The 57,671-nt window shown below is 72.5% G+C and carries 33 protein-coding genes and 3 pseudogenes (2 of these 36 running past the window's edge); 23 read left to right on the forward strand and 13 right to left on the reverse strand.

Annotated elements, in window-relative coordinates; all coding sequences use genetic code 11:
* The 3 genes from ACGFSC_RS25990 to ACGFSC_RS26000 all read right to left on the reverse strand — a co-directional run.
* Positions 1-1,135, reverse strand: partial view of a glycosyltransferase family 39 protein gene (locus ACGFSC_RS25990; protein WP_359910912.1) — the 5' portion only. The gene continues 392 nt to the left of window position 1, outside the view; the window shows 1,135 of its 1,527 coding nt (coding positions 1-1,135); the start codon lies at positions 1,133-1,135; the stop codon falls past the left edge of the window.
* A 149-nt stretch (positions 1,136-1,284) separates the two neighbouring features.
* Positions 1,285-3,192, reverse strand: coding sequence for a 1-deoxy-D-xylulose-5-phosphate synthase (gene dxs / locus ACGFSC_RS25995; RefSeq protein WP_359910914.1), 1,908 nt, complete (start codon positions 3,190-3,192; stop codon positions 1,285-1,287).
* A 342-nt stretch (positions 3,193-3,534) separates the two neighbouring features.
* Entirely contained in the window at positions 3,535-4,713 is a 1,179-nt protein-coding gene (locus ACGFSC_RS26000) for an ROK family transcriptional regulator (protein WP_359910917.1), read from the reverse strand.
* A gap of 495 nt (positions 4,714-5,208) precedes the next feature.
* Between ACGFSC_RS26000 and ACGFSC_RS26005 the strand changes: the two genes are divergently transcribed.
* Both ACGFSC_RS26005 and pepN read left to right on the forward strand, forming a co-directional pair.
* Positions 5,209-6,879: a PQQ-binding-like beta-propeller repeat protein gene (locus ACGFSC_RS26005; protein ID WP_359910920.1), complete on the forward strand. Its 1,671-nt coding sequence runs from the start codon at positions 5,209-5,211 to the stop codon at positions 6,877-6,879.
* 235 nt (positions 6,880-7,114) lie between these two features.
* Positions 7,115-9,694 carry an aminopeptidase N gene (gene pepN, locus ACGFSC_RS26010; protein ID WP_359910923.1) on the forward strand — a complete coding sequence of 860 codons (2,580 nt, stop codon included), beginning with the start codon at positions 7,115-7,117 and terminating at the stop codon, positions 9,692-9,694.
* A gap of 120 nt (positions 9,695-9,814) precedes the next feature.
* Here pepN and ACGFSC_RS26015 read toward each other — a convergent pair whose 3' ends face one another.
* The 3 genes from ACGFSC_RS26015 to ACGFSC_RS26025 all read right to left on the reverse strand — a co-directional run bounded on the left by ACGFSC_RS26015 (position 9,815) and on the right by ACGFSC_RS26025 (position 12,792).
* The gene (locus ACGFSC_RS26015) at positions 9,815-10,045 is read right to left on the reverse strand and encodes a hypothetical protein (RefSeq protein ID WP_359910926.1); all 231 of its coding nucleotides are present in this window, start codon (positions 10,043-10,045) and stop codon (positions 9,815-9,817) included.
* Between the two features lie 20 nt (positions 10,046-10,065).
* On the reverse strand, positions 10,066-12,216 hold the full coding sequence (gene malQ / locus ACGFSC_RS26020; RefSeq protein WP_392863991.1) for a 4-alpha-glucanotransferase: 2,151 nt from the start codon (positions 12,214-12,216) through the stop codon (positions 10,066-10,068).
* Between the two features lie 126 nt (positions 12,217-12,342).
* Entirely contained in the window at positions 12,343-12,792 is a 450-nt protein-coding gene (locus ACGFSC_RS26025; RefSeq protein ID WP_359910929.1) for a hypothetical protein, read from the reverse strand.
* A 187-nt stretch (positions 12,793-12,979) separates the two neighbouring features.
* On the opposite strand from ACGFSC_RS26025, the pseudogene ACGFSC_RS26030 reads away from it, so the two are divergent.
* The 3 genes and pseudogenes from ACGFSC_RS26030 to ACGFSC_RS26040 all read left to right on the forward strand — a co-directional run.
* Positions 12,980-14,422 (forward strand): annotated as a pseudogene (locus tag ACGFSC_RS26030) (replication initiator); the annotation flags it as partial.
* A 69-nt stretch (positions 14,423-14,491) separates the two neighbouring features.
* Entirely contained in the window at positions 14,492-14,641 is a 150-nt protein-coding gene (locus ACGFSC_RS26035; protein WP_359910943.1) for a DNA-binding protein, read from the forward strand.
* Positions 14,641-15,898: pseudogene (locus ACGFSC_RS26040) on the forward strand (tyrosine-type recombinase/integrase). Before ACGFSC_RS26035 ends, ACGFSC_RS26040 begins: the two are co-directional and overlap by 1 nt.
* Before the next feature lie 132 nt (positions 15,899-16,030).
* Here ACGFSC_RS26040 and ACGFSC_RS26045 read toward each other — a convergent pair.
* Positions 16,031-16,399, reverse strand: coding sequence for a hypothetical protein (locus tag ACGFSC_RS26045; protein WP_359910932.1), 369 nt, complete (start codon positions 16,397-16,399; stop codon positions 16,031-16,033).
* Positions 16,400-16,404: 5 nt separating this feature from the next.
* The gene (locus ACGFSC_RS26050) at positions 16,405-23,385 is read right to left on the reverse strand and encodes a restriction endonuclease fold toxin (RefSeq protein ID WP_359910935.1); all 6,981 of its coding nucleotides are present in this window, start codon (positions 23,383-23,385) and stop codon (positions 16,405-16,407) included.
* 910 nt (positions 23,386-24,295) lie between these two features.
* Here ACGFSC_RS26050 and ACGFSC_RS26055 point away from each other — a divergent pair.
* Together ACGFSC_RS26055 and ACGFSC_RS26060 are read left to right on the forward strand one after the other, a co-directional pair.
* Positions 24,296-28,399 (forward strand): ricin-type beta-trefoil lectin domain protein, encoded by a 4,104-nt coding sequence (locus ACGFSC_RS26055; protein WP_359910938.1) that lies wholly within the window; start codon positions 24,296-24,298, stop codon positions 28,397-28,399.
* A 188-nt stretch (positions 28,400-28,587) separates the two neighbouring features.
* Positions 28,588-32,562, forward strand: a complete 3,975-nt coding sequence (locus ACGFSC_RS26060) for a beta-N-acetylglucosaminidase domain-containing protein (RefSeq protein WP_359915429.1) — start codon at positions 28,588-28,590, stop codon at positions 32,560-32,562.
* 304 nt (positions 32,563-32,866) lie between these two features.
* On the opposite strand, the pseudogene ACGFSC_RS26065 reads toward ACGFSC_RS26060, so the two are convergent.
* Positions 32,867-33,370, reverse strand: a pseudogene (locus ACGFSC_RS26065) (HNH endonuclease); the annotation flags it as partial.
* 494 nt (positions 33,371-33,864) lie between these two features.
* Here ACGFSC_RS26065 and ACGFSC_RS26070 point away from each other — a divergent pair.
* From ACGFSC_RS26070 to ACGFSC_RS26110, 9 genes are all read left to right on the forward strand, one after another.
* A complete protein-coding gene (locus ACGFSC_RS26070) occupies positions 33,865-35,040 on the forward strand; it encodes a mechanosensitive ion channel family protein (protein WP_359915427.1) in 1,176 nt (391 codons plus the stop codon).
* Between the two features lie 246 nt (positions 35,041-35,286).
* A complete protein-coding gene (locus ACGFSC_RS26075) occupies positions 35,287-36,477 on the forward strand; it encodes an ROK family transcriptional regulator (protein ID WP_359914806.1) in 1,191 nt (396 codons plus the stop codon).
* A gap of 104 nt (positions 36,478-36,581) precedes the next feature.
* A complete protein-coding gene (locus tag ACGFSC_RS26080; RefSeq protein ID WP_359914803.1) occupies positions 36,582-37,937 on the forward strand; it encodes an ABC transporter substrate-binding protein in 1,356 nt (451 codons plus the stop codon).
* 25 nt (positions 37,938-37,962) lie between these two features.
* Complete coding sequence (locus ACGFSC_RS26085) at positions 37,963-38,976, forward strand: sugar ABC transporter permease (protein WP_359914800.1); 1,014 nt, start codon at positions 37,963-37,965, stop codon at positions 38,974-38,976.
* 21 nt (positions 38,977-38,997) lie between these two features.
* On the forward strand, positions 38,998-39,924 hold the full coding sequence (locus ACGFSC_RS26090) for a carbohydrate ABC transporter permease (RefSeq protein WP_359914797.1): 927 nt from the start codon (positions 38,998-39,000) through the stop codon (positions 39,922-39,924).
* 8 nt (positions 39,925-39,932) lie between these two features.
* Entirely contained in the window at positions 39,933-41,213 is a 1,281-nt protein-coding gene (locus ACGFSC_RS26095; protein ID WP_359914809.1) for a 6-phospho-beta-glucosidase, read from the forward strand.
* 172 nt (positions 41,214-41,385) lie between these two features.
* Positions 41,386-42,405, forward strand: coding sequence for a BadF/BadG/BcrA/BcrD ATPase family protein (locus ACGFSC_RS26100; RefSeq protein WP_359914794.1), 1,020 nt, complete (start codon positions 41,386-41,388; stop codon positions 42,403-42,405).
* Between the two features lie 148 nt (positions 42,406-42,553).
* A complete protein-coding gene (locus ACGFSC_RS26105; protein ID WP_359914791.1) occupies positions 42,554-43,243 on the forward strand; it encodes a hypothetical protein in 690 nt (229 codons plus the stop codon).
* A 369-nt stretch (positions 43,244-43,612) separates the two neighbouring features.
* Positions 43,613-44,713, forward strand: a complete 1,101-nt coding sequence (locus ACGFSC_RS26110) for a hypothetical protein (protein WP_359914788.1) — start codon at positions 43,613-43,615, stop codon at positions 44,711-44,713.
* A gap of 143 nt (positions 44,714-44,856) precedes the next feature.
* Here ACGFSC_RS26110 and ACGFSC_RS26115 read toward each other — a convergent pair whose 3' ends face one another.
* Both ACGFSC_RS26115 and ACGFSC_RS26120 read right to left on the reverse strand, forming a co-directional pair.
* Positions 44,857-45,522, reverse strand: coding sequence for a response regulator transcription factor (locus tag ACGFSC_RS26115; RefSeq protein ID WP_359914785.1), 666 nt, complete (start codon positions 45,520-45,522; stop codon positions 44,857-44,859).
* Positions 45,519-46,829 carry a histidine kinase gene (locus ACGFSC_RS26120; protein WP_359914782.1) on the reverse strand — a complete coding sequence of 437 codons (1,311 nt, stop codon included), beginning with the start codon at positions 46,827-46,829 and terminating at the stop codon, positions 45,519-45,521. Before ACGFSC_RS26120 ends, ACGFSC_RS26115 begins: the two co-directional genes overlap by 4 nt.
* Positions 46,830-46,963: 134 nt before the next feature.
* Here ACGFSC_RS26120 and ACGFSC_RS26125 point away from each other — a divergent pair, with 134 nt between their 5' ends.
* Both ACGFSC_RS26125 and ACGFSC_RS26130 read left to right on the forward strand, forming a co-directional pair.
* A complete protein-coding gene (locus ACGFSC_RS26125) occupies positions 46,964-47,875 on the forward strand; it encodes an ATP-binding cassette domain-containing protein (RefSeq protein WP_359914779.1) in 912 nt (303 codons plus the stop codon).
* Positions 47,872-48,717: an ABC transporter permease gene (locus ACGFSC_RS26130; RefSeq protein WP_359914776.1), complete on the forward strand. Its 846-nt coding sequence runs from the start codon at positions 47,872-47,874 to the stop codon at positions 48,715-48,717. Before ACGFSC_RS26125 ends, ACGFSC_RS26130 begins: the two co-directional genes overlap by 4 nt.
* Positions 48,718-48,726: 9 nt before the next feature.
* Here ACGFSC_RS26130 and ACGFSC_RS26135 read toward each other — a convergent pair whose 3' ends face one another.
* Together ACGFSC_RS26135 and ACGFSC_RS26140 are read right to left on the reverse strand one after the other, a co-directional pair.
* Positions 48,727-49,290: a DUF4291 domain-containing protein gene (locus ACGFSC_RS26135; RefSeq protein WP_359914773.1), complete on the reverse strand. Its 564-nt coding sequence runs from the start codon at positions 49,288-49,290 to the stop codon at positions 48,727-48,729.
* A gap of 309 nt (positions 49,291-49,599) precedes the next feature.
* On the reverse strand, positions 49,600-50,355 hold the full coding sequence (locus tag ACGFSC_RS26140) for a tyrosine-protein phosphatase (RefSeq protein WP_380356704.1): 756 nt from the start codon (positions 50,353-50,355) through the stop codon (positions 49,600-49,602).
* A 253-nt stretch (positions 50,356-50,608) separates the two neighbouring features.
* Between ACGFSC_RS26140 and ACGFSC_RS26145 the strand changes: the two genes are divergently transcribed.
* From ACGFSC_RS26145 to ACGFSC_RS26165, 5 genes are all read left to right on the forward strand, one after another.
* Entirely contained in the window at positions 50,609-51,376 is a 768-nt protein-coding gene (locus ACGFSC_RS26145) for a GntR family transcriptional regulator (protein ID WP_359914945.1), read from the forward strand.
* Between the two features lie 88 nt (positions 51,377-51,464).
* On the forward strand, positions 51,465-52,580 hold the full coding sequence (locus ACGFSC_RS26150) for a helix-turn-helix domain-containing protein (protein WP_359914942.1): 1,116 nt from the start codon (positions 51,465-51,467) through the stop codon (positions 52,578-52,580).
* Between the two features lie 335 nt (positions 52,581-52,915).
* Positions 52,916-53,665, forward strand: a complete 750-nt coding sequence (locus ACGFSC_RS26155; RefSeq protein ID WP_359914939.1) for a hypothetical protein — start codon at positions 52,916-52,918, stop codon at positions 53,663-53,665.
* 90 nt (positions 53,666-53,755) lie between these two features.
* Entirely contained in the window at positions 53,756-55,786 is a 2,031-nt protein-coding gene (locus ACGFSC_RS26160; protein WP_359914936.1) for a flotillin family protein, read from the forward strand.
* A 143-nt stretch (positions 55,787-55,929) separates the two neighbouring features.
* On the forward strand, positions 55,930-57,671 hold the start of the coding sequence (locus ACGFSC_RS26165; protein ID WP_359914933.1) for a DNA repair ATPase. 3,019 nt of this gene lie beyond the right edge of the window; the window shows 1,742 of its 4,761 coding nt (coding positions 1-1,742); it begins with the start codon at positions 55,930-55,932; the stop codon falls past the right edge of the window.

The raw sequence follows: 57,671 nt of genomic DNA on the forward strand, positions 1-57,671 counted from the left end.
CCGGCCAGGCCAGTGCCAGGCTCCAGAACACCGTGGCGGCGACCGTGGTGTACGCCAGGACGGGCTTCCAGCGGATCGCCGAGGTGGCGACCGCCCCGGTGCCCAGCAGCACCAGCGGCGGCATCAGCTGGAGGTAGTAGTGGCCGAAGAAGTGGAAGCCCACGCTGACCGCGACCACCGAGGAGAGCAGCCAGACCCACAGGTCGGTGGTCGAGCCGTGCTCCTCGCCGGCCACCGGCAGCGGGCGGTGGCGGTACTTGAGCCAGAGCCTGCGCCCGACCGGGAGCAGGAAGCCCAGGCCGGCCCCGACCAGGATGGCCGAGTTGCCGAGGGCCCGGCCGAGCATCTGGAGCCAGGCGCCGCCGAAGGAGGCGTAGTCGCCGCTGCCGGTGACCACCCAGAAGAGGAAGCCCTTGGGCTTGGTGAGGATCACCGCGACCAGCGCTATCGGCAGGGTGAAGCCGAACCCGATCTTGAACAGCGCGGGCGGCCAGCGCACCCCGCGCCGGCGGGTGTCCTGGAAGAGCATCCAGAGCACCGGCAGCAGCACCGCGCCGCCGGTCTGCTTGGTCAGTGAGCACAGGGCGACCGCGATGCCCGCGGCCAGCCAGCGGCGCCGTTCGGCGTACCGGAAGGCGGCCACCATGGCGGGCAGCATGAAGACCTCGAAGGTCGCCGCCTGGGTGTCCTCCGGGGAGAGCCCGATGGAGACCAGCAGGTAGAGCAGTCCGGCCCCGGCCCCGGCCCGGTTGCCCCAGCGGCCGCGGGCGATCGAGGCCAGCAGGATCGCCGTGACCAGGTGGGCCACCACCGCCAGGGTGCGCAGCGGCCAGAGCGAGGCGGAGCCGAAGACCGCGAAGCAGGCCTGGTAGAGCCAGGGCAGCAGCGGGGGCTTGCGGTCCACCACGGTGTCGTACAGCACGCCGCCGTCCGCCAGCATCCGGGCCTGGGTCGCCAGGAAGCCCTCGTCCGGGCTCCAGACGGGCCGGGCGAAGGAGGGGATGTGGGTGACCAGCGCGACCAGCGCGAGCACCGGCACCAGCCTGGTCCAGTACCCGGTCAGCAGACGGGTACGGACGCGCTCGGGCAGGCGCTCGGCCAGTCCGATGAGGCGGAGGCGGGTGGGGGTCGGCACGGATGACAACCTACCGGGCGGGATCGGCGCCGATGGCGCCGGTCCCGCCTTTCAGTGCGATTGTCAGCTTGTTCCGTGACGAACTGTTACGGAGTTACGACAAATGGTCGTCAACGGAACGGGGACCGCTCCGCCCGGACGGCCTCCGGTCAGGCCTCGACCGGCGCCGCGTCCAGCTTGGCGACCAGCGCCGTCACCTTTCGGGCGATGTCCGGGGCGTTCAGGCCGATCTCGGCCAGGATCTCGGCCCGGCTGGCGTGGTCCAGGAACTCCTGCGGGATGCCGAAGTCGCGCACCGGCAGGTCCACGTCCGCGTCCCGCAGCGCCTGCGCCACGGCCGCGCCGACGCCGCCCACCCGGCCGTTGTCCTCGATGGTGACGACCACCCGGTGCTCGGCCGCCAGGCCCGGCAGGGCCCGGTCCACCGGCTTGACCCAGCGCGGGTCCACCACGGTGGCGGTGATGCCCCGGGCGGCCAGCAGGTCGGCGACCTCCAGGCTGGTGGGGGCCATCGCACCGACCGAGACGATCAGCACGTCGGCGCGGTGGGCGCCGGAGGGCTCCTCGGCGGCGCGCAGCACGTCCATGCCGCCGATCCGGCCGACCGCGGGGACGGCCGGGCCGACCGTGCCCTTGGAGTAGCGGACCACGGTCGGGGCGTCCTTGACCTCGACGGCCTCGCGCAGCTGGGCGCGGACCTGCTCGGCGTCGCGCGGGGCGGCCAGCCGCAGGGACGGGATGAGCTGCAGCATCGACATGTCCCACATGCCGTTGTGCGAGGCCCCGTCGTCGCCGGTGACGCCGGCCCGGTCCAGGACGAAGGTGACGCCCAGCCTGTGCAGGGCGACGTCCATCAGGACCTGGTCGAAGGCGCGGTTGAGGAAGGTCGCGTAGACCGCGAACACCGGGTGCAGGCCGTTGGTGGCCAGGCCGGCCGCGCTGGTGACGGCGTGCTGCTCGGCGATGCCGACGTCGAAGATGCGGTCCGGGAAGGCCTCGGCGAACGGGGCCAGGCCCACCGGGTGGAGCATGGCGGCGGTGATGCCGACGATGTCCTCGCGCTCGTGGCCGAGCGCGACCATCTCCTCGGCGAAGACCGAGGTCCAGCTCCGCCCGCCGCCGCTCTGGATCGGCAGGCCGGTCTCCGGGTGGATCTTGCCGACCGCGTGGAAGCGGTCCTCGTCGTTGTTCTCGGCGGCGTGGTAGCCGCGGCCCTTCTCGGTGAGGCAGTGCACGATCACCGGGCCGCCGAAGCCGCGCGCCTTGGTCAGCGCGGACTCCAGGGCGGTCATGTCGTGGCCGTCGATCGGGCCGATGTACTTGAGGCCGAGGTCCTCGAACATGCCCTGCGGGGCGATGAAGTCCTTGAGGCCCTTCTTGGCGCCGTGCAGCGTCTCGAACAGCTGCTGGCCGACCACCGGGGTGCGCTGGAGCGCGTCCTTGCCCCAGGACAGGAACCGCTCGTAGCCCTGGGTGGTGCGCAGGGTGGCGAGGTGGTTGGCCAGGCCGCCGATGGTCGGCGAGTACGAGCGCTCGTTGTCGTTGACGACGATGACGAGCGGGCGGTCCTCGGCGTCGGCGATGTTGTTCAGCGCCTCCCAGGCCATGCCGCCGGTGAGCGCGCCGTCACCGATGACGGCGACGACCGGGTCGTTCTTGCCCAGGATCTGGTTGGCCTTGGCCAGGCCGTCGGCGTAGGAGAGGACGGTGGAGGCGTGCGAGTTCTCGATCACGTCGTGCTCGGACTCGGCGCGGGACGGGTAGCCGGACAGGCCGCCCTTCATCCGCAGCCGGGAGAAGTCCTGGCGGCCGGTGAGCAGCTTGTGGACGTAGCTCTGGTGGCCGGTGTCGAAGAGGATGCGGTCGCGCGGCGAGTCGAAGACCCGGTGCAGCGCGATGGTCAGCTCCACCACGCCGAGGTTGGGCCCGAGGTGGCCACCCGTCTTGGAGACCTCGGTCACCAGGAAGGTCCGGATCTCCTGGGCCAGTGCGGCCAGCTGTCCGGGCGTGAGCCGGTCGAGATCGCGCGGTCCCCGAATGCGGGTCAGCAGGGCCACCCGTTCCTCCTCGTTCAGTGTTCGCGGACCACAGAAAGTCCGACGGGCGTCGCTGCCCGGTCCGGTGCCACGCCGGCGGTCCCGGCCGGGGCCGACCGGTCGAGTCTAATGTCCGCCTCCCGGACGCCGAGCGGCGCGCCCGGTGCCACCGTTCCTTACCGCCATTCCGGGAGGTCGGGCGGGGGAGGCGGGTCACGCCGGATTGACGCACTGGCGTTCGACCATGCTTATCCGGGCGGAGCCGACCGTTCGGGACGGGACGTTCGGAACGCCCCGTCCGCGGTGCGCCGGCCGTGGTGCGCCGGCCGTGGTGCGCCAACCGCGGTGCGCCGGCCGGCGGCGTCAGGCGCGGCCGAGCGCGCCGGACTCCCCCATCTCGCTCATCACCAGGGCCAGCGCCCCGAGCACCTCGGCCCGGCCGCCGAGCGTGCCGGGGACGACCGAGAGCTGACGGGCGGCGCTCGGGATCGCGTAGCGGGCCACCGAGTCGCGGATCGGGGCGAGCACCAGCTCACCGGCCTCGGCGAGGTCCCCGCCGAGGATCACCCGGCGCGGGTTGAGCAGGTTGCACAGGGTGGCGACGCCGGTGCCGATCTGCCGGCCCGCGTCGGCGATCACCCGGCGGCAGCCGAGGTCGCCCTGCTGGGCCAGCTCGACCACCCGGGGCAGGCTGAGGTCCGGGCCGAGGGTGGGGACGAGCAGCGAGAGCAGGTAGCGGGAGCCGACGAAGGTCTCCAGGCAGCCGCGGTTGCCGCAGCGGCAGACCGGCCCGGCCTCGTCCAGGGTGATGTGCCCGATCTCACCCGCGGTGCCGCCCGGCCCGCGGTAGATCTGCCCGTTCACCACCAGCCCGGCGCCGACGCCGCTGGCGACCTTGATGTAGGCGAGGTCGCTCAGCCCGCGGCCGGCGCCCCAGACCAGCTCGCCGAGCGCGCCCAGGTTGGCGTCGTTGTCCACGTGCACCGGCATGCCGAGCCGCTCGGTCAGCTCCCGGCCCGGGGCGATGCCCGTCCAGCCGGGCAGGATCGCGGTGGAGCCGAGCGCGCCGGTCTCCACGTCGATCGGGCCGGGCACGCCGAGGCCGACGCCGATCACCTTGTCGGGGCGGAACCCGGCCTGCGCCAGCAGTCGCTCGACCATCGCCTCGGCGCGGTCGAAGCCCTGCTGGGCGGAGACGTCGACGTCGATCGGGGCGCTCTCCTCGGCCAGCACCCGGTGGGCCAGGTTGCCGACCGCGACGCGCAGGTGGGTGTGGCCGAAGTCGATGCCGACCACGATGCCGGCGTCCCCGCTGAGCGAGACGCTGCGCGCGCGGCGGCCGCCGGAGGAGGTGTCGGCGACCACGACGGTGCCGCTCTCCTTCAACTCCCGCACGATGTTGGACACGGTGGCCGCGGACAGTCCGGTGCCGCGGGCGATCTCGGCCTGGGTCAGCGAGCCGGCCATCCGCACCGCGCGGAGCACCCGTTCCAGGTTCGCCCGGTGCAGCGACGACTGCGAGCCCGGTGTGTCCGTCGACATGATCCACCCTCCCAGGGCGGGGACCCCTCCGCCGGGCGTCCCCTTCAACTCCTGAAGGGTACGGCCCGGGGGCCCGGGCAGGGGTCCCGGCCGGTGGTCCCGGCCGGTGGTCCCGGCCGGGGCGGGAGGGGCCCCGGACGCGGACGGCGGCCGACCGGCGCGGACCGGAGCGCCGGGGCGCGGGCGTGGGGGCGCGGTGATCGGGGGGTGAAGGTGTTGCGAGGCCTGGACCTGCGGAGACGGGGATCGGCTGTCCTGGCGGCGGCCGAAAACGACACACCACTAGCATGGTGCCCAATTCTCACCCGTCCCCTCGGAGCCGTGGACGGCACCGGCAAGGGGACGCTTCCAGACATGACGGGGAATCAGATGGCAGGGGATCACCCTACGCCGGGGGCAGGCGAAACGCCCGGCAACGGTCCGCAGGACAACCGGGGCGTCTCGTTCGGGCGCCCGCCGGGCGGCGGTGTGGATCCGGCCGCCGTCGCGGACCAGATGACGCAGCTCGACGGCGCGGCCGTCCCGGGCCCGGCCGCGCCCGCGGGCCCGCCGCCCGCCCAACCGCCGGCACCGCCCGCGCAGCCGCCCGCCGGCAGCCCGGAGTACGCGGCGTACGCGCCGACCGCGGCCGGGTTCCCCAGCCAGGCCCCGCCGCCGCCCGGCGCCGCCCCGCTCGGCCCGTACGACCCGGTCCCCGGTTCCCCGTACGGCGCCCCGAACGCCGGGCAGGCCTACAACACCGGCGGCTACAACTACCCGCAGCAGCAACAGCAGCCCGGGTACAGCTACCCCGTCGCGCCCGTCCCGCCCAAGCAGCGCAACCCCGTGATGCTGTGGGGCGGGATCATCGGCGGTGTGCTGGCGATCTCGATCGTGGTCGCCCTGGTCGTCCTGCTCAAGGACCCCAAGCCCGACCCCGACCCGGCGCCGGGCCCGGTCGCCGCGGACAGCGGCGGCACCACCGACAACGGCGGGACCAGCAGCGGCCCGACCCCCGGCCCCGGGCCCAAGGGCGGCAGCTTCAACGTCGCCTGGAGCGTCCCCAAGCCGGCCGGCGCGGACACCTCGACCCAGCTGCTCGGCGTCTGGGGCACCGACAAGCTCGCCGTGCGCGTCGACGGTTCGGGCATCAAGGCCTACAACCTGACCGACGGCAAGGAGGCCTGGACCGTTCCCGTCCCGGCCGGCAGCAAGGAGCTGTGCACCGCCTCCTACGGCGCCAACTCCAAGGGCGTCGCCGCCGTCTCCTTCAACACCGGTGACAGCGACTGCTCCACCGTCGGCGCCGTCGACCTGACCCAGGGCAAGCTGCTCTGGAGCGTCAAGGTCTCGGCCGACCGGATGTCCTCGCCGACCCTCAGCGTCACCGAGAACGTGGTCGCCGTCGGCGGCAACATGGTCGGCGCCCTGAACATCGCCAACGGCCAGCCGGCCTGGCAGTTCCAGCCGCGCGACAAGGACTGCTCGGTGCGCGGCAAGGCGGCCGGCGTCCAGATCGCGGTCAGCGACCGCTGCTACGGCACCACCGGCCCGAAGTCGCAGCTGGTCGTCGTCAACGCCGAGACCGGCAAGCCGACCAGCGCCCCGATCACCCTCACCGGCAGCATCGAGCAGGTCGACTCCGTCGTCCAGGACAAGCCGCTGGTGCTGCTGATGTCCAGCGGCCCGCAGGGCGACTACATCCTGCCGTTCGACAAGGACAACAAGCCGGGCAACCAGATGTCCGTCAAGGAGCCCGGTGCGGACAGCCTGCGCCTCTCCGGCCAGGACGAGGCCCTCACCCGCAACGTGGTCAGCGGCACCACGCTGTACGTCCAGGTCAGCGGCGGCAAGCCGGGCATCAACGCCTACGACCTGACCACCGGCAAGCGGCTCTGGGCGGCCACCTCCGGCTCGACGAGCAACGACATGCGCCTGGTGGCCGGGACCGACAAGGACGGCAAGGTCCGCGCGGTCGTCGACCAGGGCTACAACAAGCCGGCCCGGCTGGTGACGCTCTCGCCGACCGACGGCTCGCTGTCCGACCTCGGCACCATGACCATGCCGAGCAGCATGGGCATCGGCAGCAGCAGCTCCGAGTACCTGATCTCGGACGACGGCGCCGCGGTCTACGCGTTCCGCCGCTTCAGCGCCAGCGACGGTCCGCTGACCAAGTGGAAGAAGTGACGCCGGGCCGACGAACCGACCGGCGACCGACCGGCGACCCGGGTGGACCGGGTGGGTTGGGTGGACCGGGGTGACGGCCGGGTGACGACCGGGGCATGACCCCTCGTCGCGGGCCACGCGGGCGGGGCGGGAACGGGCTGATCGCCCGGGCCCGCCCCGCCCGCGATTTTTCGGCCGCCCCGTCCGTTGGACGTGCGAGGATTCGGAGCATCAGTCTGACAAAGGAGTGCAGCGAGTGCCCGGCACAAACCTGACCCGTGAGGAGGCCCGCACCCGGGCCGACCTCCTCCACGTGGACGCGTACGACATCGAGCTCGACCTCGGTTCGGCCCGTGAAGGCGGTACCTTCCGGTCCACCACCGTGGTCCGGTTCACCGCCACCACCCCCGGCGCGGAGACCTTCATCGACCTCGTCGCCCCGAGCGTCGAGGAGGTCGTCCTCAACGGCGTGCGGCTCGACCCGGCGAGCTTCGCCGACAGCCGCATCCCGCTGCCGGGCCTGGCGGCCGAGAACGAGCTGCGGGTCGTCGCGAACTGCGAGTACACCAACACCGGTGAGGGCCTGCACCGGTTCGTCGACCCGGTCGACGGCGAGACCTACCTGTACACCCAGTTCGAGGTGCCGGACGCCCGCCGGGTCTTCGCCAACTTCGAGCAGCCCGACCTGAAGGCCGCGTTCGCGTTCACCGTGACCGCGCCGAACGGCTGGGTCGTGGTCTCCAACTCGCCGACCCCGGAACCGGTCGGCGAGGGCGACACCCGGGTCTGGACCTTCGAGCCCACCGGCCGGATCTCCAGCTACATCACCGCGCTCGTCGCCGGCCCGTACGTCGGGGTCTTCGACACCTACGAGAACGGCGAGCAGAAGGTGCCGCTGGGCGTCTACTGCCGGCCCTCGCTGCGCGAGTTCCTGGACCCGGAGGCCGTCTTCGAGGTCACCAAGCAGGGCTTCGACTACTTCCAGGAGAAGTTCGACTTCCCGTACCCGTTCGCCAAGTACGACCAGCTCTTCGTCCCGGAGTTCAACGCCGGCGCGATGGAGAACGCGGGCGCCGTCACCCTGCGCGACCAGTACGTGTTCCGCTCCAAGGTCACCGACGCCGCCTACGAGGCCCGCGCCGCGACGATCCTGCACGAGCTCGCCCACATGTGGTTCGGCGACCTCGTCACCATGGAGTGGTGGAACGACCTCTGGCTGAACGAGTCCTTCGCGACCTACGCCGAGGCGGTCTGCCAGGCCGAGGCCCCCGGCTCCAAGTGGCCGCACTCCTGGACCACCTTCGCCAACCAGATGAAGACCTGGGCGTACCGGCAGGACCAGCTGCCGTCCACCCACCCGATCATGGCGGAGATCAACGACCTGGAGGACGTCCAGGTCAACTTCGACGGCATCACCTACGCCAAGGGCGCCTCGGTGCTCAAGCAGCTGGTGGCGTACGTCGGCCAGGACGCCTTCTTCCAGGGCGTGCAGGCGTACTTCAAGCGCCACGCCTGGGGCAACACCCGGCTCAGCGACCTGCTCGGCGCCCTGGAGGAGGCCAGCGGCCGCGACCTCAAGGCCTGGTCCAAGGCCTGGCTGGAGACCGCCGGCATCAACGTGCTGCGGCCCTCGATCACGGTGAACACCGACGGCGACATCGAGTCCTTCGCGGTGCTCCAGGAGGCCCCCGCGCTGCCCGCCGGCGCCAAGGGCGAGGCCGTGCTGCGGCCGCACCGCATCGCGATCGGCCTGTACGAGCTGAACGGCGACGCGCTGGTGCGCACCGACCGGATCGAGCTGGACGTCGACGGCCCGCGCACCGAGGTGCCGGAGCTGGTCGGCCGCCACCGCCCGGCCGTCGTGCTGCTGAACGACGACGACCTCTCGTACGCCAAGATCCGGCTCGACGAGGACTCGCTGGCCGTCGTCACCGAGCACCTCGGCGCCTTCGTCGACTCGCTGCCGCGCGCGCTGTGCTGGGCCTCCGCCTGGGACATGACCCGCGACGGCGAGCTGGCCGCCCGCGACTACCTGGCGCTGGCGCTGTCCGGCATCGGGCGCGAGAGCGACATCGGCGTGGTGCAGTCCGTGCACCGCCAGGTCAAGCTCGCCCTCGACGCCTACACCGACCCGCAGTGGCGCGAGCAGGGCCTCGACCGCTGGGCCGCCGCCGCGGAGGAGCACCTGCGCGCCGCCGAGCCCGGCAGCGACCACCAGCTGGCCTGGGCCCGCGCCCTCGCCTCGGTCGCCCGTACGGACGGTCAGCTGGGCCTGCTCGCCGGGCTGCTGGACGGCTCGGTCGAGATCAAGGGCCTCGCGGTCGACACCGAGCTGCGCTGGACCCTGCTGATGCGCCTCGCCGCCACCGGCCGGGCCGACGAGGCCGCCATCGCCGCCGAGCTGCAGCGGGACAACACCGCGGCCGGCCAGGAGCACGCGGCCACCTGCCGTGCCGCCCGGCCGACCGCCGAGGCCAAGGCGCAGGCCTGGGCGTCGGTGGTGGAGTCCGACAAGCTGACGAACTATGTGCAGGAGGCCGTCATCGCCGGCTTCCAGCAGTCCGACCAGCGCGAGCTGCTCGCGCCGTACGCGGCGAAGTACTTCGCGGCGGTCAAGGGCGTCTGGGAGACCCGCAGCCACGAGATCTCGCAGCAGATCATCGTCGGGCTGTACCCGGGCCTGCAGGTGACGGCCGCGACCCTGGAGGCCACGGACGCGTGGCTGGCCTCGGCCGAGCCGGCGCCGGCGCTGCGGCGCCAGGTCGTCGAGGCGCGGGCGGGCGTCGAGCGCGCCCTCAAGGCCCAGGACGCCGACCGTGCAGCGGGGGCCCGCTGACGGTGCGCGAACAGCCGAAGGGGCGCCGGACGGGATCGTCCGGCGCCCCTTCGGGGTCGTGCGGGTCCTGGTGGACGTCGTGCGCGTCCCGGTGGACGCGGCGCTCGCCTCTACGAGGAGCTAGTTCTTCTTGGCCTTGCTGCCGTACGGCAGAGCGGCCAGGGCGGCGATGATCGCGAAGGAGACGAGCGGGACCACCACGTACAGGCCGATGGTCTCACCGACACTCAGGCCGGAACCCGGGTCGTCACCGTCGTCCCTGGTGAAGGCCATGGCGGGCGACGACAGCAGCATCATCAGCGTGACCGTTGCGCAGACCGCGCCGGCTCGCAAAGCGTTCCTCTTGTCCACGTTTCCAACTTACCCGCCGCTTACGGGACGGCGCGCGTCGGGGTCCGCCTGACGGAGTCGGGCAGGAAGTCGGGCACGGCGAGCAGCTGGGCCAGCAGGCCGGCGGCGGGGGCGGTGGCGAGGCGTTCCAGGGTGACCGGCCCGCCGGAGCCGTCGGCGACCGGCAGGCGCCAGTTCGGGTACTGGTCCCAGGTGCCGGGCAGGTTCTGCGGGCGCGGGTCGCCGACCAGGTCCGGCAGCCAGACCCCGACCAGCTCCGCCGGGGTGGCCCGCAGGAAGCGGTACAGCACCGGCATCGTCAGCGGCTCGTCCGGGCCCAGCAGCCCCAGCCCGGCCAGCTCGGCCCGCCAGTCCGCCAGCTCCGCCGCCGCCTGCTCCTGCTCCTCCCCCAGCGGCCGGGCCAGCAGGCCCAGCCGGTGCCGCAGCTCGACGTGCTCGCCGGACAGCCGGGCCGCGGTGCTGGGCAGGTCGTGGGTGGTGAGGGTGGCCAGGCAGCCCGGCCGCCAGCGGTCCGGGCCGAGGATCGCGCCGCCGGCCTGCCAGTCCCGCTCGAACCAGAGCACGGACGTGCCCAGCACCCCGCGCTCCGCCAGCTCCTCCCGCACGCCCGGCTCCACCGTGCCGAGGTCCTCGCCGATCACCGCCGTACCGGCCCGGTGCGCCTCCAGCGCCAGCACCCCGAGCATCGCCTCCGCGTCGTAGCGCACGTACGCGCCCTCGGTCGGCGGATGGCCCTTCGGCACCCACCAGAGCCGGAACAGGCCCATGACGTGGTCGATCCGCAGCGCCCCGGCGTGCCGGGCGGTGGCCCGCAGCAGCTCCGCGAACGGGGCGTAGCCGGCCTCGGCGAGCGCGTCCGGGCGCCAGGGCGGCAGGCCCCAGTCCTGGCCGTGGGCGTTGAAGGCGTCCGGCGGGGCGCCGACCGAGATGCCGTCGGCCAGCACGTCCTGCAGCGCCCAGGCGTCCGCGCCGTCCGGATGGACGCCCACGGCCAGGTCGTGGATCAGACCGACCGGCATGCCGGCCCCGCGGGCGGCCCGCTGGGCGTGGGCGAGCTGCTGGTCGACCTGCCAGGCGAGCCAGCGGTGGAACTCGACCCGCTCCGCGAGCTCCTTCTCCGCCTGCTCGACCTGTGGGCCGTCCGGGTGACGCAGGCCCTTCGGCCAGTGCTGCCGGTCCGGGCCGTGCTCCTCGGCGAGGGCGTTCCACAGGGCGTGCCGGCGCAGCCACTCGCCCTCACGGCGCAGGTACGCCTCGTACTCGGCCTGGCGGCCGGGGCCGCGCGGCACCTCGTGCAGCAGTTCCAGGGCCTCGCGCTTGAGCTGCCAGACGGCGTCCCGGTCGATCAGCGCGTCGTGGCCGAGGACCTCCTCGCGCAGCCGGGCGGCGCGCCGGGCCGGCTCCTCGGCCCTTCGTCGTTGCTCCGCGGTCAGGTACGCGTACTCGGGGACGTCCTCGACCCGCAGGTGCACCGGGTCGGCGAAACGGCGCGAGGACGGGCGGTACGGGGACGGGTCGGAGGGGGCGCCGGGCAGCGCCTGGTGCAGCGGATTGATCTGCACGAAGCCCGCGCCGAGGCCCGCCCCCGCCCACCGGGCCAGCTCGACCAGGTCGCCGAGGTCGCCCATGCCCCAGGAGCGCTCGGACAGCACCGAGTACAGCTGGGCGAGGAACCCCCAGCTGCGGCCGGGCAGCTGGGGCAGCCGCTCGGGGGCGACGATCAGCGCGGCCCGCGCCGTCCGTTCGCCGCTCCGCGCCGTGAGCACATGACGGCCCAGCGGCAGGTCCCCCGGCACCCAGTGCGAGTGCCCCCGCGGCAGCTCCCAGCTGCCCCCGTCCTCCAGCTCCACCCGCAGCCGGGCGTCCGCCGGCACGTCCAGCGCCGCCCGCCTCCCCTGCCGCACCACCACGCACGGCGGCAGCAACCGGGCCCGCTGCTCCGCCCGGTGACGCTCCAACGCCTCCCGCGCCTCCTGCGGCGTCCCGGCCACCACCCCCATCGCCCCCAGCACCGCGACCAGCGTCCGCGCCCCCACCGTCTGCCCGCCGGCCCCCGGGTACCGGGTGTCCACCCCGTACGCCTGCGCCAGCGCCACCAGTTCGGCGGGCGGCGGCGGAGCATCCTGCGCCGGCACCTGCTCGGCTCCGTCACTGTCGTGGTAAGCGGCCACTCGCGGCTCCTGCGATGTCTCGGCAACGCCCGGTCGGGACAGCCACAGTCCTACCCGCGTGACACCACGATCACCCAGCGCGACACGACGGTGCCGGACGGAACGGCCGGGGGTATCGGCGACGGGTCAGCAGAACGTCAGAGCGTTGGCGCGGAACTTGCGGGCCTTCAGCCGGGTCGTGCCGCCGCCCTTCTTGAGAGTGAGGACCTCGTCGCCCTTCAGCTTCTCCAGGTCGGCGAGCGTGAAGCCGAAGTCGGTGTCCCTGGTGTTGGCGGCCATCGCGGTGCCGGTTCCGTAGCTCGTTCCGGGCTTCAGGGCGGTCAGGTCGTGGTCGCCGGCCGTCCAGCCGGGAGGCGTGACGAAGAGCGGGAACCGGTCGATCGCGCCATTGGCCCCGTCCGAGGAGACGGTCCACTCGGCACGCGCACCGGACGAGCTTTCCCAGACCGAGACGCTCAGCACCTCTCCGTTCGGGCAGAGCGGCACGACGACGGCGTAGCCGTCGCCGTCCCGCTGGAGGCCGACGGTCGGCTCGGGCGCCGGGGAGCAGCCGGTGAGCGCCAGGAGAAGAGCCACGGCCGCCGGGAGCAGCAGACGACGGGGCCTCAGCATGCGGGCCGGCCGTGCCGGTTGGGGGCAAGGCAGCAGCCGAACGCCACCGGGAAGGGACCGGCGGTCTCCTTTCCCCTGCCACCGATGAAGTCACCGACGTCCGATCTCGACCAGTACCGGTTCATCTCCGGGTAGTTGCCGCTCTCCATGGATGCTTCGTCCGGCGTGCCGGCATCAAGGTACCCGCCCCGGTGGAGCTCGGCCCCTGTCGCGAACGGTCGAATTCCGCGGGGTTCCCGGCCTTCGGGCCCTCCCGCAGGGGCCGCCGCGGCGCTGCACGGAGCCCGTGCGCCTGCTCGGCCGGACCGCCACGATCGACACGGCAACCGGTGAGGTACTGCGTTCCTGCGACACCGCCGATGAGCCCACTGACAGCCTGCTGACGGCCTGCGGTAACCGCCGCGCCTCGCGCTGCCCGGCCTACTCACGCGCCTGCGCCGCCGACACGTTCCACCTGATCCGGGCGGGCCTGACCGGCGGCACGAGCGTGCCGGACACCGTCCGCACCCACCCCCGCGTGTTCGCCGCGCTCACCGCGCCGTCCTTCGGCCCCGTCCACAACCGCCCCACCGACACGGGCGGTACCCTCCGGCCCTGCCGCTGTGGCAAGCGCCCCGAACCCATGGACGCGCTGCTTGGCACGCCGCTGGCCCCGAAGACCTACGACTACCCAGGCGCGGTGCTGTTCAACGCCCACGCCGGAGCCTTGTGGGCGCGCTTCACCATCTACCTGCGCCGCGAGATCGCCGCCCGGCTCGGCCTGACCCAGAAGGCGGTCCGCGCGGTACTGCGCGTCTCCTTCGCCGAGGTCGCGGAATACCAGAGGCGCGGCCTGGTCCACTTCCACGCCGTGATCCGCCTCGACGGCCCGGACGGCGGCGCCCAGCCCCCGCCCCTGTCCGCCACGGTGACCCTGCTCGCCGACGCCATCCGGGCCGCCGCCCGCGTCTCGGTCAGCGTCGTCTCGGACGCGGTCGGGGAACGCGAACTCACCTGGGGCGAACAGCTCGACGTGCGCGAGATCGCCGCCTTCGGCACCGACGCAGAGCTGAGCGATCACGCGGTCACCGCCTACGTGGCCAAGTACGCCACCAAGTCCGCCGACTCATGCGGCGCTCTCGACCGCGCCCTATTCTGCCGCCCCTGCCAGGGACGCGGCATGACCCTGACCGGCCACGGAACCTCGGTCACGTGCACCGCCTGCGGCGGCACCGGACAGACCCGGCCGCTGCCCCGCATCGCCGTCGAACGCCACGTGCGGCAGATGATCCGCACCTGCTGGGACCTGGGCAAGCGCCCGGAGTTCGAGGCACTCAAGCTCTGGAAGTGGGCGCACATGCTCGGCTTCCGGGGCCACTTCTCCACCAAGTCCCGCTGCTACTCGGTCACCCTCGGCGCGCTGCGCGAGGCCCGCCGTGCCTGGCGCACCGAACAGGCCAACGCACACGCCGGCCTGCCCGACCTCGACCCGAGCACGACCCTCGTCATCGGCCACTGGGCCTACCACGGCTCGGGCTACAGCCCCGGCGCGGAACTCCTTGCCGCCGCCGTATGGCACCGCAGAGAACTGGAACGGCAGTTCACCGCAGAGGGGCGGCTGCTGATGACCACGTTGCTCACCGGGCCGAGCGCGAGCGAGGACCTGCTGACGGTCCACCAGGTCATGGCCCGCCTCCAGCTCGGCCGCTCCGCCGTCTACGACCTGCTCCGCACCCAGCAGCTCGCCTCCATCACCCTCGGCCGCGCCCGCCGCATCCCGGCCCACGCCCTCACCGACTTCATCCGCACCCGACTCGAACAGGAAGCCGCCTGATGACCACACCCGGCAAGAGCCGCGCCAATGGTGAAGGCACCATCTACCGGCGATAGGACGGCCGCTGGGAAGCCGCCGGCTACGTCCTGACCACCGACGGCGGCCGCAAGCGAGTCCGCGTCTACGGCACCACCCGAAAAGGAAGCCGCCGACAAGCTCATCGAACGCATCGCCGCCAGCAACCAGGGCCGACCTGTCGCCGCCGCCGACAGCACCGTGGCCGCGTACCTCACTTACTGGCTGGAGAGCGTTGCCATCCATCAACTTCGCGAGAACACCCACACCCGCTACCGCACCTGCGTCCGCCTCTACGTCATACCCGGCCTCGGCAAGAAGAAGATCGCCCACCTCACCGCCAAGGACATCCGCACCTGGCTCGACCGGCTCCGCACCACCTGCCAATGCTGCGCTCGTGGGCTCGACAAGCAGCAGCGCTGCTGTGCGGTCAGCCGGTGCTGCGGCAAGCGGCTGTCTCCGCTCACTGTCACCTACGTGCACTCGGTCCTCAAATCCGCTCTGGAGCACGCCGTCCGCGAGGACGAACTCCCGCGCAACGTCGCCCGCAACATCAAGGTCGGTACACCCCGACCCCGGCGCTTCGAGCCGCTCACCGTCTCCGAGGCCAGGCGGTTCCTTGCGTCAGTCGAGGGTCACCGACTGCAAACTCTGTTCGACCTCGCGCTCCGCACCGGACTGCGCAAGGGCGAACTCCTCGGCCTGCGCTGGGAAGATCTCGACCTCGATGGTGGCACCGCCAGCATCCGCCGCACTCTCCAGCGCACACGCACCGGCGGCCTGACCGCCCTTCCCACCAAAACCGCCAGTTCCGAACGTCGCATCGCCCTTCCCATCGAGGGCGTCCACGCGCTCAAGCGCCACCGCGAACGGCAGGTACAGGAGCGCGAGGCCGCTGGAGAGGCATGGATGGACAGCAGCTTCGTCTTCACCGCACCCAACGGCTCACCCACCGACCCGTCCACCTTGACCCGGCAATTCACCCTGCTGTGCCGGGCAGCCAGGCTCCGCCGTATCCGGTTCCACGACCTCCGGCACACCGCCGCAACCCTGCTCCTCGAACAGGGCGTCGAACTCGTCGTGATCAAGGAACTCCTCGGCCACGCCCACATCGGCGTCACCGCCACCGTCTATGCACACGTCCGGCTCCGCTTCCAGCGCCAAGCCATCGACACCCTTGGCAACGCCCTCCGGGCCGCCGAGATCCCTAACGGCCTGCCACATGGGGAAGCCGTCCGCTGAGGTTGCCGTCAGCGTTGCCGTCAAACGCCAAAGAAGCCCTGCCGAAGGATCTATCGGCAGGGCTTCTTTCTACCTGGCGAGGAACGGCAAACCCACCAGACTTCGACCATGTGATCTCGCTCGTAGCACCACCTAGCGAGGGCGCCTATCAATCACCTCGACGCATCCATCAGAGATATTCCATTCGCGCGACTCACATCCCTCGTCATCATCCACAAAGAACACTCCTTCAATCTCCGCAGATGATCTTGCGATGCATGACAGCTGATCGAGCAAGAGGTTGACGCCTCCCGCCCTCATCGAGGCGCCGAAGAAAGCGTGGGAGATCCAGTTGATCTCCCTAACCTGATACATCCAGCCACTCAGATAAAGGTGAACAACCTCGCCATCGAGGCCAAATTCAGCCGCCCGACCTTCGTAACTCTCCACGATGCCACGGATGGCCTTCAAGTCGCCATAGTCGCAGTCAATGAAGCCCCTGACGTTGAAGAATCGGGACACTCTCATCACTCCCCAAGGCCCAAGACCACAATTCCGCCCTTGTCTTCGATGTAACTTCGAACGGTGGGATGAACGCCATACTTGAACCAGTACTCGGCTCGTAGACCCATTTCATTGGCGCTCGCAATGGTGGCCTTGATCTGATTCCTCGTTGACTTGCCCAAGAAGTTCTTCGGGCGATTGACCGCCGTCCATGTCCTTTTGACCTGGATCAACGCGTCGTCGGTCACGGCGTCAATTTCTCGGCCATTAATGACCTTCGAAACTCCTCCCGTGCGAGCCCTCACCATGTCCTCGTAGTGGACATCTGCGGCCTCCCGGCCCTTACCGTCCGCAAGCAACTCCCGGGCCTGATCGGAAATCTTCAGGCCATCGCCATCGCCGCAGTTGTGAACCAGGACTGGCGTAGCCCCAGCCAGCACATAGTACGTGTGGAGGAGGTTGACGGTGAGGTTGTGGGTGGTGACGGCGTAGGGGTAGTTGCGGACGGACTGGACGGTGAGGGTGGTGCCGTCGGGCTGGCGGAGGTGTTCGCCGGGGGTGAGCTCGCCGGCGTCGACCCACTGCTGGCGGGTCTCGCTCCAGTAGGGGTGGTGATAGGTCGAAGTGATCTTCGCCTGGTCGGCGGCCGGCGGGCCGCGCGGGCTGGAGTCGTCGGTGAGGGTGAGGTCGGTGAAGTCCTTGTCGTCGGGAGTGGTGATCGTGGTGGTGACGGTCTCGGGACGGGTTTCGCCGGTCTGTGGGTCAGTTGCCATGACGACGTCGCCGTCACGGACCTCACCGATGGGCTTGGCGCTACCGTCTGCCATCAGAACCATGGTCGTGGCCGGGAAGCTGTTGCACTTCTCGAGGCTGGACGCGTCGGCCTCGGCCCTGGCCGGCTTGGGCTCTACACCTGCTGCATCGGTTGCTGATTGTTTTGCTGCTTTTTCCTCTGCCGCCCTGGCTGCAGCCTTCTCCGCTGCTCTGGCTTCCGCGGCGGCCGTTGTGGCAGTGACGTACGCGGCTTCGGCTTCCTTGGCAGCGCGTTCGCCGGAACGGATGGCGGTGTAGACCCTCTCGATCTCCCTGTAGATCTTGAAAGCCTTGAGCCCGGCCTTGACTGCCTGGGCGATCTTGCCCCAGGGCAACACATTGAGGGCGGTGTTGATGCAGCCCATCACGTCGCCCTTGGTGAAGCAGTCGCGGGCGTCGTTGAAGCCGATCAGGTCGCCGACGATGTCGACCACCTTGTGCACGAGCTCATCGCGCTTGCGCTTGGACTCGTTGAGGTTCCTGTGCGCGGCTTCTAGCGCTTGACCCGCGGCCCGCTCAGGTGCCGTGGCCTGCTGCACAGCCGGGCCGGGAAGCGTGCCCGCAGGGGTGACGAAGGACTCGCCGTGGCCGTTGTCCATGACGGCCGCGAGGCCGCCACACTCGGCCGGGGTGTCGCAGGTGGGCCGCAGGCCGTTGGCGTCCGACTTGTTGATCGGGCTGTTGTTGGCGTACGCGTAGGCGTTCCACTGTTGGGGATCGCCGGCGTCCACGATCGGGTCGGGGCTGATGAAGCGGCCCGTCTTGGGGTCGTACTCACGGGCGCCGAGGAGGGTGAAGCCGGTCGACTTCTCCTTCGTGCCGCCGACGAAGCCCTTGTCCCCGGCCCAGACGCCCGCCGCCGGCTGGGTGCCGCGCTCGTTGCCGAACGGGTCGGTGGGGCGGCGGACATGGGCGAGGGTCGCCGAGTCGAACTGCACGCCGTTGGTGCCGTGCGGGTCCGCGCCCTGGTACGCCAGCTTGGACGTTCCGTTGGTGGTGGTTCGCGTGATGGACAGGCCGTTCGACGCCGCGTAGCTGCGGACGTTGGTGACGACCTTGGTGGCGGTGTCCAGGGTGATCTGGTCCGCGCCCAGGTTGAGCGTGGTCTTGCCGGCCTCGCGACGGATCAGCTGGTTGCCCGACACGTCGTAGAGGTAGTTGGTCGCGCCGCTCTGGCCGGTGCCGGTGATCTGGTCGAGCTTGCCCTGGGCATTCCAGGTCAGCGTCTTGGTGCCCGGAGTGTCCGTGATCGAGGTGGTGTTGCCCACCGCGTCGTAGGTGTACGAGGTCACCGCGGTGCCGGCCGGGCCGGTCTGGGTGGACTTCATCAGCGCGTGCGGACCACCAGTGCCGCCGCCCGTCTTCGGGTCGGAGGACGGGGTGTTGGGGCCGATGCCGAAGGTCTGGGTGGTGGTGACGTCCTTGGTCGCGTCTCCGGTGACGTCCTTCTGGATCAGTTTGGTGCGGTTGCCGATGAGGTCGTACTCGTACTGCTGCCAGTACGGGGCCGGACCGCCGATGCTCGGCTTGCCGTCGCTCACCGCTGGGCCGTCGGGGTTGGCACAGGTTCCGACACCGGGAACGCTCGGCTGCGGTTTGGTGGTCTGGCTGCCGGTGTCGGTCCAGGCCTGGGTGAGCCTCCCGAGGTAGTCGTGGGTGAAGCACTGCAGGTCGGCGACCTGGCCGTCCTGCGCGTCACGGGCCGAGGTGACCTGGCCCAGCGGGTTGTAGGTGTAGTCGACCGAGTCGACGTGAGCGGTCTCGGCGGTCTGCTTGTCGACGATCGAACGCGTCACCCTGCCGGTGGCGTCGTCGATCAGCATGGTTGCGACGACCTGCGCACCGGCTCGGCCTACCGTGGTGCGGTACGGCCGACCGTACGGGTCGTAGCGGACGTCCGCCACGAAGGTCGTGGTCCCAAGGCCGATGGTGCTGGAGAGGCCACCGAACTGGCCGAGGATGTCCGTGGCGAAGGTCAGCGTCTCCCGACCCATCCCGGCCACCGCGGGCATGGCGGTGGTCGCCAGGCGACCTGCGTCGTCGTAGGTGTTGTCGGTCTGGTAGACCCCGGCGAGCTCCTTCTCCACTGCCGGGATGGTGGTCTTGGCACCGAGTTCGCGGTAACCGATGTCATAGCCGGTGATCTCGGACTTGTAGGCATCGCCACCTGCCCCGCCCACGTAGCGGGTCGAGGAAGTCGGCTTGCCCTTGGCGAGCGTGTCGTAGGTCCAGGCGGCGACCTGTTTGGTCGAGTCGATCACCGTACCCTCGTAGGCCGCGACGCTGCGGCCGAGCAGGTCGGTGACGCTGGTGGCACTCTTGCCTCGGGAGTCCGTGACGGTGACGAGGTTCTTGCTGTCGTCGTACGTCGTCGTCCCGGTGCCCGAGTCCGGATCGGTGGACTTTACTGGCCGGCCCAGCAGGTCGTACTCGTACGTCCAGAGGTTGCCCACCGCGTCCTTGCGCCAGGCCTCCTTGCCTTCCGGCGTGTAGCCGTAAGTGGTCTCGTCGTACGCACCGGTCGGAGTGTTGGCCTTGTACTGGCGCAGGGCGACCGTGTTACCGCGGGCGTCCGAAACGGTCGCGGTGGCGTAGCCGCCGGCCGGTGGGGTGCTGCGAACCTCGTCGGCTCCGAGGTAGTCCGCGTGGGTACGCCACTGCTCGACGCCGTAGGACTGGAAGATCGAATCGACGACCCGCCCCATGCCGTCGTACTTCTTGACGGTCTGGGACGGGATCTTCCCATCCGGGTTCACACCGCCGTTGGGCAGGAAGAGCTGACCGCTGGGCTTCGCCTGGTCGTTGTAGTAGGCGGCACTGGTCTTGATCTGCCAGCCGTGCGAGTCGAACAGCGCATCGGTGATCATGCGGCCGGTGGCGCCCGAGGGGGTGCTGGCCTGGGTCTGGCGGATCCGGCCGAGGCCGTCGTAGATGGTGAAGCTGGAGGTGTACGTCTTCAGGTCGCCCATCAGGGCCTGGCTGAGGACCTGCGAGGGCGCGTTGGAGCCGTTCACCGAGTACGAGAACTTGCGGTTCGGGCGGTCCGGGAACTTGGCCCGCTCGTTGCCGGGGCTCCAGCCCGCCGAAGCGCGGCCGAGGGAGTCGAACTCCTGCTCGCTGATCCGGCCGTTCTCGTCCTTGATCTTGAGCGCCGAGCCGCGGCCCACGTCAAGGGTACTGACGGTCTGCCAGCCCATCGGGTTGGTGTGGGTCACCTGGGTAGGCAGCTGCCCGGTGGCCGGCGAGTAGGCGGTCTTGGTCTCGGCGCCGGCCGGGTGGGCGACGTCGGTGCGGGTCGGGTCGACGGTGCTGATGACCCGGCCGTAGTCGTCGAAACTCGCCCGGGCGGTGGCCCGGTAAACCGGCTTGTCGGCCGCGTCGTAGCGCTCCAGGACCTCGTTCGAGGTCTGCTCGGACTTCGCTCCGGACCGGCCGAACGCCAGGCCGTCGAAGTAGTTCCGGGTGTCGGCGACCGTGTTGTCCTTGGTCGCCGTCTGACCACAGGCACCCCTGAGGACCAGGGTGCGCGAGGCCAGCTGCGTCGGTACGTCACCGGGGCCGGTGGCGTACTCGAAGGAGGTGCAGAGCAACTGCTCGGGGTGGGCGACGTCACCGTTGTCGTAGACCGTCAGCGGACGGGCGAACGACGTCGAGTCGTACGTGGTGGAACGCTCGCTGGTGCGCCAGGTGCCGCTTGCCAGCTTCTCCCGGGTGGTCACCTTCAGGGCGTTGACGGCCCGGGCGGTGATGTCCGGCATGCCGCCGGACTGGCTGCGGGTGGCCGTGATCGGACCGAGCCACGGCTCGGTGACCATGGTGGACAGCACCTCGCCGTTGTCACCGGCGTAGCTGGCGGAGTCGCGGACGAATCCGGTCAGGACGTTCTCGTCCTTGATGGTGCCGCCGTGGACGTCCTTCACCGACACCTGTCGGGCCGTCCCGTTGGCGAGGACGTCGCCGTCCATGCCGCGCAGGAAAGTCGCGACCGACTTGGTGCGCGGCGCCTCGACGTCGCTGCCACTGCCGGTACGCGTGGTGACCGTCGCGTACCCGCGGAACTGGTCCCAGGTGCGGGTCTTGGCGTCGGCCATCTCGGAGTCGTTGCGGTGCCAGGCCGCGCCGCCACCGTACTCGTAGTCGGTGACGACCGCGGGCTGACCGCCGGCGACCGAGTCCTCCTGGGTGACCGACTGCACGATGATCTTGTTGAACCAGTCGTTGACCGGGTCCGGCGCGCTCTGCCCGGGCAGGTACCACTTGACCGGCATGCAGGCCATCGTGTTGCCGTCCTCGGACGTCGGCATCCTCCCACCGGCCTCGCGCGAGCATTCGGCGGGCCGGTAGACGACGTTGATCAGGCCACCGGTCTCGGTGGTGATCTTCTGGATGCGCGGACGCTTGTACGGCTCGATCGAGGCCGAGATGCCGTCCGGCCGGACGATCTTGCCCGCGACGCGGTTGGCAATCGGCAGCGGCTGGAAGTACACGGCCGACAGGGTGATGGGCGTGCGGTTGTTGGTGCCAGTGCGCTGGATCGAGTCCAACCAGAGCGACGGCGAGGTGCCGTCACCCGGGTCCTGGAATGACTGGTTGAGGGCAAAGGAGTCGACCGACCGGTACTTGGCGCCGTCCCAGACCTCGGTGTCGACCTTCGTCAGGCGCTTGGTGGTCCAGAAGGTCGGCGAGTTGACGGTGCAGTCACCGGTAGCGTCGCAGTTCTGGTCGATCGGGGTGTCCGGCCAGCGCTTGGCGTTGGCCTTGGTCCGCAAGGACGGGTCGCAACTGAACTCCTCGCCTGGCAAGCAACGCTCGGCTGTGCGGAACCACACCTGGGCCGCCGGGTTGGCCTTGCCCTTGGCAGCGATCTGGTCGGGCAGACGCTGGCCGTAGCCGACCCAGGTCGGGTAGCTCGCCCGCTGGTACTGCGTCCGGGTGCCGTTGCCGTTGTTCTGGCCGCCGCCCCGGGCGTAGTAGTTCTGCTCCTGGTCGTACCGGTAGGTGATCAGGTTCTGGTGCGGGTCGACGACGTAGTCCAGCGACCACTGCCAGCCCATCTGGTTCCAGCTGTTGATGGCCGGCGAACCGGTCTTCAGGCACGGGTCCTGGCCACCGGGCCAGTAGATCGGCACGGTGGAGACCGAGTTGCTGGCCTGGTCGGTGCCGTCACCACCGGGCAGGTGGTTGGCACCGAAGTAGTACTGGGTGCCCTCGGTGGTGGTGATCCGCCAGGCCTCGCCGTTCCAGGCGCCGTTGTTCTGACCGGTCAGTCGCTCGACCTTGGTGCCGTCCTCGCCCTGCAGGTGCCACGCGCAGGACTCGTCGTCCTTGACCAGCTGGCCCGCATGGCCCGCGAGCGAGAGCTGGAGCAGGTCGCCACCCCAGCACTGGTCGCCCGACTTGTCGATCCCGGCGTCCTTGCAGCTCTTGTAGCTGCGGACGATAGAGCCCGGCTGCCAGTCCCAGCCTTCGCCGACCCAGGACGGCTGGGCATTGGTGGAGGCGGTCTTGCCGTCCACCGCGGAGGAGTCGTAGCCGAACGAGACGTCGGGGGCCGGGCCGGCCAGCGCGGAGGGCAGTTCGGCGGTGTAGCCGTAGGTGAAGTTGCCGGCGTTGGAGCCGGCCTGCCAGGAGGCGGACGGGGTGATCGGCGAGGCGGTGTAGTCGCCGCTACTGCCCTTGGCGTCCGCCTCGACGGCGAGCGCCACCGTGGGAGAGCCGGCGGCCGGGCTCCCGAAGGCGCCTGCGGCGAAGGACTTGGCGGCGGTGGCAGTGGTCGGCTGCGGAACCTCGACCTCAGCCACCAGACGGCCGGTCGACCCGTCCCGGTGCGACGGCACCGGGGTGCGCGTGCCACAGCCCGCGACCCCCGGAGTCGTCAGTGCGCAGCCGGGCAGCTGGACGATCCGGGCCCGCGAGGCCCAGTTGGCCCCGGCGTTCTTCGCCCAGGCCTGGATGTCGATTCCTACCTGGACCCGACCGGCCTGAGCGCCCTCACCGCTGTCGGTGACGCCCAGCAGGGCGCCGTTCACACCCGCGGCATTGGTCCGGGCCTGGTCGGCCAGTTCGATCTGGAGCGCCGGGGATTGGAGCACCGGCGTGGCCTCCTGGGCCGCCGGTGCCGCGAGGGTGGCCGGCTTCGGGCCGGGCGCCGGGGCGACCCAGACCGGCAGCGAACCGGCCTGCACGGGCACGGAGGTCGGCGTCGTGTCAGCCGCCGACGGCGCCAAGGCAGCACCGGCACCGGCGCCGCCGAGGACTGCGGTGGCCCGGCCGGCCGGCGGGCTGGAGTCAGCCGGCGGCGACCACTTCTTGCCCGGGTCCGGCGTGTGGCCGACGGGCTTGCCGTCGGCACCCTTCACCGGCTGGGTGTCCGAAACCGGCGTATTCGGTGGCACCCACACATCGGGAGGGGCGGTCGCTTGGGCGACCGCCTCCACCGAAGGGAGTGTCACCACGGACATGGTCACGGCCAGAGCCGCGACCACGGCCACCCGCAAACTTCGCGGACGGGTGAACAGGCGGACAGAACGGAACAACTGATCCCCCCACGGGTCATCGAGCCTTGAATCGGGCCGACCGGACCGGCCCAGGCCCCGGCACCTTAGGCGCACACGACCGATCGAAGGTAGGAAAGAAGTAAAAGCACTCTATGTGATCAATGTCACTCGGAGAGCAATGCACTACCACCCCCGACAACTCGGACACCTTGTCGACAAAACGCTTTGACAGCCCAGCAAATGTGAAGGCAGCGTGCGACCGATCTCTGCTCACACCACCAATGACGAGGGGGTCTTCATGTCGAGGTCACATCCTCCATCTCCTGCCATTTCCCGACGGTCCATGGGAGTCCGGACATTCCGCACAGCTCTCCTGCCGCTGGCCTGCACGGCCGTTCTTTCCCTGGGCGCCGGACTGCTGGCGGCCCCCGGCATCGCGGTGGCGGCCCCCGCAGACCGCACCCGCGGTCCCGTTGACGCCTCGTGGCCGACACCGCCGGCACCTCCGGCCAAGGGCTCCGATCCCCGGTCAGCGCAGACCGAAGCCATCCGCGCCGCCCAGGCCAGGGCCAAGAGCACCGGGAAGCCCGTTGCCGTCGATGCGTTGACCACCGGAACCACCCAGGTATCCGCCAATCCGGACGGCACACTGACCACGGACTCCGCCCCGATCGCGGAGCGGGTCAAGAACCCCGATGGCTCCTGGCGTGCCGTGGACGCGACCCTCCGGGCCAATCCGGACGGCACACTCGCACCCGCCGCCGTCCCTTCCGCGCTCACGTTCTCCGGCGGCGGCAACGGACCGCTGGCCACCATGGCGACGGCCGACGGCAAGAAGCTGTCGATCAAGGCCCCGTTCAATCTGCCGAAGCCCGAACTCAACGGCGACAGCGCGCTCTACCGCTCCGTCCTGTCCGACGTCGACCTGGAGGTGAGTGCCACCCCGGCCGGCGGCTGGCGCCAGGTCCTGATCGTGCGTACTGCACAGGCGGCCGCCGATCCGAAGATCAAGAACCTGCACCTCGACACCGCTGTCGAGGGACTGACCGTCAAAGCGGATTCCCACGGGAACCTGTCGGCCCAGGACGCTTCCGGCACGGTCCGCTTCACCGCTCCGGCGCCCGTCATGTGGGACTCCACCACCACGAACGGTACGACCGTCGGCGCGACACAGCCGGTGTCAGCGGCCAAGTCCGCTGCCGCTCCCGCGGCCGACAACGGTCCGGCTGCGTCCGGTGCCGATTCCGGGTCCGACAGCAAGGCGCCCGGCCCCGGTGCCCGCACCGCACCGATCGCCACCACCGTCAGCGGCAGCGGCAGCGGCATCGACCTGGTTCCGGACGCCTCGCTCCTTGAACAGGGCACCGGCCCCTGGTACATCGACCCTGGCTGGAACCCCACCGTCGACGGCGGCACCGAGGCCTGGGCGCAGGTGCAGTCCGCCTACCCCGACACTCCGGAGTACAACGGCACCCAGTTCGGCCAGGACACACCGGGCGCCGGCTACTGCGGGTACACCGATACGGTCAACAAGTGCCAGAAGCAGGGGAAGGAACGCGCCTACTTCAAGGTCTACCTGAACCCGGTGTTCTGGGACTCGGAGGTGCAGAGTGCAAAGCTCTACGCCAACATCGTGGCGTCGTCCAGCTCCTCGACACCGACGCCGATGGGCCTTTACGAGACCGGGTGGGAAGACTACAAGCAGATCAATTCGGCAACCACTTGGAACAAGCAGCCGTGTCCCAACCTCGGGGACTGCTCCAAGGTCCGTACGAACTGGGTCCAGGGGACGGGCGGCATCGAGTACGACGTCTTCACCCAGATGACCAAGACGGCGCGTGATCACTGGGGTAACTGGACCTTCATGTTCGCCCCCGACAACGAGCTCGAGAAGACCTACCACCAGCGGTTCGCCAACAACCCGCATGTCGTGATCACCTACGATTTCAAGCCCCACATCGGCGACCCGGGGACCAGCCCGCCTCCGGGCTTCGCCTGGAACGACTCGCACGACAAGTGCCAGACCGGCGGCACCGCGAACCCGAAGGACAGCCCTGGTTGGGTCGGGATCAACACCGACATCAGCCTCGGCGTGGACACCTGGTCACCGACCGGTGAACAGCTCTGGACCGCGTTCAGGATCTGGGACGACAACGACAACAGCTCTTTGAAGGTCTACGAAACCGGCTGGACGGCGAGTTCGGGCCCCAAGTACGTGAGCGTCGGCTCGCTGATCGACGGCCACCAGTACGGCTGGTTCGCCACCACCACCGACGGCACTCTCACGAGCGACAACAGCCCGACGTGCTACTTGCGCATCGACCGAACCCCACCGACTGCCCGCATCACCTCGACGGACTTCCCCGAGTCGGGCACCCTGGGCGGCCACCCCAGGATTGTCGGTCAGGAGGGTTACTTCACCCTGACCGGCACCGACCCGGCCCCGGCCACCGGCGGTCAGGCCTCCGGTCTCGCCTGCGCCCGCTGGACCACCGACCCGATCCAGGCCGCGGCCACCGGCTGGAAGTGCACCGACCGCGGCGAGAACATCGTCACGATGGACGGCAACAGCCACCAGCTGAAGTACTTCGCCAATCACTGGGGGACGAACTTCCTCTACCTGCAGACCCAGGACAACGCCGGCAACATGTCCCAGCCGGTCGCGTACACCTTCTTCGTGCCGAGCAACCCTGCCGCGGGTGACCCGATCATGGGCGACATCGACGGCGACCGGAAGGCCGATGTCCTGCTGCCCGACGGCACCGGCTCCCTGCGGCTGGTCGGCGCGAACACCGACCCGTACGCGGCGCCGAACACCACGCCGGACTCGGCACCGGGGGCGGCCGACAACCAGGACTGGAGCACGGTCCAGATCACCCACCGGGGCTCGTTCAGCGATCGGAATGTCGACGATCTGATCGCCCACGCTCCTGGGGCCGCCAATCTCTACCTGTACACCAACGACGACGCTACGTACCACCTCGACCGTCAGGCGGCGAACGACCTGCCCAAGAGTCGCAAGTGCGTTTTCCCCGACGGCACCCCGATCGACTGCGCGGCGTACAGCAACGGCAGCGACTGGTCTGCGGTCACCCAGATCGCGGCGTTCGGCTCGCCCACCGGTGACACGCTCATCGACCCCGGCACCGTCACCGCCGGGCTTCCGCGCTCGTCGCTGCTCTTTGTCGAACACGGCCGACTGTGGCTCAGCCTGCAGGCCACGAACAAGCACCTCGACGGTCCCGTCGTTCTTCTGTCACAGAGTCAGGCATGGGACTACTACGACCTGATCACCCCCGGCCCCACCAAGGGGACGAACATCCCGACGATGTGGTCCCGATCCAAGACCGATGGCACCATCCACGCCTACCAGCTGGCCATGGCCCCCGGGGACACCTTCGACACCTCCGCGTTCGCCGACCCCACCAAGGGCTGGCTGGCCAACGGCGCCGACACCAAGCTCTACCCGAAGGTGGGCTCCAACGGCGACGTCACCGGTGACGGCCTCCCGGACCTGTGGGCCGTGGACACCAACAACCAGCTGGTCGCCTGGGCCGGCATCGGCACTCCGAAGGACAAGAACAACGCCACCGGCGGCCCGACGGTGACCGGTCTGGAGAAGACTCCGGTCGCGCTCGGCAACCTCAACCGCCCCGCCGGCAACTGGCTGGCCGCGCACGACGGCACCAACACCGTCCTCGACGGCCAAAAGCACGCCGACGGGTGGGCCACGAACGTCGGCTGGGTCCAGGACACCGTGGACGGCCGCGCGGCCACCGTGGGTGCCTTCAACCCCGGCGCCGGTTCGAACGTCACCATGACGGGGCCCGTGGTCGACACGCGCAAGAGCTTCACCATCTCCACCTGGGCCAAGTCCGGAGCGGCCGGCGGCGTGATCGCCAGCCAGGAGACCGCGCGTGCCAGCAACTTCCTGCTCTACAGCGATGGCTCGGGCAAGAACTGGCACTTCGGCCTGGCGTACGCGGACGACGACACCTGGTCGTACGACTACACCGACACCCAGAACGCCGCCGCCGAGACCCGGCCCGGTGTCTGGACCCGGCTGACCGCCTCCTACAACGCGGACACCGGGGCGATGGCGCTGTACGTCGACGGTGTGCTGGCCGGCACCAAGGTGCACCGGGCGAACACCAGCCCGGCGTCCTCGGGGCCGTTCACGCTGGGCCGGTACAAGTACCAGTCCAAGCCGTCCACGAGCTTCGACGGAAGCATCGGCAGCACCGCCGTCTACCCGTTCGCGGTGGCGCCGACCGCGCCGAGCGCGACCAGCGTCGTCCGCTCGGGCGTCGACGCGGGCATGTGCGTCGACGACATCAACGCGGGCACCGCCAACGGCAACCCGATCATGCTGGTGAACTGCAACGGGAGCGAGGCGCAGCAGCTCGCCTTCGGGAACGACGGCACCGTCCGGGTCAAGGGCGGGTGCATCGCCACGGTGAACGCCGGTACGGTCGACGGCACGCAGCTGGAGTACCACACCTGCGACGGCACCACGGCGCAGAAGTGGATCCCGCTGGCGAACGGCGCGCTGTACCACCCGGCCTCCGGCAAGTGCTTCGAGCTCCCCGGCGGGCCGGCGGCCGGCGGCACCCGGCTCCAGATCGCGGGCTGCAGCTACGGGCCGAACCAGCAGTGGAGCATGCCGATGCTGAAGTCGGCCGTGCTTCCCGCTCCGCCGCGCTCCTGACCTCCGGGTTCTGAGCGGGTGACAGGGCCCGCGTCGCCGATCGGCGACGCGGGCCCGACGCGTTCCCGGGACGCTCGCGTCGGGGATGAAGCAGGGCAATCCAGGCGTAGCTGTCGGTGACATTGACACCGGATTGGCCAGCTGGTGGGGTTGCCGGGATGTGGTTCCGGCCTGGCGAGGAGGCTCCTGTGCAAGCCCGAGTGTCCGTTGCGGCCGGGCGGCGGCTGCGGTCGCAGTTGGAGCAGAGTCCGGCGTTGCGGGAGGTGCTGCAGCACCCCGCGGCGGTGGTGGCGCGGCGGGCGACGGCGCGGACGTGCCGTCAGCTGGCGCCGCGGACGGCGGACCGGCTGATCGCCGACCTCAAGGGCACGGAGCCGCTGCTGGCCTCGGTGCGCGAGGAGCGGGCGGAGCGGGCCGGGCGGGCCGCGGGCCGGCCGGGGCGGCGGACGATGCAGATCGCGGCCGGGGTCGCGGCCGCGGCGGTGGTCGGCGGGCTGCTGGCCGGTTCGTTGCCGTCGACGGCGTACGCGGCGGCTTCGGCGGTCTCGGCGCCGGACGTGGTGAGTGCCGCGCCGCAGACGCCGCTGGGCAGCGTGACCGACCCACGGGTGTTCCCGAAGCCGCAGCAGCAGACGGTGGCGGGCAGGCCCGTCACGGTGCCGTCGGCCGTGGCGCTGGTGACCGCGCCCAAGGTGGACCAGGGCGCGGTGCGGGCCGTGCACGAGGTGCTGGAGGTCGCCGGGGCGCGCGACATGACGCCGCAGCCGGACGGCGGGACGCCGGCCGCCGGTTCGCTGGTGGTGTACGTCGGCGGGCCCGCCGAGGGCGCCGGCGGCGAGGTGGACCGGGTGCTGCGGCAGCTGTCCGCGGCGGCCGGCGGCAAGGACGGCACCGGGCCGACGACCGCGGGGATGCCGGCCGGCGGGTACGTGCTGTCGGCCGGTCAGCTGCCCGCCCAGGGCGGCGGCACGTACGGCGCCGTGGTGCTGGCCGGCGTGGACGCCACCGGCACCTTCTACGCCGCGCAGAGCCTGCGTCAGCTGCTCGCCGCCGTACCGGCCGGGCAGGGGCAGGCGCCCGGTGCGGCCGGGCTCGGCCTGCCCGGGATCACGCTGCGGGACTGGCCGACCGGCGCGCCGGTGCGCGGCACCGCGGAGGCCTTCTACGGCACCCCGTGGACCGCCCAGCAGCGCCTGGAGCAGGTCGACTTCCTGGGCCGCTCCAAGCAGAACTTCTACCTCTACGCCCCCGGTGACGACCCGTACCGGCTCTCCCGCTGGCGCAACGCCTACCCCGCGGCCCAGGCCGAGGAGCTGCGCGAACTGGGCTTCCGGGCGCGGCAGAACCACGTGGTGCTCGGCTACGCGATCGACCCGGGGCAGTCCTTCTGCTTCAGCTCCGGCAAGGACGTGGACGCGCTGGTGAAGAAGCTGGACGGGCTGCGGGGGCTCGGTTTCACCGCCTTCCAGCTGCAGTTCCTGGACGTCAGCTACGACGAGTGGCACTGCGGCGACGACCGGGACGAGTACGGCACCGGGCCCGCCGCGGCCGCCAAGGCGCAGGCCGCGCTGGTGCGGAAGGTGCAGGACCGGCTGATCGCGCGGAACCCGGGCCTGGCGCCGCTGTCCGTCGTCCCCACCGAGTACCACCAGCAGGGCTCCACCCCGTACCGCAAGGCGCTGGCGGCGGCGCTGCCGGAGGGCGTGCAGGTGGCCTGGAGCGGGGTCGGGGTGATCCCGGAGAAGATCACCGGTGCCCAGGCCTCGGACACCGCCGGGCTGTACGGGCGCCCGCTGCTCACCATGGACAACTATCCGGTCAACGACGCCACCCCGGACCGGCTCTTCCTCGGCGCCTACACCGGGCGCGACCCGGAGGTGGCCACCCGCTCGGCGGTGCTGCTGACCGGCGCGATGCAGCAGCCGGTGGCCTCCCGGATCGCCGTCTCGACGGCCGGCGACTTCGCCTGGAACCCGGCCGGGTACAAGCCGGAGGAGTCCTGGCAGGCCGCCGTGCGCTCGCTGGCCGGGCCGACCGGCGCCGCCCCGACGCCCGCCGGGACGGCGCTGTCCGCGGTCCTCGCGCTGGCCGGCAACAGCACTTCCTCGCCGCTGTCCAAGCAGGAGTCCGGCTATCTGACGCCGCTGCTGGACCGGTTCTGGGCGGCCGCCGAGCCCACCTCCGGCGCCACTCCCGACCTCGCCCGGCTGATCGAGGCCGCCGCCCCGCTGCGGGAGGCCCTCGCCGCCATGGCCACCGCCCAGCAGACCCTGGCCGGCACCCCGGCCACCGCCCAGCTGGCCGGCGAGGCCGCGCCCTGGCTGGGCCCGCTGCGCGACTACGGGCTGGCCGGGCAGGCCGCCCTCGACATGGTGCTGGCGCAGCACGGCGGCGACGGCGCCGCGGCCTGGAAGGCCCGGGTCGAGCTCAACCGGCTGCGCGAGCAGCTGGACCGGGCCCCGGCCACCGTCGGCGCCGGGGTGCTCGGCCCGTTCCTGGACCGCGCCGTGCGCGCCGCCGACAACTGGTCGGGCGTGGGCGGCGGCGGGCTCACCCCGACCACCACCATGGGCACCGCGCAGGACCACCTGCCCGCGCTGATGACCGACGGCGTGGCCGACACGTTCTACTGGAGCTCCGCTCCCCCGCAGCCCGGCGACGCGGTCGGCCTGGACCTCGGCGCGGGCCGCCCGGTCAGCGGCGTGACCGTGCTGATGGGCGGCTGGGGCAACGGCCCGGACGCCCGGTCCGCCGCGGACGACTACATCCGTGACGGCGTGCTGGAGTACTCGACCGGCGAGGGCGGCTGGAAGCAGCTCGCCACCGTCAGGAACCAGAGGACGGTCAGCGCCCAACTGCCGCCGGGCACCGTGGTGCGGGCGGTGCGGCTGCGGGCCACCGCCGCGCAGAAGACCGCCGTCGCGGTGCGCGAGTTCACCGTCACCGCCCCGGACGAGTCCCCGGCCAGCGTCAGCGGCGGTCCCGACGCCGCGCCCGGCTCCTCCGCCGCCGCCGTGCTGGACGGCAACCCGGACACCGCGTACCGGGCCGCCAAGGCGCCGACCGCGATGGACGAGCCGCTGGTCGTCGAGCTCGGCGCGGCCCGCCCGCTGGACCGGCTCACCGTGCTGACCGACCCGGCGGTGCGCGCCACCGCCACCGTCGCGGTGCGCCGGGCCGACGGCACCTGGGCCGACATCGGCACCGTGCAGCCCGGCTACAACGAGCTGCCGGCCGGCGGGCAGCCGGCCGACGCGTTCCGGCTGACCTGGAAGCCCGGCGGCGACCCGCCGGTGGTCAACCAGGTGATCCCGTGGTACTCGGACGCCCCGGCGGCCCGGCTGAGCCTCTCCGACCCGGCCCTGGACGTGGTCACCGGCGCCTCCGCGCCGGTGACGACCCGGGCCACCGTGGAGGCCGGCCGCCCCGAGGGCACCACGGGCGAGCTGCGCACCGAGGTGCCGGCCGCCGCGAAGGGCCTGACCGTGACCCCGGCCGGCCCGGTGACCGTGCCGCGCGGCGGCCGGGTGGGCGTGCCGCTGCTGGTGGGCGCCACCGCGGAGACGCCGTCCGGGACGTACCGGGTGCCGGTGCAGTTCGTGGCCGGCACCACCACCGTCCGGCAGGTGCTCCAGGTGCACGTGGTGCCGCCCACCGGCGGTCCGGACCTGGCGGCCGGCGCGAAGGCCACCTCCTCGGGCGACGAGACGGCGAACTTCCCGGCCTCGGCGGTCACCGACGGCGATCCGAAGACCCGCTGGTCCTCTCCGCCCAAGGACGACGCCTGGGTGCGGCTGGAGCTGCCGCAGGCGACCCGGCTGGGCGCGGCGGTGCTGCACTGGCAGGCCGCGTACGCCGCCTCGTACCGGATCCAGGTCTCGGCGGACGGGAACTCCTGGACGGACGCCGCGACGGTGGACAACGGCAAGGGCGGCGACGAGACGGTGCGCTTCGACGCGCCCGGCGTCCGGTACGTCCGGGTGCAGGGCGTGGCGCGGGCGACCAAGTACGGCTACTCGCTGTGGGGTGTCGAGCTGTACGCCGTGACCCCGCCGGCCGCACCGCAGCCCCCGGCGGGTCAGCCCGCCCAGCCCGTCCAGCCCGTCCAGCCCGGCGGCGTGCCGGGCGGCCCGGCGGCGCCCCCGGCGGCCACCAAGCCGTAGCGGCCGGGCCGGGCCCGGCGGCAGGGGCCTCGGATGCGGCGGCCTCGGAAGGAGGCGGCCCCCGGAACGCGGCGGGCCGCCGGCTCCCCGGTGCGGGGGGCTCGGCGGCCCATGAGGCGCGTACCGACGGTGTGACGGGCGGGCCCTTGTGGAGCTGGGGTCAGGCGGAGAGCGGTTCGGGCTGCTCGCCGCGGCGGGCGGGGGCGGGGTGGCCGGGGTGCGCCCGGCCGAGCGGGACGGGGTGGACCGGCTGCTCGGTATGGTCGCGGTGCTCGTGCTCGCCCCACTGCGGGGCGCGCAGCTGGTCGCCGCCGCCGTAGGGCTCCAGGTAGGGCCGCCACCGCGGGTCCTTGATCCCGGTGCCGATGATGCGCCAGGCCAGGCCGCTGGGCGGCGCGGGTGGTCGTTTCATCCGCCAGCCGAGTTCGGTGAGGTGGCGGTCGGCCTTGGTGTGGTTGCAGCGGCGGCAGGCCGCCACGACGTTGTCCCACCGGTGCTGGCCACCGCGGCTGCGCGGGATGACGTGGTCGACGCTGGTGGCGGCGGCCCCGCAGTAGACGCAGCGGCCGTGGTCGCGGGCGAACAGCGCCCGGCGGGTGAGCGGGACGGGCCCGCAGAAGGGGACCCGCACGAAGCGGGTCAGGCGGACGACGGACGGCGCCGGAAGGGCGCTGGTGGCGCTGTGCAGAGTGACTCCCGAGTCCTCCAGGCTGACCGCCTTGTGGTTGAGGACCAGGATGAGTGCGCGGCGCATCGATACGACGCCGAGTGGCTCGTAGGACGCGTTGAGGACCAGGACATGCGGCACGGATGCCTCCTTGGACGCCTGCGGCGCGTGGCTCGCGCCGGGACGAGCGGTTTGATCGCGCCACGCGTGCGCGATCTCCCCCAGTGTCGCCTTACGCCTTTGTACGGCGCCACCACTCCTGTGTAACGGACCTGACGTGAACTCCGGGTGTGGTCTCTGTCATAGCCGGTATGCCCGGGGGAAGGTCGGGTTGCACCCGGGTGGCGGTGCGGCGCGCCCCGGTGACCCTGCCGGGTGGCCCTCCGGGGGCAGGGTTCGGCCGTCCGGAGCAGTGTCGCGACTGCCCTGGAGGGCCTCGGCGCCGGGGTGCGGGGGGAGCGTACGGGTGCGTTGACGGGGCGTTCGGGACGCTCCGTACGCCCTCGGGCACGCTCGCGGGAGGTTCCCGGCCGGTCCGGGCGGGCATGCGGCGGCGGATAGGCTGGCGCTCACGGTCCGCGGGCCGCTCCTCGGCGGTGCGGGCCCGCCACTCACCCGGCAAGGAAGGCCTGCACGTGTTCAGCTCCGGTGCCACCGGTCCGTCCGACGCGTCCTCGACGCTCACCACTCCGACGCCGGCCCCAAGCCCCACCGCGCAGCTGCCCGAGCTCGACCTGCGGATCCCGACCAGCGCGCAGGAGGTCTCCGAGACCACCCGGCAGGCCGCCAGCTGGTTCGACACCCACTGGCAGGGCTGGCTGGCCTCGGGGCTGCGGATCGTCTTCATCATCGTGCTGTCCCTGGTGCTGCGGGCCGTGGTGCGCAAGCTCATCACCCAGCTGATAGGGCGGATGGCGCGCACCTCCGAGCACCAGGAGGAGAGCCGGCTGGGCGGGCTGCTGGCCAACACCGGGGTGGTGAACACGGAGCGGCGCCAGCAGCGTTCGGAGGCGATCGGCTCGGTGCTGCGCAGCGTCGCCTCCTTCACGATCCTGGGCACGGCGGCGCTGATGGTGCTGTCCGCGCTGGGGGTCAACCTGGCGCCGCTGCTGGCGAGCGCCGGTGTGGCCGGTGTGGCGATCGGTTTCGGCGCCCGCAACCTGGTCACCGACTTCCTCTCCGGGGTCTTCATGATCATGGAGGACCAGTACGGCGTCGGCGACGAGATCGACACCGGGGTGGCCACCGGCACCGTGCTGGAGGTCGGCCTGCGGGTCACCAAGCTGCGCGGGGCGAACGGCGAGATCTGGTACATCCGCAACGGCGAGGTGAAGCGGATCGCCAACATGAGCCAGGGCTGGGCGACCGCCTCGGTGGACGTGCAGGTCGGGTACAAGGAGGACCTGGTCCGGGTCGAGGACCTGATCCTGGCGACGGCCGAGGAGATGGCCAAGGAGGCCCCGTACGACGAGTTGGTCTGGGCGCCGGTGTCGATCCTGGGCGTGGAGTCGGTCGCCTCGGACTCGGTGGTGCTGCGGATCGAGGCCCGGACCGCCCCGGGCAAGGCGGCCGCCGTCTCCCGGGCGCTGCGCCAGCGGCTGAAGGCGGCCTTCGACCGGGCCGGGATCAAGGTCAAGGAGGAGGTCCCGGCGGCCGCGGCCGGGGCGACCGGCGTGGTGATCGCGCCCTCGCCGGTGCCGGCCGCCGAGCAGGCCGCGCCGTCCGCGCTGGCCGACCCGGCCTCGCCGCGCTACCGGGCGACCGAGCCGATCCCGGCGGCGAAGGGGACGGAGGACCCGGCGAAGCCGTAGCCCGGCGACCGTACGGACACGACGCAAGCCCCGCTCCCGGTACGCCGGGAGCGGGGCTTGCGTCGTGTCCGGTAACGCTTCGGCATCCTCCGCTCCACCCACCATTGACACTCCGCCGACACGGCCCTTACGGTCCTTCCCAAGCGACTGGAAAGTTTCCTAACAGTTCGTCCGAAGCCCGCCCGCTCCCCGCTCCGGGGACACCCGCGGACCGTCCCGACCAGCCGAAAGGGGAGGATTCCGGGCATGACCAAGAACACCGCCAGGGCCCCCCTCGCCGGCACCCCCAGCCTGCTGCGCGCCATCAACGACCGTGCCGCCCTCGAACTCCTGCTGGAGAACGGGCCGCTCTCGCGCACCCAGATCGGTGCCCTCACCGGGCTGTCCAAGCCCACCGCCTCCCAGCTGCTGGCCCGGCTGGAGGCGGCCGGGCTGGTCCTGCCGGTCGGCACCACGGCGGGCGGCCCCGGCCCCAACGCCCGGCTGTACCAGGTGAATCCGGCCGCCGGGTACGTCGCCGGACTGGACGTCACCAACAGCGAGATCCGGGTCGCCGTCGCCGACATCACCGGCACCACGCTGGCCGAGCACACCGTGCCCACCAAGGGCGTCCCGGCCGCCGGGACCGTCCCGGCCGTCGCCACCGCGGTGGCCGAGGCCGTCCGGGCCGCCGGCCTGCCCGAGGGCGTCCTGCGCACCGCCGCGATCGGGGTCGGCGGCGCCCCCGACCCGGTCACCGGCAAGCTGCGCTACGCCTCCCACCTGCCGGGCTGGCACTCACCGAGACTGGTCGAGGAGCTGACCGAGGCGATCGGCGCGCCGGTGTCGATCGAGAACGACGTGAACCTGGCCGCCGTCGCCGAGCGGTCCTCGGGCGCCGCGGCCGGTTTCGAGGACTTCGTCCTGCTCTGGGCCGGGGCGGGGGTCGGCGCGGCGATCGTGATCGCCGGGCGGCTGCACCGCGGCTTCACCGGCGGCGCCGGGGAGGTCGGCTACATGCCGCTGCCCGACTCGCCGGTCGAGTGGGACGCCCGCCGCCGCAAGTTCGGCGGGTTCCAGGCCCTGGTCGGCACTCCCGCCGTCCGGGCCCTGGCCCGTGAGCACGGGCTCGGCGCGGCCACCGCGCAGGAGTCCATCGCCAAGGCGCTGGCCCTCCCGGGCGCCGGCGACGCCTTCCTCGCCGAGCTGGCCGGGCGGCTCGCCGTCGGGCTGGCGGTGATCGTCGCCGTCGTCGACCCCCAACTGGTGGTCCTCTCCGGCGTGGTGCCGAGCGCCGGCGGCGAGCGGCTGCGCGCGCTCGTCGAGGACGAACTGGCGCGGATCTCCATCGCCCGCCCGGAGGTCCGCAGCAGTGCCCTGTCCGGCTCACCGGTCCTGCTCGGCGCCCTGCAACGTGCCCTGTCCGACGCCCGCGAGGCGGTCTTCTCCACCCACTGACGCTCCCCCTGTCACCTCGCCACCTGCACCCACCTCTCCCCAACCCCCGAACGCGGGAACCGAGGCAACGAGGCCTGCCCGCGCACCCCCAGGAGGATCCCGAAGTGCACGCCACCACCTCCCGCAGAGGCCGCCGCACCGTCGCCGCCGTCGCCGGCAGCGCCGTCCTGGCGCTGCTCGCCTCCGCCTGCACCGGTTCCAGCGACACGGGCGGCTCCGACGAATCGGCCGGCGGCAAGGACGTCACCATCACCTTCTGGCACGGCTGGAGCCAGGAGAACGAGATCAAGGCGATCAACGACAACATCGCCGCCTTCGAGAAGACCCACCCCACCATCCACGTCAAGGCCGTGGACAGCCTCGCGGACGACAAGGTCAACCAGGCCCTGCGGGCCGGCGGCTCCGACGCGCCGGACGTGGTCTCCTCCTTCACCACCAACAACGTCGGCATGTTCTGCTCGACCAAGGCCTTCGTCGACCTCAAGCCGATGCTCCAGAAGAGCGGCATCGACCCGGCCAAGACCTTCCCGGCCACGATGCTCAACTACACCCAGTTCCAGGGCAACCAGTGCTCGCTGCCGCTGCTCGGCGACGCCTACGGCCTGTACTACAACAAGAAGGCCTTCGCCGACGCCGGCATCGCCAACCCGCCGAAGACCTTCAGCGAGTTCGCCGAGGACGTGACCAAGCTGACCGTCGCCGACGGCGACTCGTACAAGCAGCTCGGCTTCATGCCGCTGTACCACGGCTACGAGTCCACCACCGAGCACTACCTCGGCCAGTACGGCCCCACCTACTTCGGCGCCGACGGCAAGTCGGACATCGCCACCGACCCGAAGGTCGCCGCGATGCTCAAGTGGCAGAAGGGCCTGGTCGACCAGCTCGGCGGCTACGCCAAGCTGGAGAAGTACCGCGCGACCTTCGGCGAGGAGTTCAGCGCCAAGAACCCCTTCCACACCGGCCAGCTCGCGATGATCCTCGACGGCGAGTGGCGCACCGCCTCGCTCGCCAAGGACAAGCCCGACTTCGAGTGGGCCACCGCCGCCTTCCCCGTCCCGGACGACCAGGCCGACACCTACGGCCGCGGCTACCAGACCGGCACCATCGTCGGCATCGCCAGCAGCAGCAAGAAGCAGGCCGCCGCCTGGGAGTTCGTCAAGTACCTGACCACGGACACCGACGCGGTGGTCGGCTTCGCCAACGCGATCCACAACGTGCCGAGCACCATCGCGGCGCTCGACTCCCCCAAGCTGGTGAGCGACGACAACTTCAGGACCTTCCTGAACGTCGCCAAGAACACCCACTCCGGCACCACCCCGCCGGCCGTCAACGGCGGCAGCTACATCACCACCCTGCAGAACCTCGGCTACGACTACGAGTCCGGCAAGCAGACCGACCTCCAGGCGGGCCTGGCCGCCACGGCCAAGCAGATCGACACCGACATCGCCCAGGCCAAGTAGCCCGGGAACGGTCCACGGAGCTCCCATGTCACTCGCGTTCGGCACCCGCAAGGGGAACGACGAGGCCGACGCGGGACCGACCGGCCCGGCGGCGCCCGGCACGCAGCACCTGCTGCGTCGCAAGCGCCGCCGGGAGGCGGCCCGCACCCTCGCCTTCCTCTCCCCCTGGCTGATCGGCTTCAGCGTCTTCTTCGCGTACCCGCTGATCTCCACCGTCTACTTCTCCTTCACCTCCTACAACGGCTTCGGCTCCCCGACCTTCAGCGGCCTGAAGAACTGGAACTACGTCTTCAACGAGCTGCCGGCCTTCTGGCAGGGCCTGCGCAACACCCTGTGGCTGGTCGTCGTCATGGTGAGCCTGCGGGTCGCCTTCGGCCTGGGCATCGGGATGCTCATCACCAAGGTCAAGACCGGCGCCGGCTTCTTCCGCACCGCCTTCTACCTGCCGTACCTGGCCCCGCCGGTGGCCGCCACGGTCGCCTTCGCCTTCCTGTTCAACCCCGGCACCGGCCCGGTCAACCACCTGCTCGGCGAGCTCGGCCTGCCGCAGCCCGGCTGGTTCGCCTCCGAGGACTGGTCCAAGCCCGCCCTCACCCTGCTCGCCATGTGGGGCGTCGGCGACCTGATGGTCATCTTCATGGCCGCGCTGCTGGACGTCCCCCGGGACCAGTACGAGGCGGCCGAACTGGACGGCGCCGGCCCGTTCCAGCGGTTCCGGTACGTCACCCTGCCGAACATCTCGCCGATCATCATGTTCGCGGTGGTCACCGGGGTGATCCAGACCATGCAGTACTACACCCAGGCGATCGTCGCCGGGAAGGTCGCCAGCGGCATCGCGGGCGGCTCCGGCCAGCCCTTCGAGCCCGGCTACCCGGGCGGCTCCACCTGGACCCTGCCGCAGATGGTCTACAAGCTCGGCTTCCAGAGCTTCAACTACGGCGCGGCCTGCGTCGTCGCCCTGGTGCTGTTCGCCATCTCGATGGCCGTCACCTCGATCCTGCTCCGCCGCCGGTCCGGCTTCATGGCGAGCGACGACTAGCGGGCCTGTGAGGACCTGATCATGACTCTTGGCACCACACTCACCGAGGCGACGGCCGCGACCGGACCCTCCCGCCCCTCCCGCCCCTCCCGGTCCGGCAGCCCCGCCGCCCGGGCCGCCCGGCGCCGCGCGGTGCTCAACTGGGTGGCCGTGCACGCGCTGGCCATCGCCGCCGCGCTGTTCTTCCTGCTGCCCTTCGTCTTCGTCCTGCTCACCTCGGTGATGTCCGACCGGCAGGCGCTCACCACCGACTACTGGCCGACCAGCTGGGAATGGGGCAACTTCGGCAAGGTCTGGGCCGTCCCCGGCTTCCTCAGCTGGTGGCGCAACACCCTGCTGTACGCCGGGCTCGGCACCCTGCTGACCGTGGTCTCCAGCCTCCCGGTGGCCTACGCGCTCGCCAAGTTCCGCTTTCGCGGCCGCAACCTGGCCCTGATGGCCGTCATCGCGATGATGATGCTGCCGCCGCAGGTCACCGTCATCCCGATGTACCTGTTCTGGACCAAGCAGATGGGCCTGGGCAGCTCGCTCTGGCCGCTGATCATCCCGATGGCCTTCGGCGACGCGTTCTCCATCTTCCTGCTGCGCCAGTTCCTGATGACCATCCCCAAGGAGTACATCGAGGCCGCCCGGATCGACGGCTGCGGAGACCTGCGCACCCTGCTGCGGGTGGTCCTGCCGATGGCCAAACCGGCCATCGCGGCGGTCGCGCTGTTCCAGTTCTTCTACTGCTGGAACGACTACTTCGGCCCGCAGATCTACGCCAGCAACAACCACGACGCCTGGACGCTCAGTTACGGACTGGAGTCCTTCAAGGCCGCCCACCACACCAACTGGAACCTCACCATGGCCGCCACCCTGCTGGTGATGGCCCCGGTGATCGTCCTCTTCTTCTTCGCTCAGAAGGCCTTCATCGAAGGCGTGACACTGACAGGGGTCAAGGGCTGATGTCCGCACTGAAGTTGGCAATCGTCGGCGGCGGTTCGACGTACACCCCGGAGCTGATCGACGGCTTCGCCCGGCTGCGCGACACCCTGCCGATCGGCGAACTGGTGCTGATCGACCCGGCCGCCGAACGCCTGGAGCTGATCGGCGGCCTCGCCCGGCGGATCTTCGCCAGGCAGGGCCACACCGCGGTCGTCACGGTGACCACCGACCTGGTGGCGGGCGTCGCGGACGCCGACGCCGTCCTGCTCCAGCTGCGCGTCGGCGGGCAGGCGGCGCGCGACCGGGACGAGACCTGGCCGCTGGAGTGCGGCTGCGTCGGGCAGGAGACCACCGGCGCCGGCGGCCTCGCCAAGGCGCTGCGCACCGTCCCGGTGGTGCTGGACATCGCCGAGCAGGTGCGCCGGACCAACCCGGACGCCTGGATCGTGGACTTCACCAACCCGGTCGGCATCGTCACCCGGGCCCTGCAGGGCGCCGGCCACAAGGCCGTCGGGCTGTGCAACGTCGCGATCGGCTTCCAGCGCAAGTTCGCCGGACACCTGGGCGTGGACCCGGAACTGGTCCGGCTCGACCACGTCGGGCTCAACCACCTGAGCTGGGAGCGCGGGGTGACCCTGCTCGACGCCCCGGGCGCCGCGACCGGGCGCGAGGTGCTCCCCGAGCTGCTGTCCTCGCACGGCAAGGAGATCGCCGAGGACCTCCACCTGCCGCAGGCCGTCATCGAGCGCCTCGGCGTGGTGCCGTCCTACTACCTGCGGTACTTCTACCAGCACGACGCGGTGGTGGCGGAACTGAAGGAGCAGGGCTCGCGGGCCGCCCAGGTGGCCGAGATCGAGCGGCAGCTGCTGGAGCTGTACGCCGACCCGACCCTGGACACCAAGCCCGAGCTGCTCGGCAAGCGCGGCGGCGCCTTCTACTCGGAGGCGGCCGTCCAGCTGATCGCCGCCCTGCTCGGCACCGGCGGCGGGACGTCCGTGCAGGTGGTGAACACCCGCAACGACGGCGTGCTGCCCTTCCTGCCGGACGACGCCGTCATCGAGGTGCCGGCCGAGGTGGACGCGCGGGGCGTGCGCCCGCTGCCGCAGCGGCCCGTCGAGCCGCTGTACGCCGGTCTGATCGCCGCCGTCACCTCGTACGAGCACCTCGCCCTCGGCGCCGCCCTGCACGGCGGCCGCGACCGGGTCTTCGACGCCCTGCTCGCCCACCCGCTGGTCGGCCAGATCGAGCTCGCCGACCAGCTCACGGACCGGCTGCTCGCCCACAACCGCGAGCACCTCGCCTGGGCCTGATCCGGCCCGCGACGCGCCCGCCCGGCGACCGGAGGAGGTCGCCGGGCGGGCCCCGCGAGGAGACCGCCCACCCCCGGCCGGGGACCTTTCGGCCGGGCACCCCGGCCGGGACCACGGCCGGGCACCCGGCCGACGACCACGGCCCGGGCCACGTACGAGCCGCGGGGACCTGATGACCCACCAGCCCGAACCACTCCTGCCCGGCGTCCTCGCCATCGACGCGGGGAACTCCAAGACCGACGTCGCCCTGATCGGCACCGACGGCAGCATCCTCGGCACCGCCCGCGGCGGCGGCTTCGCGCCGCAGAAGATCGGCGGCGCGGCCGCGGTCGCCGGCCTCGCCCCGCTGGTCGAGCAGGCCGCCGCCGAGGCCGGGCACCCGTCCTGGAACGGCGTACTCACCAGCCACGTCAGCGCCTGCCTGGCCAACGCCGACCTGCCGGTCGAGGAGGAGGCCCTGCGGGTGGCGCTGGAGTCCCACCCCTGGGGGGCCGGCAACACCGTCGTCAACGACACCTTCGGCCTGCTGCGGGCCGGCACCGACGGCCCGCGCGGCGTCGCGGTGGTCTGCGGCGCCGGGATCAACTGCGTCGGCCTGCTGCCGGACGGCCGCACCGCCCGCTTCCCCGCCCTCGGCGAGCTCACCGGCGACTGGGGCGGCGGCTCCGGGCTGGCCGTCGCCAGCATGTGGCACGCCGTCCGCGCGGAGGACGGACGCGGCGGCCCGACCGGGCTCGCCCGGGCCATCGCCGAGCACTTCGGCCTGCCCAGCGCCGGAGCCGTCGCCGAGGCCGTCCACCTCGGGCACCTGTCGAGCGACCGGCTGCACGAGATAGCCCGGGTGCTGTTCGCCGTCGGGGCCGAGGGCGACCCGGTGGCGCTGGAGCTGATCGACCGCCAGGCCGACGAGATCGTCCGGCTCGCGGTGGTGGCCCTCGGTCGCCTGGACCTGCTGGACACCCCGACCCCGGTGGTCCTGGGCGGCGGCGTGCTCGCCTCCCGCCACCCGCTGCTGCTGGACAACCTGACCGCCCGGCTCGCCGCGGCCGCGCCGCTGGCCGAGCCGCGCGTCGTCGTCGCCCCGCCGGTGCTCGGCGCGGCGCTGCTCGGCCTCGACCACCTGGCGGCGGGCGAGCGGGCGCAGGCCCGGGTGCGCGAGGCGTACGAGACCGGCCGGCCGGTGGCGGTCTGACCGCCGCTCAACAGCTCCCCTCCCCCGCCGGATCCGCACGTCCGGCGGGGGAGGGAACCGGCCGAAGGCGTCGACGGGAACCGCGGGCCGGGCCCCGTTCGTGTCAAGCGGGTACCGACCACCGCCGCCTCCCGGGGAGACTGGTGCCATGGCCACGCCCCGCACGCTCCTCGCCGCCGCCTTGCTGGCCTGCGGCGCCGCCACCGCCCTCACCGGCTGCACCCCCGCCGACTCCGGCTCCACGGTGGCCGAGGCCTCGGCCGCCGCCCTGGCCGACGAGGGCCAGGACGACCTGCTGGAGGAGGACGACCTCTTCTACGAGGAGGACGAGGAGTTCTACTCCGCCACGGACGACCCGTCCGTGCCCGCCGCCACCGCCGAAGCCTCCGTTTCCGCCGCGGCCTCCGCCTCCGCCTCCGCCTCCGTCGAGCCTTCCGTGGAGCCCTTCGCCGGGCCTCCCGCCGAGCCCTCGGCCGGCCCCGGGTGCGCCACCCCCACCGCCCGCCCCGGTCACGAGATCTTCCTCGTCGTCGCCGCCGGCCCGGCCGAACTCACCGCCCGGCCCGCCCGGTTCAGCTGCGGTTCCGCCCGCTACGAGCCGGCGGGCAGCCCCGTCCACTACGGCTTCGCGGGCGCCGGCGTGGCCGCGACCCTGGTCGACGGCCCGCACGACGACCCGGCCCGGACCGTCCCCCTCGACGAGCTGATCGCCCACATCGACGACTGCCTGGCCGAGCGCGAACCGGCCGACCCGTACGGCTGCCACGGCAACGCCTACGACGTGGTGCTGGACTCCCACGGCCGGATCATGCGGATCGGCGAGGTCGACGGCCCCTGAGGTCCGCTGACGTCCGCTCGGCGGCTGCCCGGCGGCTGCCCGGCGCGCGCATACGGTGTAAGAACGGCTCTCAACTGTTGGCATTCGGCTGTGCTACGCGCATCGACCGGCCGTCCGCTGGGGGCTTTTGACGTTCGCTACGTCCGTGGGGTCCTTCCTTGGGGCGGGTCTTACCTTCTCCGTCGTTGACCCGGTTTCGGCGGCGGTGCTTTGCTTCCGGCCGTCGGCGGTAACCGGCTCCCGACCCCCGCACCACCGACGGTTCCTGGCGAACCGTCGGCACCTCCGCGCTGCCGCCGCCCCATTTGTCCCCCACAGTGCCGCCGCGCCGTACCCGGGCGCGCCCGGCACCAGAGAGGAACCCTCACGATGGGCATCTCCCCCACCTCCCGCCGGATGCGGCTGCGGGCCCTGACCGGGCTCAGCGCCCTGGCGCTGGCCGCCGCCGGCTTCGCCGCCGCCCCGGCGGCCCAGGCCGCCCAGGACAACCGGCCGGCCGGCGAGTTCGCCGGACAGCCCCACCCCTACCGGCACGGCGCGCACCCGACCAAGGAGACCGGGAACGCGGCCAAGCCGGCGAGCAACAACCTGAGCTACGGCGGCGGTGTCGACGGCATCGGCGTCACCACCGGCGCGCCGAAGGTCTACCTGGTCTTCTGGGGCACCCAGTGGGGCACCCAGGGCACCAACTCCAGCGGCTACACCACCCTGACCGGCGACCCGAAGGGCGAGGCCGTCCGGGCGCAGCAGCTGTTCAAGGGCCTCGGCACCAACAGCGAGACCTGGTCCGGCGTCATGACGCAGTACTGCGAGGGCGTCGCCGCGGGCGCGACCAGCTGCCCGTCCGGCTCCGCGCACGTCGGCTACCCGACCGGCGGCGCGCTGGCCGGCGTCTGGGTCGACGAGTCCGCCGCCGCCCCCGGCCAGGCCACCGGCCACCAGCTGGCCGCCGAGGCGGTCAAGGCCGCCGGCCACTTCGGCAACACCACCGCCGCCTCCAACCGCAACGTGCAGTACGTGGTGCTGTCGCCGACCGGCACCCACCCGGACGGCTTCAACACCCCGAACGGAGGCTTCTGCGCCTGGCACGACTGGAACGGCGACACCACCCTGACCGGTGGCGCCGCCTCCTCCCCCTACGGTGACGTGGCGTTCACCAACGACCCGTACGTGACCGACATGGGCAGCTCCTGCGGCCAGAACTACGTCAACAGCGGCAGCGCGGGCACCCTGGACGGCGTGACCATCGTGTACGGCCACGAGTACTCGGAGACCATCACCGACCAGAACCCGGCGGGCGGCTGGACCGACTCGACCGGGTACGAGAACGCCGACAAGTGCTCCTGGAACGGCGTCGGCGGGACGGGCGGCGCGCAGAACGTGAGCTTCGCGACGGGTTCCTTCGCGATGCAGGGCACCTGGTCGAACGGGGTCAACGGCTGCCAGGTCTCGCACGCGATCGTGCACTGACGACCGGGCGGGGGTGGGGCCTCGCCCAGCGCCGGAGCGGGCCGTGCGGGCCCGCTCCGGCGCACTTCCGCGTGCCGGGCCGCGGGGTGCACTGGCTGCGGGGTCGCGGGGCTGCGGGATCACGGGGCTACGGGGTCACGGGGCTACGGGGCTACCAGCCCGAACTCGTAGGCCTGGATGACCAGGTGGACCCGGTCGCGGGCGTCGAGCTTGGTGAAGAGCCGGGCGACGTGGGCTTTGGCGGTGGCCACGCTGATGGTGAGCTCCGCGGCGATCTCGGCGTTGGACAGGCCCCGGCCGACCAGGACGAGCACCTCGCGCTCGCGCTCGGTGACGGCCTCGGCGACCGGCCGGCGGGGCCGGGCCGCGGCGGCCTCCGCGTCCGGGCGGGCGGCGAACTCGCCGATCAGCCGGCGGGTGATGCCGGGGGCGAGCAGGGCGTCCCCGGCGGCGACCACCCGGATGCCGTCCAGGATGGTCTCCAGGGCGAGGTCCTTGACCAGGAAGCCGCTGGCCCCGGCCCGCAGCGCGCCGTAGACGTAGTCGTCGTCGTCGAAGGTGGTGAGGACGAGGACGTGGGTGGGCAGGTCCGGGTCGGCGGTGATCCGGCGGGTGGCCTCGATGCCGTCCGTACCGGGCATCCGGATGTCCATCACGGCGACGTCGGGGCGCAGCCGGGCGACCAGCTCGACGGCCTCGGCGCCGTCGCCGGCCTCGCCGACCACCTCCAGGTCGGGGGCGTCGGCGATCAGCACTCGCAGGCCGGTGCGGATGAGCGGCTGGTCGTCGACCAGGACGACGCGGATCACGGTCCCACCTCCACGGGGGTCTCGACGGCGGTCCTGACGGCAGTCCCGACAGGGGTCCCGACGACGGGCTCGACGGCGGGCTCGACGGGGGTCCCGGCAGGGGGCTCCTCGCGGAGCTCCGCGGGGGGCTCCGCGGGGGGCTCCTCGGGGAGCGGCAGTCGGGCGGCGACCAGGAAGCCGCCCTCGGGGCGCGGTCCGGCGCTGAACTCGCCGTGCAGCAGGGCGACCCGCTCGCGCATGCCGGCCAGGCCGTAGCCGGTGCCGGGGCCGCCGCCCGCCGCTCCGGCGCCCAGGTCGACCACCGTGACGGCGAGTTCCCGCGGACCGTACGCGACGGTGACGTGGCAGTCCCGGGTGCCGGAGTGCTTGACCACGTTGGTGACCGCCTCCTGGACGATCCGGTAGGCGGCGAGGTCGACCTCGGGCTGCAGCGGACGGACCGTACCGTGCCGGGTGAGCGCCACCCGCACCCCGGCGCCCGCCGCCTTCTCCACCAGTCGGTCCAACTCGCCCAGCCCGGGCGCCACTTCGAGCGGGGCGGACTCGCCCTCGCCCTGCCGCAGCGCGCCGAGCATCCGGCGCAGGCCGGCCAGGGTCTCCCGGCTGGTGGCCTCGATCGCCTCCAGCGCCTTGCGGGTCTCGGCGGGCTGGGTGTCCATGACCCGGCTGCCCATGCCGGCCTGGATCGCGACGATGCCGATGTTGTGGGCGACCATGTCGTGCAGCTCGCGGGCGATCCTCAGCCGTTCGGCGGTGATGGCCTGCTCGGAGGCCCGGCCGCGCAGCGCCTCGGTGTGGACGCGGCCCTGGTGCACGGTGTTGCCGATCAGCCAGGCGATCAGCACGGTGGCGGCGAAGCCCGCGTAGGCGAGCGGGTTGACGGGGTAGTCGTTGACGGCGCCCCAGATCAGCAGCCCGGCGAGGGTGGCGAGCGGCAGCGCCAGGGCGGTGAGCGAGACCCGGCGGGAGCGGGTGGCCGCGCAGTAGCCGACCACCGCGTCGGCGATCAGGAACTGGAGCGGCGCCGCCTCCGGGACGCCCCACATCCCGAGCGCGAACATCCCGCCCCCGAGCGCCACCACGACGGCGAGCAGCGGCAGTCGGACCAGCAGCGCCGCGACCAGGGTGGTGACCACCGCGGTGACCACCATCGGCATGTCCTCGGGGTTGCCGTGGTAGTTCAACAGGTGGCGCAGCTCGTCCTCGCGGGTGAGGAACCGGAACCCCACCAGGGCCGTCCACAGCGCCGCCACCCACACGCCCGCGGGCAGACGCCTGAGCAGCGGCGGACGAGGTTCGGTGATCATGGCGCGATGGTATCGGCGGCCCGCCCGGCGGCGCATTGGCCCGGGGGCGTAATCCCCGGGGCCAGTACGGCGACCCGCGGTTGTGGCCCGCGGCCCGATGCCCGGGACGGGGGCCGACCGGCAGCGTTGTCCCCGTGATCGAGATCGAGCGACTGACCAAGCGGTACGGCGCCACCACGGCCGTCGACCAACTGACCTTCACCGTCCGGCCGGGCACCGTGACCGGCTTCCTCGGGCCCAACGGCGCGGGCAAGTCCACCACGCTGCGGATGATCCTGGGCCTCAACACCCCCACCGCGGGCACCGCCACCGTGGCCGGCGTGCCCTTCGCCGGCCGGCCGCGCGGACTGCGGCACGTCGGCGCGCTGCTGGACGCGGGCGACGTGCACGGCGGGCGAAGCGCCCGGGCCCACCTGTCGGCGCTGGCCCGCAGCAACCGCGTCCCGCTCGGGCGGGTGGACGAGGTGCTGGCGGAGGTCGGCCTCGGCAAGGCGGCCGGGCGGCGGATCGGCGGCTACTCGCTGGGCATGAAGCAGCGTCTGGGCATCGCCGGCGCGTTGCTCGGCGACCCGCCGGTGCTGCTGTTCGACGAGCCGCTGAACGGGCTGGACCCGGAGGGCGTGCTCTGGGTGCGCGGGCTGTTCCGGCGGCTCGCGGACGAGGGCCGCACGGTCTTCGTCTCCAGCCACATGATGGCGGAGATGGAGCACACCGCGGACCGGCTGGTGGTGATCGGGCGCGGGCGGCTGATCGCGGACGAGAGCCTCGCCGAGTTCTCGGCCCGCAACGCGGTCTCCTCGGTGGCCGTCCGGACGCCCGAACTCTCCGCGCTGGCCGAGGCCCTGCGCGCCGAGGGGGCCGAGGTGCGGCTGGCGGAGCCGCACCTCGGGATCGTCACGGGGATGCCGGCCGCGCGGATCAGCGAACTCGCGCTGCGCCACGGCGTGGTGCTGCACGAACTGGCCGCCCGGACGTCGTCGCTGGAGTCGGCGTTCATGTCCCTGACCGCCGACAGTGTCGAGTACCCGGCTGGAGAGGCCCGATGACCACCGCGACCCCGGGTTCCACCGTCGAACCCGCACCCCGGTTCCTGGACCTGCTCGCCGCCGAGTGGATCAAACTGCGCTCGCTGCGCTCCACCTACTGGGTGCTGGCGCTGGCCTCGCTGGTGGCGATCGCGGTCAACGTGAACGCCGTCCACACCGACCTGCCGTACATCGACCACCCGCCGCCGCGGATGCCCGGCCAGTCGCCGTACACCTACGACCCGCTGTTCCACGGCCTCGGCAGCATCGCGAGCGACCTGATGGCGGTCGCGGCCGGCAGCCTCGGGGCGATCACCGTGTTCGGCGAGTACACCACCGGACTGATCCGCACCACCTTCGCCGCCGTACCGGACCGCCGGGGCGTGATCGCGGCCAAGGTGCTGCTGATCGGCGGGATCACCGCGCTCGCCGGGCTCGTGGTGTCGACGGTCTCCTTCTTCACCGTCAACGCGATGCTGGCCTCCCGGCACGTCGGGCTCTCCCTCAGCGACGCGGGCTGCCTGCGGGCCGTGCTCGGCTACGCGGCGATCGTGCCGGTCTGCGCGCTGATCGGGATGGCGCTGGGCGCGCTGCTGCGGCACGCCACCGCCTCGATCGTCTCGCTGGTGATGCTGATGTTCATCCTGCCGATGATGTTCGGCGGGGACCGCTACCGGTGGCTGAAGGAGATCGGCACCCACCTGCCCCTGGCCACCGTGCAGCGGCTCACCATCACCCCGCACTCCGCGACCACGATGGGGAAGTACGCGCCGAGCGTGCTCGACTCGTGGATCACCATGGGGCTGTGGGGCCTGGCCGCGCTGGTGGCGACGGTGCTCGTGGTGCGGCGCCGGGACGTGTGAGGCCCTGGGCTACCCCAGGCCGAGGCGCCGCGCGGTCGCGGCGGGCAGCCGGTACGGGCGCTCGGGCGGCAGCAGCCGCTGGGCCTTCGCCGGCTGCCCGTCGCGCACCAGCGCGGCGATCCGCCGCACCTGCGGGGTGAGGTCGGTGAGTCCGACGACCCACTCCTCGGCGTAGCTGCGGATCAGCGAGCGGCCGATGCCCACCTGGATGCTGTAGTGGTTCAGCGCCGCCCCGCGCAGCGACCGCTCCGGGTCCCACTGCACATGGACCTCGGCGCGGGCCACCTCGTCCGGGTGCGCGGTGGTCAGGACGGCGCGGGCGAGCGCCTCCTCCCAGCCCTCCCGGGTGATCCGGACCGCCAGCACCCTGGTCTGTCCGGCCTTCTGCGCCCAGTTGCTGCGGTGCATCAGCCAGCGGAACGAGGGCTTGATCCACGTCATCCGGTGGAAGCCGAAGGGCGCCGTGAACCGGCCCGCCGCCAGCGCCGCGTCGGCGACGGCCGGCGGGTACGCCTGGTAGAGCACGATCGTCCGCGCGTCGTGGTCGGCGCGGATCTCGCGCAGTGCGGTCATCTCGCGGCACCCCCTTCGCCCCCGGCGTCCCCTGCGCCCCGGCCCGCTCTTCGCCTCCGGCACGCTCTTCGCCCCCGGCACTCCCCCGGCACGCTGCCAGCGCGGGCCCGCCCGGCGCAACGGGATTACCGGGCCGGGCCGCGGCCTCCTCAGGCCGTGGCCCCGTGGCGCCCGGCTCGGGCCGTGGCGCCCGGCTCGGGCCGTGGCGCCCGGCTCGGGCCGTGGCGCCCGGCTCGGGCCGTGGCGCCCGGCTCGGGCCGCGGCGCCCGGCTCGGGCCGCGGCGCCCGGCTCGGGCCGCGGCGCCCGCCTCAGGCCGCGGCGGCCTTGGCGCGGAAGGCGCCGAGGGTGGCGGCCGGGACGCCGCAGCCGGGGAGGAAGGACGCCGCGCCGCCGTGGTGGGTGCGGACGCGGTCGAGGAAGACGGACATGGCCTCGGCCGGGGCCTCCAGGAGGGGCGCGGGGATCGTGAGGTTGTGGCCCCGGGAGTCGGTGACGCGGGAGGTGGTGCGGTCGTTGAGGGCGGTGCGGTGGCGTTCGGCGAGGCCGGCGAAGATCTGCGGGAGGGCGTCGGCGGTGCGGGTGTAGTCGGCGACGATGTGCTCGGCGGGGACGTCGAGGAGGTCCAGCAGGAGGGCGGTCAGCAGGCCGGTGCGGTCCTTGCCGGCGGCGCAGTGCAGCAGGACGGCGCCGGGGCGGACGGTGGCGTCGACGGCGGCGGCCACCGCCTCGGGCGCGGACTCGGCCAGCAGGACGTAGAAGTCGCCCAGGTCGGCGGCCGTGGCCATGGTGCTCATCCGCGCGGTGAGGGCGTCGGTGGCGGGGTTCACCGGGGCGGCGACGACGGATATCCCGGCGGCCGCGGCGGCGGCCCAGTCCTCGGGGTCGGTCTCGCGCGGGTCCCGCAGGTCCACGATGGTGCGGATGTCGCAGCCGCGCAGCTGGGCGACGGTGGCCTCGTCGGCGGCCGGGAACGGCTGGGCGGAGCGGTACAGCACACCGGGACGGACCCGCCGGCCCTCGGGGTCGCCGAGGACGGCGGCGTCACGGAAGTTGACCAGGGACATGCGGGAGGCCTTTCGGTGGAGCCGCACCCGGGACGGGACGGGGAAGATCCGGAGCGGAGACATCTAGACGTCTAGATGTGTAACCCGTTCCGGGGTCGCCGGGCAAGCCTCGATCGGTGCATCCCTCCATCCCACTCCCCTCGGCGGGCCACGGCGACCCGGGCGGCTGAAGCGGGCGCGGCCGGCGGAAGCGGGCGCGGCCGGGGCGCGGACCGACCCCGGCGTCGTGCGCGGGCTCCGTAGGATCGGGCCCGTGGCGACGAACCCCCCGAGCTCCCCGAACACCCCGGTGTACCGCCGCCTGGCCCGCCGGATCCAGGAGCGCGTCGACGCCGGCGCCTACCCGGCCGGCACCCGGCTGCCCAGCGAGTCCGAGCTGAGCGCCGAGTTCGGCGTGAACCGGCTGACCGTGCGGCAGGCGGTGGCGGAGCTGGAGCGGGCGGCCGTGGTGGAGATCCGCCGCGGCGTGGGCACCTTCGTCCGCCCGCCGGCCGTCCGGGTGTCGATCGCCGTGGACCCGCGCAGCCAGCGCTTCGACCTCGGCAGCGTGCCCACCGCACTGCCCAACGAGGAGCGCACCGACGGCGAGTTCGTGGTGGCCGCTCCGCCCGTCACGGGCTCGCCGCAGGACGCGGAGGCGGCCCGGCAGCTGGGCCGCGGCCCGGCGGAGCTGTCCCGGGTGGACTCGGTGATCCGGCTGGGCGGGCGGGCCCGGGCGGCGTGCAGCTACTGGGTGCCGTTCGGCCCGCTGCCCGCCGAGCTGGTCCGGCCGGGCCGCTCCGGGAACCTGGTGCCGGACCTGGCGCGGGCCGCCGGGGTGGAACTGGAGTACGACTGGCGGGCCTTCGGCGCCGTCGGCGCGGACCTCGCGGACGCCGAGCTGCTGGGCGTCCCGCCGGGCACCGCGCTGCTGGTGCGCGAGGGCGTCAGCTGCACCCCGGACGGCACCCCGGCCCTGTACGTGCGGCGGCGGATCGACGGCAGCAGCGCGCGCTTCGTCCTGCACTTCCGCGACCGGTAGCGAAGGCCGCCGCGCCCGTCCCCGGCCGGAGCGCCCCTGATAAATTCAGCGCCGAAACACCAGGCCGTACGGGGGCGGGCAGAGCACGGTGATCGAGGAGATCGACTACGACATACCCGGCGAGCTGGCCGAGGTCTACCTCGTCCTGCTCGCCGACGTCTCCCGCACCGGGCGGCTGCCGCGCCGCGAGGAGCTGGAGCGCCTGCGCAAGCTGGGCGAGCACTGCGCCGAGGCCGGGTACGGGCTGCGCGAGGTGGTGGCGCAGTGTCTGGCCGCGGCCCGGCGGGCCTGGCAGACCCTGCCCGGGACGGCCGCCGCGAGCAGCGTCACCGAGCTGCGCCGCACGGGCGACGCGGTGCTCGCCGCCACCGACGCCGCGCTGGCCGCGCTGGGCGAGGGCCACGAGCGGGCCCAGCGCCTGGCCGTCCGCCAGGAGGAGGCGGCCCGCCGGGAGTTCATCGACGACCTGCTGTTCGGCCGCAGCGACCTCGGGCTGCTGGCCGAGCGCGCGGAGCGGTTCGGGCTGCGGCTGGCGGGCTCGTACACGGTGGCGGTCGCGGTGGGCGACGAGCCGTTCGCGGACGTCCATCCGCTGGTGCACCGGGTGGAGCGGGAGCTGGCCGGGCGGTTCGGCGAGCGGGACGTGCTGCTGGCCAGCAAGGACGGCCGGCTGGTGTGCATCGCCCCGGACTCCGAGCGGGCCGTGCTGGAGGCCTTCGCCGAGCTGACGCTGCGCCCCGGCCCCGGCTACCGCCCGGTGCTGCGGGTGGCCACCGGCCGCCGGCACTCGGGGCCGAGCGGGGTGCTGCGCAGTTACGAGGAGGCGCTGGACGCGCTGGACTACGCGCAGCGGCTGGACCTGCCGGCCCGGCAGCTGCGGGCCGAGGAGCTGCTGGTCTTCCCGGTGCTGATGCGCGACCGGGCCGCCATGGCCGACCTGGTGCGCAGCGTGCTCGGCCCGCTGACCGAGGCGCGCGGCGGCGCCCGTCCGCTGCTGGACACCATCGCGGTGCAGGCGGAGGCCGCGTACGTGAACGCGGAGGCGGCGCGCCGGCTGGGCCTGAGCGTGCGCACGCTGGGCTACCGGCTGGAGCGGATCAAGGCGCTCACCGGGTACGACCCGGGGGACGCGCTCCAGCGCTTCACCCTGGAGACGGCGGCGATGGGTGCGCGGCTGCTGAACTGGCCGGAACAACCGCTGTAGTACGCGGTACGACGGCTGTAGTGCGCGGCACCACCGCCGCGGGTGCGCGGCACGACGGCTGTAGTGCGCGGCACCACAGCCGTAGTGCGCGATCCGACCGCCGCGGTCCCGCCACGGGAGTCCCGCCGCCCCAAACCCGCGGGGCGGCTCCGGAACCGTCCGGCGGCCGTCCTGTTGCCGAGCTGTTGCAGTGTCACGCGGGCCGTGCGTACCAGGGTGTCAAGAGGGCGTAAAGATTGCCGGATCCTGGCAATGTGCGGGGGGCCGCGGCACTGTCATGATCTCCCCGGCGCCGAAGCGCGGCGCCGCTGGGAAGGCGGGGGAGCGTGGCCGGGATGGGGGGATTCTTCGCGGCCGCGCTGGCCTTCCCGACGGCGCTGTTCAGCTTCGCGCTGGTGGTGGTGGTCGGGTACTGGTTGCTGATGCTGTTCGGCGGCCTGGTTCCGGGCGCCGTGCACGGGGGGCACGGCGGCGGGCACCAGGTGGACGTCGGACACGCGGGGCACCACCTGGGTGCCGGGCACGGGGGGCACGCCGGGCACCTCGGACACGGGGGGCACGGCGGCGGGGGGCACAGTGCCGGGGGGCACGGCGCCGACGACGGGTCCGGCCGGCAGGGCGCCGGCCACCACACGGGCGTGCTGGACGCGCTGGGGCTGGGCGGGGTGCCCGTGACGGTGGCGGTGTCGCTGCTGGTCGCAATCGCCTGGTTCGTCAGCCTGGCCGGCACCGTCCTCACCTCGGGGGCACCGGCGCGCGGCGGCGTGTTCGTCGTCGCGCTGGTCGCCTCCTGGGCGGGCACCCGGGTGCTCGTCCGGCCGCTGTCGCGGCTGTTCCCGCAGGACCGGCCGGTCACCCGGGGGGACTTCGTCGGCCGGGTCTGCGTGATCCGGACCGGCCGGGTGACGGCCGACTTCGGGCAGGCCGAGGTCACCGCGGAGGACGGCTCCACCGCGACCGTCCAGGTCCGTACGGCGACGCCCGAACCGGCCCTGACGGCCGGGCGGACCGCCCTGATCTTCGACTACGACGCCGAGGGCGAGCACTTCCTGGTGGCGCCCTTCGACCCGCCGGCCGTCCACTGACGCCTGCCCGCTGACGCCAGGTCAGCCTGTTCCTTCCACTCCCACCGCATTTCCCTTCGCACCAACTCGCCATCGTCAAAGGACTCCGTGATGGACACCATCGCCGTGGGTTTCGGCGTGCTCGTCGCCGTCGTGCTGCTCATCGTGCTCGCCATGCTGCTGTTCGTGGGCCGTCTGTTCCAGAAGGTCGAGCAGGGCAAGGCACTGATCGTCTCCCGGACGAAGAAGGTGGATGTGACCTTCACCGGCGCGATCGTCCTCCCGGTGCTCCACAAGGCCGAGTTGATGGACATCACCGCGAAGACGGTGGAGATCCACCGGGCCGGCCGGGACGGCCTGATCTGCCGGGACAACATCCGCGCGGACATCCGGATCTCGTTCTTCGTCCGGGTCAACAAGACCGTCGAGGACGTCATCAAGGTCGCGCAGTCGATCGGCACCGCCCGGGCCAGCGACCCGCAGGCGATCCAGGAGTTCTTCGCCGTCAAGTTCGCCGAGGCGCTCAAGACCGTCGGCAAGCAGCTGGACTTCACCGACCTGTACACCCACCGGCACGAGTTCCGGGACCAGATCATCGCGGTCATCGGCACCGACCTCAACGGCTACACCCTTGAGGACGCGGCCATCGACCACCTGGAACAGACCCCGATGAGCCAGCTGGACTCCGACAACATCCTGGACGCCCAGGGCATCCGCAAGATCACCGAGCTGACGGCGATCGAGCACGTGCGCACCAACGAGTACCAGCGCAACGAGCAGAAGGAGATCACCCGGCAGAACGTGGACGCCCGGGAGGCCGTCCTGGAGCTGGAGCGCCGGCAGGCCGACGCCGAGATCCGCCAGCGCCGCGAGATCGAGACCCTGCGGGCCAAGGAGGACGCGGTGATCGCCCGGGTGCAGGAGGAGGAGCGGCTCAACGCCCAGACCGCCTTCCTGCGCACCGAGGAGCTGCTCGGGGTGCAGCGGGAGAACCAGGCCCGCGAGGTCGCGGTGGCGCAGAAGAACCGCGAGCGGGTGATCGCGGTGGAGAACGAGCGGATCGAGAAGGACCGCCTGCTGGAGGTCGTCGGCCGCGAGCGGGAGACCCAGCTCGCCACGATCGCCAAGGAGAAGGAGGTCGAGTCCGCCAAGCGCGAGGTCGCCGACGTGGTCCGCGAGCGGGTCGCGGTGGACCGGACCGTCGCCGAGCAGGAGGAGGCCGTCAAGACGCTGCGTGCCACCGAGGAGGCCGAGCGGGTCCGCAAGGCCGTCGTGATCCAGGCCGAGGCCGAGGCGCAGGAGAAGCTCGTCAAGGACATCAAGGCCGCCGAGGCCGCCGAGCAGGCCGCCACGCACAAGGCCCGCGAGGCGCTGGTGCTGGCCGAGGCCCGGCAGCGGGCCGCCGAGCTGGACGCGGCCGCCAAGATCCGGATGGCCGAGGGCATCCGGGCGGAGGCCGCCGCCGAGGGCCTGGCCCGGGTCCAGGTCCGCGAGCAGGAGGCCGCGGCGGTGGAGAAGGTCGGCCGTGCCGAGGCCGTCGTCCAGGTCGAGAAGGCCAAGGCCGCCGCGCTGGAGGTCGGCGGCCGGCTGAAGGCCGAGGCCGAGGGCCTGACCGAGAAGGCCGCGGCGATGGCCAAGCTGGACGAGGCCTCGCGCGGGCACGAGGAGTACCGCCTGCGGCTGGCCGCCGAGAAGGACGTCCGGCTGGCCGGGCTGGACACCCAGCGGCAGATCGCCGAGGCCCAGTCGGCGCTGGTCGCGGCCGGGCTGGAGAAGGCGAAGATCGACATCGTCGGCGGGGACTCGGTCTTCTTCGACCGGCTGGTGCAGTCGGTGTCGGCCGGCAAGAGCCTGGACGCCTTCGTCGGCCACTCGCAGACCGCGCAGACCCTGGCCGGGCCCTGGCTGGACGGGCGGGCCAGCTTCACCGAGGACCTCACCAGGGTGCTCTCCTCGGTCTCCACGGCGGACGTGCAGAACCTGACGGTCTCCGCCCTGCTGATGAAGCTGATCGGCTCGGGCGCCGGCGACCAGGCCGGGCAGCTGCGCCGGCTGCTGGAGTCGGCGCGGCAGCTGGGCGTCGCGGAGACCCCGCTCGGGGTCCTGGCCGGCGGCCTCGCCTCGGCCAACGGCTCCAAGTGACCCGCTGAGCGACCGGGCGTTCCGAACCGCCGCCCGGCCCGACCGGCCCGACCGGCCCGACCGATCCGACCCGACCGATCCGACCGATCCGCCGGAACCGCCCGATCCGCCCGACCCAACCGACCCGACCGAGGAACGTGACCGTGACCGTGGACGCCCTCGACGCCCGGCTCGACGCCGGCACCTACGAGGTCCTGCGCGACCGGCTCGCCCGAGCCGCCGCCGAACTCGCCGACCGGGCCCAGGCGTTGAACGCCCGCCGGGTCGACGAGTTCGGCGGCGGGGAGCTGCGGCTGGCCGGCACCGGGCGGCTGACCACCGCCCGGTCCTGCCTGCCGCAGGACCTCACCGCCGTCGGCGGGCTGCTGCTGCTCGGCACCCGGCCGGTCGAGGCCGCGGACGGCGCCGGGGACTTCGACGACGTCTTCGGCCTGCACCACCCCGACCTCTCCCCCGCGCCCGCCGAGGGCACCCTGCTGGACGACCCGCGGCTGCGCCAGGACCTCGCCGATCTGCGGCGCTACTTCCGCGACGCCCGGCTGGAGCGGCTGCGCGCGGTGGACGGCCGGCTGCTCGCCGTCTTCCGCACCGGCCCCGCCGCCGCCGACGTCCGGGTGCTGCGCTGGCGCCTCGACGGCGGCCCCGCCGACGACGCGCAGCCGTCCTACCTGGACGGGCGCGGCGAGCGCGACCACGTCCCCGCCGACGGGCAGCAGCTGCCCTGGACCGCCGTCACCCGGGACGACCAGCTGCCCGCCGGGCCCGGCCGCCCGCCCCGCGCGGACCTGGCCGGAGAGCTGCTGGTCGGCGTCGACGGCGGCCGGCTGACCATCGCCGCCCCGGACGGCCGGGAGCTGCACCGCGAGCCGCTGGCCGAGGCCCTGCAGACCCTCGCCGACGCCCGGATCGCCCACGCCCGGCTCGGCACCCTGCTGCTGGTGCGGGTGCGCCCGTACCAGGAGGAGACCGACCGGCACCTGGTGGTCCACCTGCCCACCGGCGCCGTCACCCGGATCGACGCGCTCGGCCAGGCCTGCCTGCGGCTGCCCGCCGACCAGGGCGTGGCCTTCCCCGGCGGCTGCCACCTGGTGGACGGCACCGTGCGCGTCTTCGACCAGCCGGTCGACGGCCTGGTGTACGAGCGCACCGTCCTGTCGCCCAACGGCGAGGACGTGCTGTACGAGTTCCGCTCCCCCGCCGACGGCCGCGCCCTGCTCCAGCCGTACAACAGCGTGCGCCAGGAGGCCGCCGCGCCCCTGCCCTGCCAGGGCTACGCGCTGCTCGCCGACGGCACCCTGATCGCGCTGCGCCCGGCCGAGGACGGGCCGACCCGGCTGCACCCCGTCCAGCTCTGGCAGACCCCGTTCACCAGCGAGCGCTTCGCCGCCGAACAGCCGCCCGGCAGCGGGCCGCTGGCCCGGATCGGCAACGCCGACCTGGTCCGCGGCCTGGCCGACTGCCTGGCCCTGGCCCGGCTGGCCGCGGCCGGCGCCGACACCCCGGCCGGCCACCGGGCCGTCCTCGCCGCCTGCACCCGCACCGCCGACCGGCACCACTGGCTCGGCCAGAGCGGCCTCGGCGACCTCGCCGCGCCGCTCGCCGAGATCCGCGACACCGCCCGGCAGGTCGTCGCCGAGTACGAGGCCGTCGCCCAGCTCACCGAGCACGCCGCCCGGCGGGCCGACGAGACCGCTGAGCACGTCGAGGGCCTGCTGCGCACCGCCCGCGGCGAGACCCTGGCCGACGCCGCCGAGTGGGTCGACCGGCTGGCCGGGCTGCGCCGCGCCCAGGGCCGCGTCGAGGCGCTGCGCGACCTGCCGCGCGCCGACGCACCGCGGATCGACGCGCTCGCCGCGCACCTCGCCGAGGGTCTGGCCCGGGCGGC

Source organism: Kitasatospora sp. NPDC048715 (assembly GCF_043198905.1).
Lineage (GTDB): Bacteria > Actinomycetota > Actinomycetes > Streptomycetales > Streptomycetaceae > Kitasatospora > Kitasatospora lactacystinica.

Coding starts and splice junctions, on each gene's coding strand:
- ACGFSC_RS26035 (WP_359910943.1), top strand. CDS start 14,492: ATGGCCCGCCTCCAGCTCGGCCGCTCCGCCGTCTACGACCTGCTCCGC.
- ACGFSC_RS26075 (WP_359914806.1), top strand. CDS start 35,287: ATGACCAAGAACACCGCCAGGGCCCCCCTCGCCGGCACCCCCAGCCTG.
- ACGFSC_RS26130 (WP_359914776.1), top strand. CDS start 47,872: ATGACCACCGCGACCCCGGGTTCCACCGTCGAACCCGCACCCCGGTTC.
- ACGFSC_RS26135 (WP_359914773.1), bottom strand. CDS start 49,290: ATGACCGCACTGCGCGAGATCCGCGCCGACCACGACGCGCGGACGATC.
- ACGFSC_RS26105 (WP_359914791.1), top strand. CDS start 42,554: ATGGCCACGCCCCGCACGCTCCTCGCCGCCGCCTTGCTGGCCTGCGGC.
- ACGFSC_RS26100 (WP_359914794.1), top strand. CDS start 41,386: ATGACCCACCAGCCCGAACCACTCCTGCCCGGCGTCCTCGCCATCGAC.
- ACGFSC_RS26155 (WP_359914939.1), top strand. CDS start 52,916: ATGGGGGGATTCTTCGCGGCCGCGCTGGCCTTCCCGACGGCGCTGTTC.
- ACGFSC_RS26090 (WP_359914797.1), top strand. CDS start 38,998: ATGACTCTTGGCACCACACTCACCGAGGCGACGGCCGCGACCGGACCC.
- ACGFSC_RS26005 (WP_359910920.1), top strand. CDS start 5,209: ATGACGCAGCTCGACGGCGCGGCCGTCCCGGGCCCGGCCGCGCCCGCG.
- ACGFSC_RS26120 (WP_359914782.1), bottom strand. CDS start 46,829: ATGATCACCGAACCTCGTCCGCCGCTGCTCAGGCGTCTGCCCGCGGGC.
- ACGFSC_RS26160 (WP_359914936.1), top strand. CDS start 53,756: ATGGACACCATCGCCGTGGGTTTCGGCGTGCTCGTCGCCGTCGTGCTG.
- ACGFSC_RS26110 (WP_359914788.1), top strand. CDS start 43,613: ATGGGCATCTCCCCCACCTCCCGCCGGATGCGGCTGCGGGCCCTGACC.
- ACGFSC_RS26085 (WP_359914800.1), top strand. CDS start 37,963: ATGTCACTCGCGTTCGGCACCCGCAAGGGGAACGACGAGGCCGACGCG.
- ACGFSC_RS26140 (WP_380356704.1), bottom strand. CDS start 50,355: ATGTCCCTGGTCAACTTCCGTGACGCCGCCGTCCTCGGCGACCCCGAG.
- ACGFSC_RS26000 (WP_359910917.1), bottom strand. CDS start 4,713: ATGTCGACGGACACACCGGGCTCGCAGTCGTCGCTGCACCGGGCGAAC.